Below are 56,723 nucleotides of genomic sequence, written 5' to 3' on the forward strand. Positions count from 1 at the left end.
GCGCGCTACATCGACGGTTTCTACAATCCCTCAAGACGCCACTCGGCGCTTGGATACATCAGCCCCGTCCAGTTCGAAAAAATGGGCGGATAACAAAACCCCTCTCCACTTTTGCGAAGCAAGTCCACATCCAGTATCCGCCGGGGCGTGTGGGTGTGCGAAGGCGGCAGCCTCCGGCCTTGCGGCGGCAGCGCCGAGGCTTCAGTCGCGACCGATCGGGGTTACTGGATCCAGGTCTTCGGCAAGCCGAAACCGGGACGACAGGCTGAGCGTGGGGTTCGCGCGGGCGTGTCCTCGCCGCCGCTCAGGGTGCCAATAGGCCCCGGATCTCGCGATGCGCGTCCGGGGTGACCCCGGGGGACGAGGCGGCCCCTCTCACTCAGGATGTCGTCCCGGGCAAGCGCAGCGCGAGCCGGGAACCAGAGGCACCCTCAGCAGGCATGAGATGGAATGCCTCTCCTTTGCGTCTTCCCGGACGAGGCCGAAGGCCGATGATCCGGGACCGGGGAGGCACGGCGGGTGTGGCGTCGTTCGGAAGTGCCTTCGTGAGGCCCTCGGCTCGCCGGTCCCGGCTCGGCGCTGCGCGCCGTCCGGGAGGACGCGGGGAGAGGATTGCGTCCCGGAGGACGCGGGGTTCGCGCGGGCGTCTCCGCGCCGCCGCTCAGGGTGCCAATAGGCCCCGGATCTCGCGATGCTCGTCCGGGGTGACCCCGGTGGGCGAGGCGGCCCCTCTCACTCAGGACGTCATCCCGGCCGCAGGCGAAGCCGGAGAGCCGGGAGCCATTGGCACCCTCAGCAGGCATGAGGTGGAATGCCGCTCCCCCACTCTCGGCTGTCATGCCTGCGAAGGCAGGCATCCAGTATCCGCCGGGGCGTGTGGGTGTGCGAAGGCGGCAGCCTCCGGCCTTGCGGCGGCAGCGCCGAGGCTTCAGTCGCGACCGATCGGGGTTACTGGATCCCTGTATGTCCGGGCTGTGTCATGATGCTTGCGGGACGGAGGCCGTTGGGCCCCTGGTCGTTGTGAGACCGTAGACCGGCATTTGGCCCCGCCCCGCTTCGCATGATCAACCTGAACAGTTGCACGAGGCTGGTTGCAACAGACCTCGCATCACAGGGACAGGCCTCATGACTATATTCGATCGCTACGTGGGATGCGATGTTTCCAAGGAGTGGCTGGATCTCTTCGACCCGGCCGAGGGCCGTGTGCGGCGGATCGACAACACGGCTGCGGCCGTGCAGAAGTGGGCCGGACATCTGGCGCGGACGAACTGCCTCGTCGTCTTCGAGGCAACCGGGAGTTACGACCGGATCCTGCGCGAGCACCTGCACCGGGCAGGCGTCGCCAGCGCCCGGCTCAACCCCACCCTGGTGCGCCGCTACGCCCAGGCGCGCGGGCGCAAGGCCAAGACCGATGCGCTGGACGCGGTGGTGCTGGCCGATCTCGGCGAACGGCTCAGGCCGGAGCCCGACGCCCCGCCCTGTCCCCACCGTCTTCGCCTGGCGGAGCTGAGTGCGCGCCGCGACCAGATCGTCGCCATGCGCGTCATGGAGAAGAACCGTCTCTCCCAGCCCGAGGACCCGTTCGTGCGCGAGGACCTCGAAGCTGCGGTCACCCGTCTCGGCGAGGCCATCGCCCGCGTGGAGGCGGAGATCCAGCGCCATGTGCAGGCGCAGCGGGAGTTGCGCGATCAGGCCCGCCTCCTGGCCAGCGCGCCGGGCATCGGCCCGGTCTCTGCCCAGGTTCTGCTGGCACTCATGCCCGAGCTCGGCAGGACCGGGCCCAAGCGGCTTGCGGCACTGGCCGGGCTCGCCCCGTTCAATCACGATTCCGGAAAACTCAAAGGACAGCGCTGCATCGCCGGCGGGCGCAGCCGTGTCAGGAAGGCGCTCTACATGGCCGCGCTGATCGCCGCGCGGACCTGTCCCGATCTCAAGGCCTTCGCCGACCGCATCACCCAAACCGCGAAAGCCCGCAAGATCGCCCTCATCGCCACCGCACGAAAACTCCTCATCCGCCTCAATGCCATGCTACGCGACAACGTCCCCTATCGCATCGCATGAACACAGTTGCCGGTCTTCGGCAAGCCGAAACCGGGACGACAGGCTGAGCGTGGGGTTCGCGCGGGCGTGTCCTCGCCGCCGCTCAGGGTGCCAATAGGCCCCGGATCTCGCGATGCTCGTCCGGGGTGACCCCGGTGGGGATGCGAGGTCGTGCCTCCGCCCTTCGGTGATCATCCCACCGCCGTCCCCCCACCCTCGGCCGTCCCCCCGGACGCAGGCGAAGCCGGAGATCCGGGGCCTATTCGTTCCCAGAGCGGTGGCGGGTGGACACGGGGCAAGGGCGGCCGCGAGGACGCGAGGCCCGCGTCACACGTTGGACAGCACCCAGGCGGAGAGTTCGCCGAGGACATTGTCCGCCGCCGCGTTCATCGCCGCGACGGCATCGCGCACGCTGGTGCTCGCCGCCGGAACCTCGGCGCGGAAGATGCGGCTGGCCTTGGTGCGGCCGTTGCGGTCGTTGACCAGCCGCGCCATCACCTCGACCACCGCCCGGGTCTGGCCGTCGATCTGCAACTGGAAGGATCTGAGGTCGGTCTGCAACTGATAGTCGATCAGCAGCCCCTCGCCCGGCAGGCCGACGCCGCGCAGGCCGCGCGTGTTCTCCAGCGTCTGGACGATCTTGGCCTGGACCACCTTGGGCAGGGTGTCGGTCCAGGCGGCCTTCGGGAAATAGGTGTAAACCGGCCCCCGGTCGACGACGGCGATGGACGAGGTGTCGAGCGCCTGCAGGGCGCGCGGCGCCGCGACCAGCACCTGGATGCCGCCGCCGCGCGCCGACGGCGCGCGTTCGGACACCGCCGGCGCCGTCAGCCCGTAATAGGCATCCGGGGTGCTCGCCGTGCCGCAGCCGCCGAGCAGCAGCGCCATGCCGATCGCCCCGGCGGAAAGAAGGCCCTTGAGGCCGGCCCGTTCACCCACACCCACCCCCAATTTCCATGTCATCGCCGCTGCGCCCCCCCGAAGGTGGGCCTGTCCGGCCCGCCGAAGATCACGCGCTGCGGATCCCGGTTGAGATCGGAGACGGTGCGCTGGATCTCCACCAGCGTGCGGCTGAGCTGGGCCATGGCATTGGAGAAATCGCTCGATCCCCGCACGGTGAACCGCTCCAGCCCGCTGGCGATCGGCCCGACCCGCTCGGCGAGCACGTCGGCGACCTTGCGGATCGAGGCCGCCGCCTGCGTCGCCTCGGCGATCAGGCCTTCGCCGTCGCCCTCGACCATCGCATCGACCTTCTCGACGACGCTCTGGATGCGGGTTCCGGTCTCGTTGAGCTTCGACGCAAGCTCCTGCGCATCGCGCAGGATCTGGTCGATCTCCGGCCCGCGTCCCTTCAGGCTCTGGCTGAACTCGTTGACATTGGCGACCGCCTCGCCGGCCCTGTCGATCGCCGCCGTCACGGTCTCGGTCTTCTCCGCCAGCCCGCCGGAGAACCGCTCGACCGAGGCAACGACACTGGCGATCTGCTGCGGATCGACGGCGGCCACCACCTTGTCGAGGCGATCGACGGTCTCGACGAGCTGCGTGCCGAGGACGCGCGTATCGGCGAGGACCTGGCGGATATCGTCCTTGCCCTCGGCGACCACCGTGCTGACCTCCTCGAGGTTCTCCATCGTCCGCGCCGAGGAGAGCACCAGCCGGTCGATGTCCGCCGACCGCTCCTGCAGCATCGTGGCGAAGGAGGACGCCCCCTCGACGATCCGCGACACGGCCTCGGGCCGCACCGTCGCGATCACCGCATCGACCTGAGCCAGGCTGTCGGTGAGGCCGGCGGCGAATTTCTGCAGGTCCTGCGCCGCGGTCTCCGCATTGGCGACGAGCCCGCCGAAGCCGTCCGCTGCCTGCGCCGCCTTTGCCGTGACCTCGGCCGCGTCGGTGACGATCTGGGTCACCCGGTCGGGCGGCACGGCATTGACCACCGCGGTGGCGCTGTCGACCAGCCCTTCAAGACGGCCGGACAGGCTCTGCAGGGCCTCGCCGGTGCTGGCGACGCTGGCCATGAACGTGTCGACGCCGTCGGCATTGTTCGCCAGCGCATCCGTGAAGACCCGCGCGTTGACGATGATCTTGTTCACTTCCTCGCGGTTGTCGTTCACCACCCGCTCGAGCGAGGCCAGCGTCGTCTCGGCGCGGCTGAGAATGTCCCTTGCGCCCTCGACGATATCCTCGAAGGCGGAGCGCTCGGCATAGATCACCGGCGGCTCGTCCGCATCGGGATCGAGCAGCAGCGGCGCGCTGGTCGACCCGCCCGACAGGTCGACATAGGCGATGCCCGACAGGGTCTGGAAACCGAGCGTCGCCTTGACGTCCCGGCGCAGCGGCGTCGACGGGCTGACGCGGATCGTCGCGATCACCACGCGCGGGTCCTTGGCGTCGAAGCCGAGCTCGCCGACATCGCCGACCTTGATGCCGTTGAAATTGACCGATCCGCCGACCGAAAGGCCGGTCACCGCCCCTTGAAAAATCACCTTCACCGGCACCGCGCGCGGGCCTTCCGCCCGGCTGCCGAGCCAGTAGATGAAAACGAATCCGATGATCAGCGTCGCAAAGACGAAGGCGCCGATGGCAATATAATTCGCGCGGGTTTCCATGCTTTCGCTGTTCCTGCCTATACCCGCCGCAACGCCCGCTCGCCGTTGAAATAAGACTGAACCCAAGCGTTGTCGAATGCCATCAGTTCGGCAACCGTTCCCGCCTTGAGCACCCTCTTTTCTCCTAATACCGCGACGCGGTCGCAAATGGAATGCAGGCTGTCGAGATCGTGCGTGACCATATAGACGGTCAGGCCGAGCGTATCACGAAGCGCGCGCACCAGATCGTCGAAAGCGGCGGCACCGATCGGGTCCAGCCCCGACGTCGGCTCGTCGAGAAACACGAGGTCCGGATCGAGCGCCAGCGAGCGGGCAAGGCTCGCCCGCTTGATCATGCCGCCGGAGAGCTCCGAGGGGAACTTGTCCGCCGCGCTGCGCGGCAGGCCGACCATTTCCAGCTTGAGCAGCGCCAGTTCGTCCATCAGCCGCTGCGACATGCGCATGTGCTCGCGCATCGGCACCTGGATGTTCTGGCGCACGGTGAGCGAGGAGAACAGGGCGCCCTGCTGGAACAGCACGCCCCAGCGCCGCTCCACCGCCTGCCGCTCGTCCGGCGAGGCCTTGTCGAGATCGACGCCGAACACCTCGATCGAGCCGGCCCGCTTCGGCGTCAGGCCGAGAATCGCCCGCATCAAGACCGACTTGCCGGTGCCCGATCCGCCGACGAAGCCGAGAATCTCGCGGGTGCGGACATCGAGATCGAGATCCTTCAGCACCACCGTCGAGCCGAAACCGACGGTGACCCCGCGAACCCGCAGGATGATCTCCTGGTCCTGCGGGGACTGATCGTCTGCCTCACGGGGCGAAAGAGCGGTGTCGGAGGACATTCAGATCCCGATCGAGGAAAAGAAGATGGCGAAGAGGCCGTCGACGACGATCACCATGAAGATCGCCTTCACCACGGACATCGTCGTGTGATGGCCGAGCGATTCGGCCGAACCCGAGACCTTCATGCCTTCGACGCAGGCGACGAGGCCGATGATCATGGCCATGAACGGCGCCTTGACGATGCCCACCAGCAGCGTGTCGACGGTCACCGCCTGCTGCATCAGGTTGATGAACACCCGCGGCGCCATGTCGAGATAGAGCCAGGACACCAGCCCGGCGCCGAACAGGGCGGCGAGGTTCGACAGGAAGGTGAGGATCGGCAGGGCCAGGATCAGCGCGAACAGCCGCGGCAGGATCAGCACTTCCGTGACCCGCAGGCCGATGACATGCAGCGCGTCGATTTCCTCGCGCATCTTCATCGAGCCGATCTCGGCGGTGAAGGCCGAGCCGGACCGCCCCGCGACCATGATCGCCGTGAGAATCACGCCGATCTCGCGCAGCACCAGAACGCCGGACAGGTCGACGACATAGACCTCGGCGCCGAACTGGCGCAGATAGAAGCCGCCCTGCTGGGCAATGATCGCCCCGATCAGGAAGCTCATCAGCATGACGATCGGCACCGCGCCGATGCAGGCGCGATCGAACTGGGTGGCAATCGAGACGAGCCGCAGGCAGCGCGGCCGCACCAGCACGCCGGACAGCACGCTGACCAGCGAGCCGACGATGTGCAGAATGGCGAGCGCGTCCCGTCCGATGCCGACGACCTCGCGCCCCGTCGTCTCCAGAACACTGAAGACCGACAATTTGTGCCGCACCGGCGCCCAGGGCGGCGGATGGTGCTGCTCGATCTCGGAGATCAGCGCAGCGAAGGAGGGCCGCACGCCCTGCAGGCTGACGCGCGCGCCGTGGAACTCCAGGTCGCCCCGCAGCCTGTGGATGAGCCAGGCTCCGGCCGTGTCGAGCCGGCGAAGCTGGGCAAGGTCGATATGGATCCGCCCCGCCGCGGACACGCCGACGCCGGCCAGCGCCTGTTCCATGGTCTCGCTGTGATGGATCGTCCACGGCCCGGCGAGCACCAGGAGAAGGACGCCGTCCTTCTCCTCGAGCGAGATGCGCGGTATCTCCTGCGCTGCCTCAAGCGTCATGCCAGCCGTCGTCCCGTTCCGTGTCGCCGCCAGCTTGCGCGCTGCGGCAAAGCTGCGCGGCAAACCGTTGATGCCGGGGGCGCGGCCCCGCGCCACTGCGCCCTCTTGCCGAGCCTCCCGACGTCCACGTATACCTTGGCGCCAACGCAAGCGTCCAGCCAACCGGCCCCGAAAGGCGGGAGGCCCCACCTTACCGGCCGCACTTGACCGGCCGCACCATGTCCGGACATCCGTCTATCAGGAGACCATGATGGAAATTGCCCATCCTTACCTGCTGTTCCTCGGCGACGTTCCCGACGCGCTGGCCGCGAAGACCGGGCTCGGCATCGTCGACTGGCGCCGCGACTGGTGCCTGGGCCAGCATCGGCTGGACGGGTGCAAGGCGGATGCGAAACTGCCGGAGATGTCTCCGCAGGAGGCGGCTGCGGCCGGCGCCCGCACCATGGTGATCGGCGCGGTGAATGCCGGCGGCGTGCTGCCCGCCCATTGGGTGGCCTCGATCGTCGCCGCCCTCGATGCGGGGATGGACGTCGCCAGCGGCCTGCACATGCGCCTGCGCGCCATCCCGGAGATCCGCGAGGCGGCCGAGCGCAACGGCCGCAAGCTGTTCGACGTGCGCCATTCCGACATCCGCTTCGACACCGGCAAGGGCAGCAAGCGCAGCGGCAAGCGGCTGCTGACCGTCGGCACCGACTGCTCCGTCGGCAAGAAATACTGCGCGCTGGCGCTGGAACAGGCGATGCGCGACAAGGGCTTCGATGCCGACTTCCGCGCCACCGGCCAGACCGGCGTGTTCATTTCCGGGCGCGGCGTCTCGCTCGACGCGGTGGTCGCCGACTTCATCTCGGGCGCGGCCGAGTGGATCTCGCCGGCGGCCGACGACAACCACTGGGATCTGGTGGAGGGCCAGGGCTCGCTGTTCCATCCCTCCTTCGCCGGCGTCACCCTCGGCCTGCTGCACGGCTCGCAGCCGGACGCCTTCGTCGTCTGCCACGAGCCGACCCGCACCACCATGCGCGGCGTCAAGACCAAGCTGCCGACGATCCAACAGGTCATCGACATGACCATCGCGCTCGGCAGGCTGACCAATCCGGAGATCCGCTGCGTCGGCATCAGCATCAACACCGCCGCCCTTGCCGAGGACGAGGCCCGCAAGCTGCTCGCCGACACCGAAGCCGAATACGGCCTGCCCGCCACCGATCCGGTGCGCTTCGGCTGCGAGACCATCGTCGCGCGGATCGCCGCCGAGTTCGGCCAGCCATGACGGTCGAACTCGTCGTCGCGACGGATAGCTGGCCGATCGAGGGCGGCTTCACCATTTCACGGGGAAGCCGCACCCATGCGAATGTGGTCGTCGTCACGCTGAGGCAAGGCCCCCATCGCGGGCGCGGCGAATGCGTCCCTTACGCCCGCTACGGCGAGACCGTCGAGGGGGTGATGGCCGAGATCGAGCGGATGGCGCCCGAGATCGCCCGCGGCCTCGACCGCGCCGGCCTGCAGCAGGCGATGCCGGCGGGCGCGGCGCGCAATGCCGTCGACTGCGCCTTCTGGGACCTTGCCGCCAAACAGGCCGGCACCAGCGCGGCAGCGCTTGCCGGGCTCGGCCCGCTCGGCCCGGTAACGACGGCCTTCACCATCAGCCTCGGCACGCCGGAGAAGATGGCCGCCGACACGGCGAAGGCGAAGGACCGCCCCTTGCTGAAGATCAAGCTCGGCGGCGAGGGCGACGACGCGCGCATCGCCGCCGTGCGCGCCGCCGCGCCGAATGCCCGGCTGATCGTCGATGCCAACGAGGCCTGGAGCGAGGCGCTGTTCGCCCGCAACATGGAGGCCTGCCGCGCCGCCGGGGTGGAGCTGATCGAGCAGCCGCTGCCCGCCGACGCCGACGCCGCCCTCGCCCACCTGCCGCGCCCGATCCCGGTCTGCGCCGACGAGAGCCTGCACACCTCCGCCGACCTCGACCGCCTCGCCCCGCTCTATGATGCGGTGAACATCAAGCTCGACAAGACCGGCGGGCTGACCGAGGCGCTGCGCCTTGCCCGCACGGCGCGGGAGATGAAGTTCAAGGTGATGATCGGCTGCATGCTCGGCACCTCGCTGGCGATGGCGCCGGGCGCGCTGATCGCGCAGGAGGCCGACTATGTCGATCTCGACGCGCCGCTGCTGCTGTCGAAGGACCGGGAGCCGGGCCTCGTCTTCACCGGCAGCCTGATGCACCCGCCCCGCCCCGAGCTGTGGGGCTGACCGTCAAAAGGACCTGACGATCAGCGGGAACTGGCGATCAGCGGGACGTGACCGTCAAAAGGACCCGCCGATCAGCGGGTCCGGGCGTCCGCGCGCGCGACCACCAGCCCGGCCAGCAGGAAGACGCCGCCGGCCGCGGCAAGCCCCGCCATGGCGACGAAGGCCGGCATCGGCCCCAGCGCATAGAGATAGCCGGCCCCCGCCGAGGCCAGCGCCGTCACCGCGCCGATCACCATCGAGTTGATGCCCTGCGCCGCCCCCGCCCATTGCGGCGGCGCCATCCGCGCGACGAAGGCGACGGCGCCCAGATGCGTGGCGCCGAAGCTGAGCCCATGCAGCAATTGCAGCAGCAGGATCGACAGCGGCGCCTCCGCCAAGGGGAACAGCAGCCAGCGCAGCACCGCCCCGGCAATGCCGATGGCGAGCAGCCCGTTGATGCCGAGGACCGCGCGAACGCGCGCGGAGGCGGCGAACAGCGCGATCTCGGTGATCACCCCGACGCCCCAGAAGATGCCGACGGCGGTGCCCGACAGCCCGGCCTGCGACCAGTGCAGCGCGCTGAAGGCATAATAGGCGGCGTGGCTTCCCTGGGCGCAGCCGGCGGCGAGGATCACCAGCAGGAAGCCGGGCGTGACGAAGGTCCCTTCCCGCAACAGCTCGCCGAGACCGCGCCGGCGCCGGCCGGCGGCAACGGGCGGCGGCGACGCATCGTCGACCACCTCGGCCAGGGCAAGGTCCGGCGAGGCGATCGACACCGATTCGTTTTCGCTCACCTCGACTCGCGGCAGCGACACGGTGAGCGCAGCAAGGCCTGCGGCGAAGAGGCCGACGACGATGCCGCCGACGACGACGGTCACGGTCCATTCGCCGATCAGCACCCCGCCGATGACATTGGCGACGATGAAGGAGACCGAGCCCCACAGGCGCATGCGGCCGTAATCGCCCTTGCCCTCACGCTCGACGCGGGCCGCCAGCGCATCCCCGAGCGGCATCAGCGGCGACCAGGCGATGGAGATGGCGACCAGCAGCAGGGCGCTGGCGAGGAAGCTCTTGGCGACGAAAAAGCCTGAAAACGCAATGGCAGCAATGATGCTGAGCAGGGCGATGGCGCGGCCCGGCGTGCCGAAGCGATCAACGATGGCGCCGATCAGCGGGTTGGCGGCAAGCCGCACCACCATCGGCACGGCGAGCAGCGTTCCGATCTCGCCGGCGCTCAGGCCCGAGCTGGCAAGCACCAGCGGGAAGAAGGGAAGGAACAGGCCGAGGCCGAAGAAATAGGCTGCGAAAATGGCCGCAACCCTGGCGCTTAAAGGCATGGGAGGATGTCCGAGATCCGGTTGGACCCGCCTTCTATACCGATTTTAAGGATTTGGCGATTAAGCATGAACGTCGGTCCCCGGGCGAGCCGGCGCCGAGGCGGAACAAGAACACGGAACGACAGTCATGGCTGACACGGGCACGCCGAGCGCGATCCGCGAGAGCGATTACGAAACGCTTCTGACCGCCCTGACGGACACCGATCGCGGCCGCTGGTTCCTGGACGAATACATCCGCCGCAACCAGAAGCCGGAAACCCAGATGGTGCTCGACGCCATCGCCCGTCTGGAAAAGGTGATGGTGCGCGAGCGCACGGTGCCCAGCATCGACCGGATTCGCCTCGACATCGCCGACATGCAGGAAGCGATCGAGCGCACCAAGCGCGAGATCTCCAACATCAAGCATGAGCAGGAAGAGGGCAACCGCTTCATCGAGGCCTCCAACGAGCTCGACGCCATCGTCACCAAGACCGAGAGCGCGACCCAGGAAATCCTCGCCGCCGCCGAAGCGATCCAGGAGACCGCCTGGACGCTGCGCGAGAACGGCGCGGACGAAGAAAGCTGCGACGACATCGACGCCCGCGCGACCGAGATCTTCATGGCCTGCTCGTTCCAGGACCTGACCGGCCAGCGGACGCAGAAGATCGTCCAGGTGCTGCAGTATCTGGAGTCCCGCATCAATCTCATGGTCTCGATCTGGGGCATCGAAGGCAGCCAGGCGGAAGATCCGAAGTTCGTCGAGGACAAGCGCCCGGACGCGCATCTGCTGAACGGACCGCAGCTCGAGGGCAAGGGCGTGTCGCAGGACGCCGTCGACGAGATGTTCGGCGGCGAGGCGAACATGGACTTCGACGGTCTCGAGGCCGGCGCCGATGCGTCCGGCGAAGCGGAAGAGGCCGAGGCCTTCTCCGGCGCCATCGCCTCGGCCGACGAGATCGACGCCCTCTTCGCCTCGGACGCGGCGGAGACCGGCGCCGACGTGTTCGATGCCGCCGACGAGGACGCGGACGGGTCCGGCGACGATACGTCCGCGCCTTCGGCGGGGCTCGATTTCGACGACATCGATTTCGCCGATGCAGACGTTTTCGAAAAGCCCGGCCGGCCGCAGCCGGACATCGCCCCGGTGGACGACTTCGACGATGTCGTGATGGTCGACAGCGAGGAGGCCGCCGCCTGGGATGCCGAGTTCGAAACTCCGGACCCGCAGCCGGCCCGGCCGGCGCCGAAACGGGCGATCCTGGACAGCGGCGAAAGCGACGACCCGCTCGACCGCCTGTCCCCCGGCGAGAAGCAGTCGCTGTTCAGCTAACGACAGCCCGCCCTTTGTCCTTTGCCCTTCGCCCTTGGACCTGCGGCCGATTGTCTGTATCTCTTCGATCGGGGGCACATTGTGGCAATGGACGGGGCGCATGATCCGTGACCGGCTGGAGCAACTGGCAAGGACACGCGAGCCTTCGGCGCGCTCCGAACTCGTGCGCCTGCTCAGCGCCCAATATGCCGACAAGCTGGAGCGGGAGCCGACGGAAGCCGAGCGCCAGCTCTTTTCAGGCCTCGTGCTCGACGTCTTCGACCAGCTCGACCATTCGGTGCGCCTCGACATCGTCGTCCGCCTCGCCCGCACGGCCCGCATCACCCAGCCGCTTGCCGACCGCCTGACCGAGGAGCCCTTCGACGTCAGCGAGCCGGTGCTGGAACACTCGCCGGTGGTCAGCGCGGACAAGCTGCTCGAGGTGTCCCGCACGAGGTCGAACCGCCACCGGCTGGCGATCGCCCGCCGCCTCCATGTCCCCAAGGACATCGTCGACACGCTGATCGCCCGCGGCACGTTCCCGGTGATCAACGCCCTGCTGCACAATCGCGGCGCCGAATTCGCCGTAAGAGCATTGCTCGCGATCCTGATTCTCTCGGGCAGCGACCAGCGGCTGCTCTGGGCGCTGGCCCAACGCTGCGCCCTGGACGACGGCTTCCGCGACGACATGCGGATGATCTCGCAGACCGACTGCCCCTTGATGCCGGACGACCTGGAGCGGGCGCTCGATGATCCGCAGCAACTCGGCCGGCTGGCGGAGCGGGCCATTGCCGACGACCGGGATGCCGGCCTGGAGGTCGCGGGCGAGCAATTGTCGCGTCACGAGATCCACATCCAGATCGCCTCGGGCGAGCTGAGCTTCGAGAGCATCTTCCTGACGCTGATCGAACGCAAGGACATGGCGGGGATCATCTGGCTGGTGTCCCGCCACCTGTCCTTGCGCGACTCGACGGTGCGCGACACCTTCGCCTCGCAGGCCGGCGGGGCCGTCGCGCTGCTGATGAAGGAGACCGGCATCGGCCCCAAGGCCTATGGCAGGTTCCTGCGGCTCAGATGCGACTGGCTCGGCATCAACAGCAAGACCGTGGCGCAGGACGTCTACAATTACCGGACGATGCGGCACCCCGGCGGCCGACGCGCCTTCAACTGATCCTCGCCGCTTTCGCGACCTAGCCCGCCAGCGCCTTCGCCATCATGTCGGCGTCGATATTGCCGCCGGACAGGGTGAGCGCGACGACGCGCCCGGCGACCGGCAGCCGCCCCGACAGAACCGCCGCAAGGCACACGGCCCCGCCCGGCTCCACCACCAGCTTCAGCTCGCGGAAGGCGAAGGCGACGGCGGCAAGGGCTTCCGCGTCGCTGACCACCAGGCCGCGCTTTGCCCGCCGCCGGGTGATGGAAAAGCCGATCTCTCCCGGCTGGCGGGCGAGCAGCGCATCGCAGATCGAGCCGGCCTCGCTGGGATTGGCGACCGGCACGCCGGCCGCCAGCGAGCGCCCGTGATCGTCGAAGCCTTCCGGCTCCACCGGCAGCAATTCGCAATCCGGCAGCAGCGTCTCCAGCGCCAGGGCGATTCCCCCGGTCATGCCGCCGCCGCCGGCGCAGGTGAGCATCGCGTCCGGCACCAGCCCCATCGCCGCCGCCTGTTCGGCAACCTCGGCGCCGATGGTGCCCTGGCCGGCGATGACGCCGGCGTCATTGTAGGGATGAACCAGGGTCGCGCCGGTTTCCTCCGCGATTCCCAGGGCAATCGCATCCCGGTCGTCGACGCCGCGGCGATAGGTGACGATGCGGGCGCCCGAACGACGGGTGCGGTCGAGCTTGGCCTGCGGCGCATCCTGCGGCATGACGATGGTCGCCGGCATACCGAGCACGCGAGCGGCCTCGGCGACCCCTTGCGCATGATTGCCGGACGAACAGGCGACCACGCCGCGCGCGCGCCGGTCCTGCGGGATCAGCGAAAGCCGGTTGAAGGCGCCGCGAAACTTGAAGGAGCCGGTACGCTGCAGGGTCTCCGCCTTCAGCAGCACGGTGCCGCCGGTCATCTCGTCGAGAAACGGCGAGCGCAGCAGCGGCGTCACCACCGCTTCGCCGGCGATGCGCGTCCGCGCGTCGACAATGTCCTGAAATACCGGGTGCATGGGAATCGCGTCCATGGGGGGCCTCCTGCGGGAGCAAGATCCCTACACGATCACCGCGCATCCTTGAAGAGCGCGCACCACGCCCGCGCGCGATCCGGCGCAGATCGCCGGCCGGTCACGCCGCGCCGCGAGACTGCGCGATCTCGGCAGCGTGCAGGCAGTTGCCGAGAAACTGGCGGGTGCTGGCCTGCCAACTGTAGGACAGCGCCACCTCGCGGCAGCGCTCGCGCGAGATCGCCAGTGCCGCCACCGCCGCGCGGCCGAGATCCTCGTCCAGCACCCCGGCGCCGGTGCCCTCGAGAATGTCGAGCGGCCCCATCACCGGATAGGCCGCGACGGGAACGCCGGCCGCCAGCGCTTCCAGCAGGACATTGCCGAACGTGTCGGTGCGGCTCGGGAAGACCACCACATCGGCGGAGGAATAGTGCCAGGCGAGATCCTCGCCGGTCTTCGAGCCGGTGAACAGGACCTGCGGATAGCGCGCGCGCAGATCCGCCAGTTGCGGCCCGTCGCCGACCACCACCTTCGTCCCCGGCAGGTCGAGATCGAGAAAGGCGGCGATGTTCTTCTCCACCGCCACGCGGCCGACATACATGAAGATCGGCCCGGCGATCCCCTCGCCCAGGGCGCTGCCCTCGCGCGGGCGGAACAGCTCGTGATCGACGCCGCGCGACCAGCGCATCAGCTTGGTGAAGCCGCGCGCCGTCAGGTCCCGCTCCAGGGTCGGCGTTGCCACCATGCAGCCGTGACCGGCATTGTGGAACCCGCGCAGCCAGGCATAGGACCAGGACACCGGCACCGGCATGCGGGCCGACAGATATTCGGGAAAGCGGGTGTGATAGCTGGTGGTGTAGACGATGCCGAGGCTGCGCGCGACGCGGGCGGCCATCAGCCCGAGCGGGCCTTCGGTGGCGATGTGCAGGTGATCATAGCCGCCGGCCAGCACCCGCCGCCGCAGCGCCGCCGGCGTCGTCAGCGACAGGCGGATCTCGGCATAGGTCGGGCAGGGAACGGTGAAGAAATCCGCCGGCGACAGCACCTCCACCGGCATGCCCATCCGCAGCAGTTCCTCGACGGTCCGCTCGATGGAGCGCACCACGCCGTTGATCTGGGGATGCCAGGCATCGGTGACGATCAGCAGCGACTTCATGCCGCCGCCTGCGCCCGTCCGGTGGCACGGCTCTCGGCAGCCTGCACGTGCCGCGCCGCCTCCGCCCAGCGGATGATCTCGAACGTGCCGTCGTGATGCTCGGCGACGGCGGTGCAGCTTTCCACCCAGTCGCCGGTGTTGATGTAATGGGTGCCGAACTCGTGATGGTCGGCGGCATGGTGGATATGGCCGCAGATCACCCCGTCGACGCCTTGCCGCTCCGCCTCCCCCGCCAGGGTCTCCTCGAACTTGCCGATGAAGTTGACCGCGTTCTTGACCTTGAGCTTGGCCCAGGCGGACAGCGACCAATAGGTCAGCCCCAGCCGCCGGCGCAGCACGTTGAGCCCGGTGTTGAGGTTGAGCGCGCTGACATAGGCCCAGTCGCCGAGGAAGGCGAGCCAGCGGGCATGGCGCACCACCACGTCGAAGCGGTCGCCATGGATGACGAGATAGCGGCGACCGTCGGCCGTCTCGTGCACAGTTTCCTCGATCACCTCGATGCCGCCGAAATGCGTGCCGAGGAAATCGCGCAGGAACTCGTCGTGGTTGCCGGGCGTATAGACGATGCGGGCGCCCTTGCGCCCCTTGCGCATCAGCTTCTGCACCACGTCGTTATGGGCCTGCGGCCAGTACCACATGCGGCGCAACCGCCAGCCGTCGACGATGTCGCCGACCAGATAGATGGTCTCGGCATCGTGATACTTGAGGAAATCGAGAAGCATGTCCGCCTGGCAACCACGCGTCCCCAGATGGATATCGGACAGAAAGATCGCCCGGAAATGTCTCGGGGCCGGCTCGGAGGACATGGCACGCTCCTGACAAGACTTTGAGCGTCTAAATGCGCGATTCCGGTCTCAGAAATATGACAGGCGGCGGAAAACGACTCGAAAGACGGCACCGAAACCTGTCCGCATTGCCGCCGGCGCAGGACAGGACCTGCGGCAGGGCCGCGCAACTGGACGGGACGGGGACGGGTCCGCTATCAATCGGCAACGATGACCGGAGGGCCCCCGCCCCGTCCGGGCGACACTCGGGAGACACGACATGGATCTTGGACTTAGCGGCCGCAAGGCGATCGTCTGCGCCTCCAGCCGGGGCCTGGGGCGCGGCTGCGCCGAGGCGCTGGCGCAAGCCGGCTGCGACCTCGTCATCAACGGGCTCGACCGGCTCCGCCTCGACAAGACCGCCAGCGAGATCCGCTCCCGCTACGGCGTGACCGTGACCCCCATCGTCGCCAATGTCTCGACGCAGGAAGGCCAGGAGGCGCTGCTCGCCGCCTGCCCGCAGCCGGATATCCTCGTCAACAACAATGGCGGCCCGCCGCGCCGCGACTATCGCGAACTCGACCGCGAGGCGATGATCGACGGCGTCATCCAGAACATGGTCTCGCCGATCGAGATGATCCAGCGGGTGGCGGACGGAATGGCCGAGCGCGGCTTCGGCCGCATCGTCAACATCACCTCGATCACCGTCCGCATGCCGCTGGAGGGCCTGGACCTGTCGAGCGGCGCGCGCGCCGGGCTCACCGCCTTTCTCGCCGGCGTGTGCCGGACCTATGCGGGCCGCAACGTCACCATCAACAACCTGCTGCCGGGCAAGATGGACACCGACCGGCTGCGCGGCGGCATCGAACGGGCGGCCGGCCTGAGCGGCCGCAGCGCCGACGACATCGGCCGGGCGCAGCAGGCGGAAATCCCCGCCGGCCGCTTCGGCACCGCCGAGGAATTCGGCCAGATCTGCGCCTTCTATTGTTCGCAGCACGCGGCCTATGTCACCGGGCAGAACATCCTGATCGACGGCGGCCTCTACCCGGCCGCCTTCTGACGCCGCTCAGCCACAAACGCAGGACGCCGGCGGGGGATGCCCGCCGGCGTCCGTCGTCTTTCGGTTCAGGCTGCGGCTCAGTAGCCGCGCGCGCTGTCGTAGTCCGGCCGCGCCGCCGGCCCGCCCCAACGGTAGCGCAGCGACGCCGAGACGATGTTCACATGCGCATTGGCCTTGCCGACATAGCTGCCGACATTCGGGTTGTAGTCCTGATGGCCCGGAGCGATGTTGATGTTGGCCTTGCCCGCGTGGATATAGGTGTAGCCGAGGTCGAGGGACATATCGTCGGTGACCTTGTAGCTGGCGCCGGCCGACAGCCACAGCCGGTCGGTATCCGGCAGGCGGGTCGAGCGGATCTTGTCCGTGATCGGCGAGATCTCGTAGCCGATACCGGCACGCATCGTCAGGGCGTCGGTGACGTCGTACTCGCCGCCGATGGCGAAGAACCAGGCATCGCGATAGTTGAAGTGCAGCGTCTGCACGGTGGCGCCCGTCGCCTGCGAGGTGACGCGCGGCGACTTCAGCCGGCTCCAGTTGGTCCACTCGACCGTGCCGAAGACGCGGAAGGCGTCGGTGACGCGCTGCTTGGCCGAGAAGTTGATCATTTCCGGCGTGACCAGCCCCGCGTCGATCGCCGTCAAGCCGGCGGGCGTCTGGATGTTGCCGTCGAGCGACTGGCTGATCCCCGAGCGGAAGCCGAGGCCGAGCTCGGTTCCCTCGAACGGCTTGAAGGTGACGCCCGCCGTCACGCCGAAGCCGACATCGTCGCCGTCCAGGATCGCCGAGGGGTAGCCCGGAACATTGGGGAGCGCCGACTTCAGGGTGACCTTGAAATACTGGACCTGGACGCCGAAGGCGAAGGACAGCATGTCGTTCAGCTTGTAGCCGATGGTCGGCGTCACGTTGACCGACATCACCTTGGAGGTTCTGGAATAGAACTGCCCCGCCCAGTTCTGGTGCGGCTTGGTGGTCAGGCCGAAGGGCGCGTTGATCGACAGGCCCAGAAAGATCTGGTCGGTGAGCTTGTAGGCCGTGTAGGACGCCGGCACATAGCCCTCGCTGCCGATGTCGCCCGAGGGCGCCGAGCTCGGCGTCAGGCCGAGCACGCCGGCACCGATGGCCGAAGGCGTGAAGTTGCCGGTGATCTCGGCATTGGGAGCAATCAGCGAGTGATGGCTCTCAAAGGTGAACCCCTCCCCGGCCCCGGTGATGGTCGCCGGGTTCCAGAACATCGACGAGATCGACGGTCCGGTGGTGCCGCTGCCGGCGAACGACATACCCTGATAATAGGCGCTCTGCTCGCGCAAAGCGAAACCGCCGGCGAAGGCGGATGTTGAAGCAGACACCACCGCAATGGCAGCGGCGGACAATAGAAGGCTCTTCCTCGTAAGTGCCGTGCTCGTGAGTGCCATGTCTCGACCATTCCTCCCAGAATGTCAGGTACGGACAACCCCTCGCGTTCGTCCTGTTTGAGGAAGGATGAAAAACCCACGACATCTTCGCAATCGTCATGATTGGCGAGGGCTTGACGAGCAAGTTAACGCAAAAAAGCCGGCCCGGAGGTTCCGTAACGAGATATTTACGCAACGGAAGGCGATCGGCCACGCGAAAATCGGAGCACCCGTGACAGTTTCGCGACATCGCCACACACTCGACGCGCAATTGCCTAGATTTTAGGCAAATTCGTAGAGATACTGCCTCTCGTGTCTTTTTTGCTATGTGTTGCTCAATCGCAACAATTCAGGAGCGGCGGAGCAACGGGGGACGTCACTCCGCCGCCTGCGGCAGAGCCGGCGCGGGGTCCGGTGCACGCTCTGCCGTGTCCTGTTTCGCAGGTCCGATATCGGACTTGCGGCCGGTTTCCCCGGCGGGGGTCTTGGGCGCGTTCACCTCCGCTTCCGTCCTGTCCAGCCGGCGGCGGAACCAGAGCGCATAGAGCGCGGGCATGAACACCAGCGTCAGCACCGTCGCCACGGTCAGGCCGCCGATCATCGAGATCGCCATCGGCCCCCAGAAGATGTTCATCGTCAGCGGGATGAAGGCGAGCACGGCCGCCAGCGCGGTCAGGATCACCGGCCTTGCGCGGCGCACGGTGGACTCGATGATCGCCTCGCGCATGGTCGCCCCGGCCTGCAGATCGTGGTCGATCTGGTCCGCCAGGATCAGCGTGTTGCGCATCACCATGCCGCCCAGCGCGATGACGCCGAGAATGGCGACGAAGCCGAAGGCGGCATCGGCGATCAGCAGCGCGGCGACCGCGCCGATCAGGCCGAGCGGGAACGTCATGAACACCAGGATGGTCTTCGAGAAGGACTGCATCTGCAGCATGATCAGGACGGCCATCGCCAGGAACATCAGCGGAAACACCTTGGCGAGCGCCGCATTGGCCTTGGCCGATTCCTCCGCCGCCCCGCCGGTATCGATGCGATAGCCCGGCGCCAGGGTCGCCTCGATCTCGCGCATCGTCGGCAGCAGGGCCGCGGTGACGTCCGGCGCCTGCACGCCGGCCGCCACATCCGCCCGCACCGCCAGCACCGTCTCGCGGTTCCGCCGCCACAGGATCGGATCCTCGGCGGTGTAGTCGATCCGCGCCACCTGGGACACCGGGATCGCCCGCCCGTCGCGCACCTGCAGCACCATGTCGGCGATATCGCCGAGCGCGGCGCGTTCCGCCTCGTCCGCCCGCACGACCACCCCGACAGAATGCCGTCCCTCGCGCAGCGCCGTCACCTCGTATCCGGACAGCAGCGTCTGCAGCGACTGGCCGATCTCCGTCGTCGACAGCCCGAGGGCGCGGGCCCGGTCCTGATCGACCTCCAGCCGCACGCTCTTGACCTTTTCGCCCCATTGCAGCTCGACATTGCGCGTGTCCGGGTGGGCGCGCATCGCATCGCGCACCCGCGCGGCAATGGTCCGCACCTCTTCCAGATCCGGCCCGACAACGCGGAACTGCACCGGATAGCCCACCGGCGGCCCGAGCTCGAGCTTGTTGGCGCGCCCGTTCACCACCCCCTCGGCCTCCGCGAACCGGGCCTGCAACTCCTTGACGAGGGCCGTCGTATGCTCCCCGCCCTTGGTCTGGACCAGGATCAGCGCATAGCTCGGGTTCGGCAAGGCCGGGTTGTAGGCGAGGAAGAAGCGCGGCGCGCCCGCCCCCACATAGGTGGTGAAATAGTCGACATGCTCGCTGGTCGCGAGCCACGCCTCCAAGGCCTTCGCCTCCCGGTCGCTCGCCGCGAAGGAGGCGCCTTCCGGCCCCTTCAGCTCGACCAGCACTTCCGGGCGCGAGGAGCTGGGGAAGAACTGCTGCTTGACGAAGCCCATGCCGTAGCCGGCCGCGACCAGCAGCCCGATGGTGGCCAGCACCACCGGCAGACGGAAGCGCACCGCGCCGGTGACCAGCCGGCGCAGGCGGTTGTAGGCCGGCGTGCGGTAGATCGCGTCCTCGTCCTCGTGCCCGCGCTCGGCCGCGTGGCGCTCCAGCGAGCGCGGCAGCAGCTTCAGCCCGAGATAGGGGGTGAAGACGACGGCGACGATCCAGGAGACCAGCAGCGCGGTCGCGACGACCCAGAAGATGCCGCCGGCATATTCGCCGGCCGCCGACGCGGCGAAGCCGACCGGCAGAAATCCGGCGACGGTGACCAGCGTGCCGGTCAGCATCGGGAAGGCGGTGGATTCCCAGGCGAAGGTCGCCGCGCGGGCCCTGTCCCAGCCCTGCTCGATCTTCACCACCATCATCTCGATGGCGATGATGGCATCGTCGACCAGGAGCCCCAGCGACAGGATCAGCGCGCCCAGCGAGATGCGCTCCAGATCGATGCCCATCTGCATCATCGCCACGAAGGTGGCGGCCAGCGTCAGCGGCACGGAGAGGGCGACGATGATGCCGGTGCGGAAGCCCAGCGACAGGAAGGACACGAGAAGCACGATCGAGATGGCGACCGCGAATTTCAGCAGGAACTCGCCGACGGCCTCTTCCACCACTTCCGGCTGGTTCGAGACCTGGTGCATCTCGGCCCCGAGGGGGAGCCGCGCCTCGATCTCGGCCGCCTTCTCATGCAGGCGCTCGCCGAGCTCCAGCACGTTGCCGCCCGCCGACATGGCGACGCCGATCATGATCGCGTCCTCGCCATTGTAGCGCGACACATAGCTTTGCGGATCGGCGAGGCCGCGGGTCACCGTCGCGATGTCGCCGAGCCGGAACACCCGGCCCTCTGCCTGCACGGGCACGGCCGCCACCGCCTCGATGCCCTGCAGGCTGCCGCTGACGCGCACCTGCACCGTCTCGCTCGGCGTGTCGACGGAGCCGGACGGAACCACGGCGTTCTGCGCCGCCAGCGCATCGAAGATCGCGCTGACGGGAATGCCGAGGGTGGCGAGCTTGGCATAGGAGATATCGACATGGATCTTCTGGTCCTGCTCGCCGAAGAGCTGGACCTTCTCGACGCCCTCGACCGTCAGGAAGGACTGTCGCGCCATTTCCGCAAGATCCGACAGTTCGGTCCAGGTCGCGCCCGGAGCCGTCAGCGCATGCACCTGGACATAGACGTCGGCATATTCGTCGTTGAAGAAGGGGCCAAGCACGCCCTGCGGCAGGTCGCCGGCGATATCGCCCACCTTCTTGCGCACCTGATACCACAGGTCCGCGACCTTCGAGGGGGGCGTCGCGTCGTCGAGGACGATCTGCGTCGCCATGAAGCCCGGCCGGGTATAGGTCTCCAGCCGCGACAGCCAGGGCAGCGTCTGCAGCCGGGTTTCCACCCGGTCCGCCACCTGCTCCTGCATCTCCTCAGCGCTCGCGCCGGGCCAGACCGCCGTCACCACCATCACCTTGACGGTGAAGGACGGGTCTTCGTTGCGGCCGAGATTGCCATAGGCGTAAACGCCGGCGACCGCGGTGACGAGGATGAAGAAGAGAACGAGCGTCTGGTGCCGAATGGCCCAGGCCGACAGGTTGAAGCTGCTCATCGCAGGGCTCCGACCTGAACCGGACCCTGCGCCTGTCGCAGCACCGCGTTGATCTTCAGGCCCGGATCGAGCCGGTGAACGCCGAGACTGACCACATGGTCGCCAGTCGCAAGGCCGGAGAGGATCGCCCGCTCCGCCTCGATCCGGCGGACCACGACAGCGACCGCCTCGACCCGCTCCGCTCCGGGAGCCGCCCGCCAGACATGCGGCGTGGCGCCGGAATACCACACGGCGGTCAGCGGCACCGCGACCTCACCCTGCGGGGCCGCATGCTCGAGATGGACACTCGCGGTCATGCCGAGCCGCGCGTCGGCGCCCGGATCGTCGAGGGCGAAGCGCGCGGTGAAGGTGCGCGCCGCCGTGTCGGCGACCGGCGACAATTCGCGCAGCCGCGCCTGATAGCGACGGTCGGGACTGGCCCAGAGCGTCACGCTGGCGCGCGCGTCGGCGAGCCCCGTCACCTGCGCCTCGGGAATCGCCACCTCGACCTCCCGCTCGGCATCGCCGGCGATGCGCACGATGCCCTGCCCCGCGGCGACAACCTCGCCCGGCTCGGCCATCACCGCCGTCACCACCCCGTCGCGATCCGCCTTCAGGCTCGCGTAATCCAGTTGATTCGCCGCGAGGATGCGCTGCTCGACCGCCGCCTTCAGCGTGGCGGCGGCGGCGTCGTCCGCCGCGACCGCCTGATCGAGCGCCGCCTGCGAGACATGCCCCTTGTCCTTGAGGGCGCCGACGCGGATGCGATCCTCCGCCGTGCGCCGGGCCTGTGCCTCGGCGGCGCGCTCTTCCGCCTGCCGCGCCCGCAGCGCCGCGTTGAGGTCGTTCTCTTCGAGGCTGGCGATCGGCTGGCCCGCCGCGACCCGGTCGCCGACATCGACGAGCCGCGCCGAGATCTTGCCCCCCACCCGGAAGGCGAAAGGCGCATCGCTGCGCGCATGGACGGTTCCGGAGAATGTCACGCTGCGGCCATCCGCCGGGACGGCCGGCTCGACCCAGACCACGCGCGGCGTCGACGCAACGTCCGCCTCCTCCGACGCCTGGGGCTGGCAGCCGGCGATCACCCCCGCCAACACCAGCATGGGCCCGAGCCGCCCGCCGATGCGCCGCAGACGGAAAAGCGCGGCAGTGGGGACAGCAAGCGCGGGAAATGCGGGTAAGCGGCTCATCATACGGGCCTTTCGGAGTGCCGGCCGGCCCGTGGCAAGCCGGCATGGTCGATCGTGACCGGCGAGATATCGCCGTGCAGCCCTAATATGAGTTATCAATGACGATTGTCAATAATCGTCAGAGGACATATATATTCATGGTGTGTGACATACATTCACGCTACGACATGCCCGACCGACCACGCCTGCGGCAGCGGCGCGGCGGCCGACCGGCAAGGCCGGCTGGCACGCCGCCGGCGCCGGTCACGAGTTGACGCCTGCCGCAACGGCTCCCATTGTGGGCAAAAGGTTGCCGCGCAACCGGGCCGCAAGGGCAGCGGCCAGAAAACCGGATCAGTGCATCATGAGTGACTTGCTGGATAGGGAAGAGGCAGCCGCCAGGGACGGGACGAGCAGTCCGGCAACGCGCGAGACGCGGCGACGCATCGTCGAGAAGGCCAGCGAACTGTTCCACCTCTACGGCTATCAGAAGACGACGGTGGCCGACATCGCCCGCGAACTCGGCATGTCGCCGGCCAATGTCTATCGCTTCTTCGCCTCGAAGACGGAACTGACCAAGGCCGTCGCCGTGATGGTCACCAGCAGCATGCGCGCGGCCATGGAAAAGGGCGTCGACACGTCCGGCGGCGCCAGCGCCGACAAGCTGCGCCGGATGGTTCGCCAGCACTTCCACCACGTCCGCGAGCACTACACCGGCCATCGCAAGATCCACGACCTGCTGGAAGCCGCGATGGACGAAGCCTGGGACGAGGTCGAGAATCACAAGGCCGAAATGCGCGCGAGCTTCTCCCGACTGATCCGGGAAGGGATCGCGAGGGGCGAGTTTCCCGAGCAGGATGCCGACACCGCCGCGCTGCTGTTCCAGCACTCGCTGGTGATGTTCTTCCATCCCGCGCTGGTCGCCCAGACCTGCCGCTGCCTGCCGGAAGGCCACCAGGACCTGATGTTCGAGCCGATGGTGGATTTTGCCCTCGCCGCCCTGCGCGACGGCCGCTTCCGCGAACTGCCGCCGGGCCTGATGCAGCCGGCCGCGTGCTGAGTCGCAAGGGTCGGTCCTGTCGCCCGCTCAGGGCGCGCGCCCCTCAAGCACCTGGCGGTCGCTGACCTCGCTCCACGGTGCCAGCCGCTCCAGCGCGCGCGTGTAGCTGAGGTGAATGTCCCGCGCGATGTCGCTCGTGCTGGCGAGCGCCGCGACCACATCCCGCGACGTGTCGCGCAGGGCCAGCATCACGTCGGGCGGGAAGCGCCGCAACTCGACGCCGTCCTCCTGGACCAGGAGGCGCAGCGCCTCCGCATTGCGCCAGGAGCTCTCGGCGATGGAATGCAGCGTCTCGGTGCGGCAGGCGGCGACGATCACCGCCTTGAGATCATCCGGCAGACCCTCATAGGCGACCTGATTGACCAGCGCTTCGCTCGCCCCGTTCGGCTCGTGAAAGCCGGGCGTGTAGCACAGCTTCGCCACCTTCTGCAGGCCGATCGCCCGGTCGCCCTCGGGCCCGAGGAACTCCGCCGCGTCGAGCAGCCCGCTTTGCAGCGCCGCGACGAGTTCTCCCGGCGGCAGGGAGACGGGCGTCGCCCCGAGGCGGCGCATCACCTCGCCGCCAAGGCCCGGCATGCGGATCCGCAAACCGCGAAAGTCGTCGAGCGACAGCACCGGCCGCATGAACCAGCCGCCGAGCTGCGGCCCGCTGTTGCCGCCCATGAACGGCCGGATGCCGAAGGGCGCATAGAGCCTTTCCCACAACCCCATGCCGCCGCCCTGCTCCAGCCAGGAGACATGCTCGGAAGGAAGCAGGCCAAAAGGCACGGCCGAGAAGAAGACGGCGGCAGGCAGCCGGTCCTGCCAGAAGGCGGGCGATGAATGCCCCATCTGCGCCGTGCCGGAGGACACCGCGTCGAAGACCTCGCCGCCGGCAACGAGGCCGCCGGCGGGAAACAGCCGCACCCGCATCCGCCCGCTGCTGAGGCGCGCGATCGCGTCGCAGAGCCGTGCGGCCGACACGCCCGGACCCGGCATGCCGGCGGGCCAGGTCGTCACCATCTTCCACTCGATCGTCGTCTGCGCCAGCGCCGGGGCGGCCAGCCCGCCGACGAGCCCAGTCCCGGCGAGCCCAGTCCCGACGAGACCGGCCCCGGCAAGGCCGAGCGCGCCGCGCCGGGTCACCGAGGCGGCTCCCGAGGAACTGGCGGATGTCTTGCGATGTGTCATTCGACGCCTGGAACCCTCTGTGCCGAGCATGCCGGGCCGCGGATCGCGCCGCTTGCACGCGGACACTGTTCGAACCGGTGTTTCATGGCAGACTCCGACATGGGGGGCAACTGCGCAAGCCTTGCGCGTTCAAAGTTTATCAACCGCGCGCAACATGCCGCGACCGGCCGGGGCACAGCACGGTTGCCCTTGCCCCACCCGGCGGCATCCGCTTCACTGTCGCCATGAGTCGCGGCGCCCGCCGCCCTTGCAGCCGGAGACGTCCATGGTTCCGTTTTTCGTGATGATCAAATGCCATCTCGGCAAGGCCTACCAGGTCGCCAACGCCATCGCCGATGCGGAAATCGCGTCCGAGATCTACTCGACGGCCGGCGACTACGACCTGCTGGTCAAGTTCTACATCGACGACGACGCGGATATCGGCCACTTCGTCAACGAGAAGGTCCACCCCTTCGACGGCATCCTCGACACCAAGACGATCATCACGTTCAAGGCGTTCTGACGCGCCTTGAACGAGCCGTGCCGGCTCAGACCTTGGACGGGGGGACCGTGCTGCGCTCCCGCGACCGGTCGAGGCCGAGCTGGCGCTCGCGGAAGATGACGAAGACGCCGGCGCCGATGACGATGGCCGCGCCGCCGATGACCTCGAGCGTCGGAACTTCCGCGAAGACGATCCAGCCGACCAGCACGGTCCACAGCATCGTCGTGTATTCGAACGGCGCGATGGTCGAGGCGTCGGCATAGCGGTAGCTCTGGGTCAGCAGGATCTGCCCGACGCCTCCCGAAAGCCCGATCGCCACCAGCATCACCGCGTCGGTGGCATCCGGCATCACCCAGCCGAACGGCGCCGACATCAGCGCGAAGACCGAGGTCACGCCGGCGAACCAGACGACGATGGTCGAGGTGCGCTCGGTGCTGGTCAGCCGGCGCACGGTGATCATCGCCAGCGCCATGAAGATCGCGCTGGCAAAAGCCAGCATCGCCCCGAGCGAGGCTTCTTCCGTCGGCGCGGCGCCGGACAGATGCGGCGACAGGATGATGAGGATGCCGAGGAAGCCGACGGCGACGGCGCTCCAGCGATAGGCCCGGACCTTCTCCCGCAGGATCACGGCGGCCAGCGCCACCGTCATCAGCGGCGCCGAGAAGCCGATCGCCGTCGCATCGGGCAGCGGCAGCAGCGCCAGAGCCGCGAACCACAGCGACATGGCGGTTCCCCCCACCAGCGCGCGGCTGATATGGCCCCAGGGCCGCCGCGTCACGAAGGCGTCGCTCACCCTGCCCTGCCAGGCGATCACCAGCAGCACCGGCAACATGCCGAAGAAGGAGCGGGCGAAGATCACCTCGCCGACCGGATAGACGCCGTCGAGCAGCTTCACCATGGCGACCATGCCGGTGAAGACGAGCGCGGACGCCACCTTCAGCGCGATGCCGAGCCGGGGATTGTAGGCGTTGAGTTCGGCCGTTCCCGGCGACTGGCTGGCTGCGGGGGCAGCGCGCTCAAGGGACATTGCGGGTCAGGGTCCGCCCGTGAGACCGGCGGTGCGGACAGCCGGCAGGATGAAACATCCTCTATTTATAGGATGAATCGCGCAAGGCCGCCTGCGGGAAATGCAAGGCACCCTTGCGCGATACACATGACTTAGCTCAGCTATTCGCCGCCCGGAACGCCTCCCACACCCGCTGCGGCGTCGCCGGCATGTCGATATGGGCAAGGACGCCGCCGCGCCGCAGGGCATCGACGACCGCGTTCATCACCGCCGGGCCCGCGCCGATCGTGCCGGCCTCGCCCGCTCCCTTGATCCCCAGCGCATTGGTGGTGGAGGGAATGTTGTGGGTCTGGAAGCTGATGTCGGGAATGTCGGCCGCCCTCGGCATCTGGTAGTCGAGGAAGGAGGCCGTCAGCAACTGCCCGTCCTCGTCATAGACGGTGCTCTCCATCAGGGCCTGGCCGATGGCCTGGACGACACCGCCATGCACCTGGCCGGCCAGCAGCAGCGGGTTCACTGTGACGCCGAAGTCGTCGACGATCACATAGTTCAGCAAGGTGATGTCGCCGGTCTCCGGATCGACCTCCAGCTCGCAGACATGGGTGCCGTTGGGATAGGTCGCCTCCGCCTGCTTGACCTCCTCGCGCGCCCAAAGCTGCTCGGGCGCGGACGCGGCGATCTCGGCCAGCGTCACCGACCGGTCGGTGCCGACGACGCGGACCTCGCCGCCGACCAGTTCCAGGTCCGCCGCGCCGGCCTCCAGCCTGTCGGCGGCAAGATCCTTGATCTTCCTGACGAGGCTGCGCGAGGCCTCCAGCACGGACGGAAGGCCGATCGGGATCGAGCGCGAGCCGCCCGTGCCGCCGCCCTTGCGCACCCGGTCGGTATCGCCCTGGATCATGGTGATGCGGTCGAGATCGACGCCGAACTGCTCGGCGATGATCTGGCCATAGGCGGTGGCGTGCCCCTGGCCGTTGGTCTGGGTGCCGATCAGCAGCGTCAGCGAGCCGTCGCGGCCAAGCTCCACCGTCGCCTCCTCGGAGCCGGCGAAGGCGCAGGCCTCGATATAGGTCGCCATGCCGATGCCTCGATAGCGGCCGCGTGCGGCGGATTCCTCCGCCCGCGCCGCAAATCCCTGCCAGTCGGCCGCCGCCAGCGCCTGGTCCATGTGGACAGCGAAGTCGCCGGTGTCGTACATGCGCCCGGTCAGGGTCGTGTAGGGCATCTGCTCGGGGCGGATGAAGTTGCGCCGGCGCAGCTCCGCCGGCGACATGTCCATCTCCGCCGCCGCCTTGTCGACCAGCCGCTCCAGCAGATAGGCCGCCTCGGGACGCCCGGCGCCGCGATAGGCATCGGTCGGCGTGGTGTTGGTGAAGACGCCCTTGACCACGCCATACATCACCGGCACGTGGTAGAGGCCGGTCGCCATCGACAGGCCGAAGCTCGGGATCATCGGGCCGTACTGGTGCAGATAGGCGCCCATCGCCGCGACGATCTCCACCCTGAGCGCCAGGATGCGCCCGTCGGCGTCAAGCGCCACTTCCGCCGTGGAGAGATTGTCGCGCCCATGCGCGTCGGCGAGGAAGTGCTCGCTGCGCTCGCAGATCCACTTGACCGGCCGCCCCAGACGCTCCGCCGCGACGAGGCAGGCCGGATATTCCGGATAGACGAAGTTCTTGGTGCCGAAGCCGCCGCCGACATCCGGCGTGATGACGCGCAACCGCTCCCTCGGGATGCCGAGGATGTCGCCGGCGATGATCGCCTGCATGCTGTGGCCGCCCTGGGTCCCGGCGGTCAGCGTGTAGCGGCCGCTCGCCGCGTCGTATTCGCCGATGCAGCCGCGCGGCTCCATGTAGTTGCACACCAGTCGGTTGTTGACGATGTCGATCCGGGCCACATGATGCGCGGCCTCGAACGCCCGGTCGGTGGCCGCCGCATCGCCGGCGTCGTAGACGAACGCGAGATTGCTGCCGCTCTGCGGCCAGACCAGCGGCGCGCCGGGCGTCAAGGCGTCGCCCGTCTCGATCACCGCATCGAGCGGCTCATAGTCGACATCGATCAGTTCGGCCGCCGACTTGGCGTTGGCGAGCGTGTCGGCGACGACCAGCGCGATCGGCTCGCCGACATGGCGCACCGTGTCGGTGGCCAGAACCGGGCGCGGCGGCACCGCATGGCGGGTGCCGTCCGACTGGGTCATCACCGTCTTGGTCGGCATCGGGCCGAGATCGGGAATGTCGGCCGCCGTCATCACCATGGCAACGCCGGGGGCGGTCCGTGCCGGCTCCAGATCGCCGAGGGCGATGCGGGCATGGGCGACGGACGAGCGCAGCACATAGGCCCGCAAGGCCCCCTCCGGCTGCACATCGTCGGTGTAGCGCCCCCGGCCCGTGACCAGCGCGTCGTCTTCCTTGCGGCGCACCGGTGCGCCGATGCCGAACTTGCCGTGCACCAATTCGTTCATTCGAGTGCCTCGTTGCTGACAGCGGGACAGGGTCCCGAGATCGCTGCGATGATTGCGGAAACTGTTGCATGCGACATGTCGCATGCTGCGGAAGGGTCAAGGCCGATCATGGCGGATACCGCGTCCCGGCGGGAGCGCCAGTGTGTGCAGGCGCGAAGCTTAGCGGCAAAACCGCGTTCCCGCCAAGGGGGAGCGGAACACCGGCCGGGCCCTTTCGCGAATGCGGACAATGGGACTATGCTCAACCTCTCACCTTCTTGCGGCGGCGCTCGTCGCCTGCCCGCCCACGGATAGCCCGATGCCCCAACCTTCCGAGCACACGCCCCCGGACCCTCCCGATTCCGCGGACAGGCGCAGCCTCGCCCAGCGCTACCGCGACACCGGCGACAGGCTGTCCCTGTTGCCCGCCAACATCCGCGGCATCCTGTGGATGCTGCTGGCCGGCATCTTCTTCACCGCCATGGTGACGCTGATCAAGCTGCTGGGCGCGCGGCTGCATGTCGCCGAGATCATCCTGATCCGCCAGATCATCATGACGCTCATCGTCGCCCCGGTGATCCTTTCCGGCCTGCCCGGATCGCTGAAGACGCAGCGCCCCGGCCTGCATGTGATCCGCGTCGGCTGCGCCTCGGTGGCGATGCTGGCCGGCTTCACCGCGATCATTCACCTGCCGCTCGCCGACGCCACCGCCATCGCCTTTTCCAAGACCTTCTTCCTGACGATCTTCGCCATCCTGTTCCTCGGCGAGACGGTCGGGCGGCACCGCTGGGCGGCCACCATCATCGGCTTTGTCGGGGTGGTGGTGATTCTGCAGCCGGGCGGCGACACCGGCTTCAGCATCTATGCGGCGATGGCGGTGCTGGGCGCGGCCTCGGCCGCCGTCGTGATGATCATCATCCGCAAGCTGTCGCAGGTCGAGCGACCGGTGACCATCCTCACCTATCAGGCCTTCTTCGTCGGCCTGATCATGCTGCCGATCGCCCTCTACAACTGGCGCACGCCGACGCTGGAGGAATGGGGGTTGCTGCTGCTGGTGGGCATCGCCTCCTGGGCCGGGCAGATGTGCAACATCCGCGCCTTCCGCGCCGGCGAAGCCTCGGCGCTTGCCGCGCTCGACTATGCCCGCCTGATCTATGCGACGATCATCGGCTTCCTGGTCTTCGGCGACCTGCCGGCGCCGGTCACCTATGCCGGTGCGTCGCTGATCGTCGCCGGTGCGCTCTATACGGTCTGGCGGGAAAACCGGCTCGGCCGCCAGGTCACCGCGCGTGTCGGCGTGCGGGCCGATCCGCCCTGACCTTGCAGCAAGGGCTCACGCGCCACGAGTTCAGGTACCACGAGTTCAGGCACCGTTGAAATGCGGCGTCCAGATCCCGTCGATCCGGTAGCCGCCGAGCGTTTCGGCCATCTGCGCGAAGGCCGGCGTCCTGCTGAAGGCAATCAGCGCCTGGAACGGCGGCTCGAACCAGTCCCGCCGCGACACCAGCACGTCGAACCGCTCCTCGCAGACGGGCACGAAATCGAGCCGGAACTGCCGGGCAGAAGCGGCAAGGCCGAAGGCCGCATCCGCCCGCCCGTCGAGCACGGCAAGCGCCGCCTCGCGCTCGTCGCGGGCCATCGGCCCGCCCTCGGGCAGCGCGATGCCGGCTTGCGAAAGCAGCCGCTCCATCAGGTGCTGGCTGCCCGCCTGCGGCTGGCGCCGCACCACGCGCCTGCCGGCAAGATCGGCAATGGCGGCGATGCCGAGCGGATTGCCCGGCGCGACGATGATGCCGCGGTTCCGCCAGGCCCATTCGGCAAGGACCACCGGGCGGAAGCGGAAGCGCCGCGCGACAAGGTCGGTGTTCCAGCCCTCGTCCTGGACCATATGAAGGCCGGCCGCGATCCCCTCCAGATGGTCGAACCGGTCGAGCCCGTCGAGGCTGCCGTCGAAAAAGGCGGCGAGCCCCGAGCCCGATTCGCGCAGCGCCCATTCCAGCAGGGGATCATGGCTGCCCAGCAGCACGGCCGGCCGGACGCCGTCGCCCGCCGGCGCCTCGCTGGCATTCTCGATCCAGGCAAGCACCACTTCGCGCGGGAACAGCAGCTTGCCGGTGGCGCGGCTGTGCGGAATTTCCCCCGCCGCCGCCAGATCGTAGATCTTGCGCTCCTTCACCCGGAGCAGGTCGGCCATTTCCCGTGTGGTCAGGTAGGTCGGCAGGTCGGCCGTCATTGTGCCAGGGCCCCGTAGCGATTGGCGGAAAGGATCGCGGCCGACAATGCCAACTCGGCCGGCGCGCATCAAGCGCCGGCCGTCACCGTCGCCATCTCCGGGCCGGGGCCGGGGCCGCGCCTCAGCCGCCCTCCGCCTTGGCGCGCTTGGCCGCTTCCTCTTCCACCAGTTCCTTCTTGGACAGCTTGCCGACCATCGTCTTGGGCAGGGCGTCGCGGAATTCGATCTCATGCGGCAATTCGATGGGCGACAGATGCTCCTTCAGGAAGCTGCGCAGATCCACCGCCGACAGCTCCTCGCCGGAGCGGAGCTTGACGAAGGCCTTCGGCGCCTGGCCGCGATAGGGGTCAGGAATCGCGATGACGATCGTCTCCTCCACGGCGGGATGCTGGTAGATCGCCTCCTCGATCATCCGCGGATAGACGTTGTAGCCCGAGCACAGGATGAGGTCCTTGATGCGGTCGACCAGATAGACGAAACCGTCCGGGTCGCGATAGCCGACATCGCCCGTATGCAGGGCGCCGTTCTCGATCGTGCGCGCCGTCTCCTCCGGCCGGTTGTAATAGCCGGCCATCACCTGCGGCCCGCGCACCACTAACTCGCCCTTCTCGCCTTCGGCAACGCGTTCCGACGGATTTTCCAGGCTGCGGAACTCCAGCACCGTGCCCGGAATCGCCACCCCGATCGAGCCGGCGCGCCGGTTCTCGTTGAGCGGGTTGGCCGCAACCACGGGCGAGGCCTCGGTCAGACCGTAGCCTTCGACCAGGATGCAGCCGGTCAGTCCCTCGAACTGGGTCTTCACCTCCACCGGCAGCGGCGCACCGCCCGAGATGCACAGGCGGATCGAGGTCAGGTCGTAGTTCGGCGTCATCTGCGAATTGTTGATCGCGGTGTAGATCGTCGGAACGCCCGGAAACAGCGTGATCTTCTTCCGCCGGACGGTTTCGAGCAGCATCTTCAGCTCGAAGCGCGGCATCAGAACCATCTCGGCCGCCAGCACCACGGACAGGTTCTGCGCCACCGTCATCGCGAAGACATGGAAGAACGGCAGGACGCAGAGCATCCTCTCCTCGCCGACCTTTGCGTTGCAGAAGAGCGACCGCATCTGCTCGATATTGGCGGCAAGGTTGGTATGCGTCAGCATCGCGCCCTTGGGAACGCCGGTGGTGCCGCCGGTATATTGCAGGACGGCGATGTCGGTGTCGGGCTTGATGTCGGCAACGCGCGGGCTGGCCCCGTGACCGATCACCTCCGCGAACCGGGGATGCGCGGCGTCCTGCGGAATGCGGGCGCGGTCCCGGCCCTTGAACAGCGTGAACAGCAGCTTCTTGGGCTGCGGCAGGATATCGGCCATCGGGCAGACGATGATGCGGTCGAGCGAGCCCTCGCGCCGCACCGCCTCGACCTTGTCATAGATGACCTTGAGGTCCATCGTCACCATGATGCGCGTGCCGCTGTCCCGCGCCTGGAAGGACAGTTCGCGCTCCACATAGAGCGGATTGAAGTTGACGACGATGCCGCCGATCTTGAGCACGGCGAAATAGAAGATCGTGTAATAGGGCGTGTTGGGCAGGCACAGGCCCACCTTGTCGCCCTTGACGATGCCCATCGCCTGCAGCCCCGTCGCCGCCCGGTCGGACAGCGCGGAAATCTCGCCATAGGTCCAGCCCTTGCCGAGGAAATCCATGGCGGGCTTGCGGCCATGTTCCCTGGCGGCCGTATCGAGATAGGTGTGGATCGGCTGCGGACGAAAAGCGGCAAGCCAAACCTGCGGTTCGCTCACGATGGTTCCTCCCGGACCCGGCACGTTGTCCCGTGCCCCTGTTGTGTCATGGCCCTTTGTCTCAAGGCGCCGATGTGTGACGGCCCTTGGTGCCATGGCCGTGTCCTCTCGCGGCTCCGCCTCCCGCACGGATCCGCGGCCGGCTCACCCGGCTAGCTCAACATGGCCAAAGCTTCCCTTTACGTCAACGTTAAATGTGCCCGCCGAGCGAGTGGGCAGTCTATCATGCCGCCGCTGCTCTCGATATGGCGGGCATGGCGCCCCGCTCACGCCAGCAGCGCGAACCGGTCCACGTCGAACATCCCCCGGTCGGTGATCTTCAGGTGCGGAATGACCGGCAGCGGCAGGAAGGCCACCTGCAGGAACGGCTCCGGCAGGGTGCAGCCCAGCGCCCGGGCGGCGATCCGCAGCGAGCCCAGCGCGTGACGCACCTCCTCGAAGGCGGCAAGGCTCATCAAGCCGGCGACCGGCAGGGCCAGTTCCGCCATCACCGTCTCGCCCTTCGCCACCACGAAACCGCCCTGCAGCTCGGCGATCCGGTTGACCGCCGTTGCAATCGACAGATCGTCGCAGCCGACGACGCAGATGTTGTGGCTGTCATGGCCGACGGAGGAGGCGATCGCCCCGCCCTGGAGGCCGAAGCCGGAGACGAAGCCCCGGCCGATATTGCCGTTCCTGCCGTGCCGCTCCACCACCGCGACCTTGGCGACATCGGACACCGGATCGGCCTCTAACCCGCCCTCGCCCGCCGGCAGGCTGCGCGACAGATGCTCGGTGATGATCCGGCCCGGCACCACGCCGATGACGGCGGTCTCGTTCTCGCCGGAGGCGGCGATCCTGAAATCCGCCGCTGTTACCGGCCGCTGCAGGCGGACGCTGTCGAGCCCGACCGGCTGCAGCGACGCGCGCGCGGCGAAGGCTACCTCGTCGACCGGCCGCCCGCCGGCGATCACCGAATGAACCCGGCAGTCTTCCAGATCGTCGAGCAGCACGAGATCGGCGCGCCAGCCCGGCGCCACCTGGCCCCGGTCGCGCAAGCCGAAGGCCACCGCCGCCGACCAGCTCGCCGCCCGATAGGCATCGCAGGGCCGGGCGCCGCGGGCGATCAGCCGCCGGATCATGCTGTCGAGATGACCTTCCTCGGCGATATCGAGCGGGTTGCGGTCGTCGGTGCACAGGCAGACGAAGGAGGAGGTGTCCGGCGTCAGGATCTCGGCCAGCGCCTCCAGATCCTTCGACACCGAGCCTTCCCGGATCAGGATGGTCATGCCCTTGGCGAGCTTCTCGCGTGCTTCGGCCGCCGTGGTTGCCTCGTGGTCGGTGCGGATGCGCGCGGCGAGATAGCCGTTGAGATCGAGGCCCGACAGCAGCGGCGCGTGCCCGTCGATATGGCCGTCCTGGAACGCCGCCAGCTTGGCGATCGCGCCGGGATCGCCGGCGACCACGCCGGGAAAATTCATGAATTCGGCAAGGCCGATGACCTTGGGATGGGCGCGGAACGGCTCGAGATCCTCGATCTCCAGCCGCGCGCCGGCGGTCTCGAAGGCGGTCGCCGGCACGCAGGACGAGAGGTTGACCCTGAGGTCCATCAGCGTGCGCTCGGACGCATCGAGGAAATAGCGAAGGCCGGCAGCGCCGAGCACATTGGCGATCTCGTGCGGGTCGCAGATCGCCGTCGTCACCCCGTGCGGCAGCACGCAGCGGTCGAATTCCAGCGGCGTCACCAGCGACGATTCGACATGCAGATGGGTGTCGATGAAGCCCGGCACGACGATGCGGCCGGCCCCGTCGATTTCGCGTTTCCCGCGATAACGTCCATGCGTTCCGACGATCCGCTCGCCGACAATCGCCACATCCGTGTCCGTCAGCGATCCGTCGAGGATGGAGAACAGCCGAACGTTGCGCACGACCAGATCGGCCGGGATCTCCCCCCGCCCGGCGGCGATCGCCCGCTCCAGAAAGCTGCGTGTTTCCATCGTGTTCGGCATGTTCTGCTCCCTGGCGTGCGATCCCTGCACCCTGCCTCGCATTCAAGCATGGCACAAGCGCGGCAGGGCGCGCCAGCACCACCCGACGTTGCGGATTCCGCGATGCAGCACGGAAAGCGGATTGACAAGGTCCCCGTTCCGATAATTAATAAATCAACTGAAAGAAATAAAACCGCATGACGATCCGCCCGGCAGAGGCGGAGGCGGATCAGGGGAGGACAGTCGAGGTGGCCAGGCGCCCGCTTGTCGGACAGGGATCGAATTCCGTTCAGTTGCGCCGCTACAACGAGCGCATCGTGCTGCAGGTGCTGCGCCGGGTCGGCGAGGCGTCCAAGGCCGATCTCGCGCGCCTTGCCCAGCTCACCAACGCCGCCATCGGCGGCATCATCCAGGACCTGACGACCAGCGGGCTGATCGAGACCCTGGGCAAGCGGCACGACGGCGGCCGCGGCCAGCCGGCGACGATGCTGCGCCTGGCGGCGACGGGGGCCTATGGCTTCGGCGTGCGCATCGACCGGACCTCGATCGAGACGGTGCTGGCGGACTTTTCCGGCCGCATCATCGGCCGCCAGTCGCATGACCGCTTCCTGCCCGAACCCGAGCGGGTGGTCGACATCGTCGCCCGCGACATCGCCAGCCTGCTGCGTCTCGTCTCGCCGGAAGAGCATGCGCGCATCGCCGGGGTCGGCGTCGCCATGCCGTTCAACCTCGGCTCCTGGCTGCATGAACTCGGCCTGCCGAGGGCGAACTTCCATCTGTGGGACGACATCGACTTCAAGCAACTCCTGCAGGACGCCATCGACTTCCCGGTCTTCTCCGAAAACGACGGCACCGCCGCCGCCATCGCCGAGCTGTTTTCCGGGGCCGGCCGACACGCCGACGATTTCCTCTACCTCTTCCTCGGCCCCGCCATCGGCGGCGGCGTCGTCTATGGCGGCGACTGCGTCAAGGGCGTGCGGGGCAATGCCGGCGACGTCGCGATGATCCCGGTGCCGCGCAGCCGCCTCGCCTCCGCCCCGGCGCCGCGCGGCGAGATGGACATCCTGCTGACCCGCGCCTCGCTCTCGGCGCTGAAGCGCCACCTTGCCCATCACGGCATCCTCGCCGAAACGCGGGACGATCTCGAGCGGGCCGTGGAAAGCAACCACCCGGCGGTCGAGGAATGGCTTGCCGACTGTGTCGCCGCGCTGACGCCGGCGATCTGGTCGGCGATCTCGCTGATCGACGTGCCGCTCGTCGTCATCGACTTCGACATCGACGGCGGCCTGCCGCAGCGGCTGATCGACGAGTTGACCCGCGCGCTGGCGCTGGCCGCGCCGCAGTCGCGCGTGCCGCCGCGCCTGCAGCGCGGCTCCTTCGGCCAGGACGCGGGCGCCGCCGGCGCCGCCAACCTGCCGATCTTCTTCAACTATTCGCCCCGCACCGCGATCCTGACCGCGAACGAGGGCAAACAGGGTGCCGCCGATGCCGCCGCGCGCAAGGCGCGAAAGGACATCGAGCCCGCACAGGATGGCCGTCCGGCATGAGGAGCCGGGCGGTCCGCGACGCGATCGCAAAACCAACTGGGAGGAACTGACCATGCTTAGGAAACTGATGCTCGCCGGCACCGTGCTCGGCATCGCCGCCGCCACTCCGGCGCTCGGCGCCGACATCACGGCCTGCCTCGTCACCAAGACGGACACCAATCCGTTCTTCGTCAAGATGAAGGAAGGCGCCACCGCCAAGGCGGCCGAACTCGGCATCCAGCTCAAGTCCTATGCCGGCAAGATCGACGGCGACCACGAGAGCCAGGTCGCCGCCATCGAGACCTGCATCGCCGACGGCGCCAAGGGCATCCTGATCACCGCCTCCGACACCAAGGCCATCGTCGACAGCGTCAGGCAGGCGCGCGATGCCGGCATTCTCGTCATCGCCCTCGACACGCCGCTGGAGCCCACCGACGCGGCCGATGCGACCTTCGCCACCGACAATTTCAAGGCCGGCGAACTGATCGGCCAGTGGGCCCTCGCCACCCTCGGCGATGCGGCGGCGGATGCCAAGATCGCCATGCTCGACCTCGCCGTCAGCCAGCCCTCCGTCGACGTGCTGCGCAACCAGGGCTTCCTGACCGGCTTCGGCATCGACGTAAAGGACCCGAACCGCTGGGGCGACGAGGACGATCCGCGTATCGTCGGCAACGACGTGACCGCCGGCAACGAGGAAGGCGGCCGCCGCGCCATGGAGAACCTTCTGACCAAGGATCCGATGATCAACGTCGTCTACACGATCAACGAACCGGCCGCCGCCGGTGCCTATGAGGCGCTGAAGGCGATGGGCCGCGAGAAGGACGTGCTGATCGTCTCCGTCGACGGCGGCTGCCCGGGCGTCAAGAATGTCGTCGACGGGGTCATCGGCGCCACCTCGCAGCAATATCCGCTGCTGATGGCCTCGCTCGGCATCGAGGCGATCAAGACCTTCGCCGACACCGGCGCCAAGCCGGAGCCGACGCCGGGCAAGACCTTCTTCGACACGGGCGTGGCACTCGTCACCGACCGGCCGGCGGAGGGCGTACCCTCCATCGACACCAAGGAAGGTCTGGACAAGTGCTGGGGCTGATGCCCGGCACCAGATACTGAGGAAAGCTCCGCGCGGGACGGCACCCGCCCCGCGCGGACGATCCGCCGGCACCCCTCGCCGGCACGGCCGTCCAGGCAAGGTTGCGGGGCCGGGCAAGGTTGCGGGGCCGGGTAAGGTTGCGGGGGAGGAGACCCAATGAGCGACGCACAGACATCCGCGAAAGACGACTTCGAGAAAGGCCTTGCCGGGAGTTCGACGCAGGTCGCCGCCTTCGCGCGCGCCGACCGGCCGCTGATCGACCGCATCCAGCACCGCCTGCACGCCCGGCCGGAATTCGTGCCGCTGATCGTGCTGCTGCTGTCGCTGGTGGTCTTCGGCATCCTGCTCGGCTCGAAATTCTTCTCGCCCTTCACCCTGACCCTGATCCTGCAGCAGGTCGCCATTGTCGGCATCGTCGGCTGCGCCCAGTCGCTGGTGATCCTCACCGCCGGCATCGATCTTTCGGTCGGCGCGATCATGGTCCTGTCGTCGGTGGTGATGGGCCAGTTCACCTTCCGCTACGGGCTTCCGGCCGAGATCGCGGTGCTGTGCGGCCTCGCCTGCGGCGCCTTGTGCGGCTTCATCAACGGCGCCCTTGTCGCCTGGATGCGCCTGCCGCCCTTCATCGTCACGCTCGGCATGTGGCAGATCGTGCTGGCAACCAACTTCCTGTATTCGGCCAACGAGACGATCCGCAGCCAGGACATCGAGGCAAATGCGCCGATCCTCCAGTTCTTCGGCGAGAAGTTCACCATCGGCGGCGCCGTCTTCACCTATGGCGTGATCGCCATGCTGGTGCTGGTTCTGGTGCTGAACTACGTGCTCAACCACACCGCCTGGGGACGGCATGTCTATGCGATAGGCGATGACCCGGACGCCGCCGAACTCGCCGGCGTGCGCGTCTCCCGCATCCGCATCTCGGTCTATACGCTCGCCGGTCTGATCTGCGCGATTGCCGGCTGGGCGATGATCGGCCGGCTCGGCTCGGTCTCGCCGACCAGCGGCCAGTTCACCAACATCGAATCCATCACCGCCGTGGTGATCGGCGGCATCTCGCTGTTCGGCGGACGCGGCTCGATCCTCGGCATGCTGTTCGGCGCGCTCATCGTCGGCGTTTTCTCGCTCGGCCTGCGCCTGATCGGCACCGACCCGCAATGGACCTATCTGCTGATCGGCGTGCTGATCATCGCCGCCGTTGCCATCGACCAGTGGATCAGAAAGGTTGCAGCATGACCCGCGAACCGATCCTCACCGCCCGCGGCCTCGTCAAGCGCTATGGCCGCGTCGTCGCCCTCGACCGGGCGGACTTCGACCTCTATCCCGGCGAGATCCTCGCCGTGATCGGCGACAACGGCGCCGGCAAGTCGACCCTGATCAAGGCGATCTCGGGCGCGGTCGTGCCGGACGAGGGCGAGATCCGGCTCGACGGACGGCCGGTCCAGTTCACCTCGCCGATGCAGGCGCGCGAGGCCGGCATCGAGACCGTCTACCAGAACCTCGCCCTGTCGCCGGCCCTGTCGATTGCCGACAATCTGTTCATGGGCCGCGAGCTGCGCCACCCCGGCTGGATGGGCAAATACCTGCGCAAGCTCGACCGCAAGGCGATGGAGAAGATCGCCCGCGAGAAGCTGTCCGAGCTCGGGCTGATGACCATCCAGAACATCAACCAGGCGGTGGAGACCCTGTCCGGCGGCCAGCGCCAGGGCGTCGCCGTGGCCCGCGCCGCCGCCTTCGGCTCCAAGGTGGTGATCATGGACGAGCCGACCGCCGCCCTCGGTGTCAAGGAAAGCCGCAAGGTCCTCGACCTGATCCGCGACGTGAAGGCGCGCGGCCTGCCTATCGTGCTGATTTCCCACAACATGCCGCATGTCTTCGAGGTCGCCGATCGCATCCATATCCATCGCCTCGGGCGTCGTGCCTGTGTCATAAGACCGAACGACTTCTCCATGTCGGACGCCGTCGCAATCATGACCGGCGCGATGGAACCGCCGCAGGCCGTGGCGGCCTGAGACCCCGGAGGCCCACCTGGATGCACCTGTTGCTGACCGCCGCCGTGCTGGCCGCCTCGCTCGCAGCGGCCTCGGCCGCCGAGATCGAGGCGCCCGGCCCGCAGGGACCGCTGCGCGGCCTCCTCGCGGGCCCGGCCGGGGCTGACGCTCCGGTGGTGCTGATGATCCCCGGCTCGGGCACCAGCGACCGCGACGGCAACCAGTTCCCCGGCATCCGCGCCGCGACGCTGCGGCTGCTGGCGGAGGGCCTTGCCGGCCGCGGCATCGCCTCCGCCCGCGTCGACAAGCGCGGGCTCAACCGCAGCAGCGAGGCCGTGAGCGACCCTGAAGACGTGACGCTAGCCGCCTATGCAGACGACGCCCATGCCTGGATCAAGGTCCTGCGCGCGAGAACCGGCGCGCCCTGCGTCTGGATCCTCGGCCATAGCGAGGGCGGCCTCGTGGCGCTGAAGGCGGCGAGCACCCGCCCCGAAGGCCTCTGCGGCCTGGTGCTGGCCGCGACCCCGGGCCGTCCGCTGGGCGCCCTGCTGCGCGAACAGTTCCGCGCGAACCTGCCCGAAAGCCCGCTGCGCCAGCCGACGCTGGACGCGCTCGAAGCCATCCTGTCAAAGCTGGAGGCCGGCCAACCGGCCGATCTTTCCAACGTCAACCCGCAGCTTGCCGGGATCTTTCGCCCCTCGGTGCAGCCCTATGTGATCGACCTGCTCGCCCACGATCCGGCGAAGATGATCGCCGCGACGGACCTGCCCGTCCTGATCCTGCAGGGCACGACCGACCTGCAGGTGACGATGGCGGACGCCGAGGCGCTCGCCGCCGCCCGCCCCGATGCGCGCCTCGTGCGCCTTAACGGCGTCAACCACATGTTCAAGTCGGCACCGGCCGAGCGGACAGCCAATCTCGAGGCTTACGCGAACCCCGACCTCCCCCTCGCCGACGGCGTCCTTGAGGCCATCGCCGGGATGGTTCTCGACGACCCCGGCACGACATCCCGAAGGAGCCCCGTTCAATGATCCTCGTCTGCGGCGAAGCGCTGTTCGACCTGTTCGCCGAGGACGGCGACGGCGGGACGCTGACCCTCGATGCCCGCATCGGCGGCTCGCCCTTCAACGTCGCCATCGGCCTTGCGCGGCTCGAAGTGCCGGTCGCCTATTTCGGCGGCCTGTCGCGCGACTTCTTCGGCCGCCGTCTCAAGGCGGCGCTGGAGCGGGAGGGCGTCGATACCTCCCTCGTCATCGACAGCGACGCGCTGACCACCCTCAGCGTCGTCGGTCTCGATGCCTCGGGCAGCCCGGCCTATTCCTTCTATGGCGAGGGCGCCGCCGACCGTCTCGTCACGCCGGGTGACCTGCCGGCGCTTGCGGAGGGCATCGACACGATCCATCTCGGCTCGTTCTCGGCGCTCGTGCCGCCGGTCGGCGACGCCCTGCTGCACCTGGTGCGGCGCGAACATGGCCGGCGCCTCGTCGCCTATGATCCGAACATCCGGCCCACGGTCGTTGCCGACCTTGCCGCCTGGCGCGGCCGGCTCGACGCGCTCTTGCCGAATGTCGACCTGTTGAAGATCAGCGCCGAGGACGCGCAGACGCTCTATCCGGGCACCGACCCGGCCGAGCTGGCGCGCGACTGGCTCGCCAGAGGCCCCGCCCTGGTCGTGGTGACGCGGGGACGCGAGGGCGCGAGCGCCTTCACCGCGACATCGACGGCAAGCGTGCCCGGCCGTCCCGTCACGGTCGCCGACACGGTCGGAGCCGGCGACACGTTCCAGGCGGCGCTGCTCGCGCGCCTTGGAGACACCGCCGCGCGCAGCCGCGCCGGGCTTTCGGGCCTTGGGGAAGACGCGCTCGCCGATCTTCTGGAGTATGCAGGCAGAGCCTCTGCCATTACCTGTACCCGGCGCGGAGCGGACCTCCCCCGCCGTGCCGAACTCGCCGCCTGAGGGCGAAACCGCACAAGTGAAAGGACCGCCATGGCCGCGCGCGTCATCGAAGTCGCCCCGTTTGACCTGATCGTTTTCGGAGCCACCGGCGATCTGGCCCACCGGAAACTGCTGCCCGCCCTCTATCACCGCGATCTCGACGGCCAGCTCCCGGACGACGCCCGCATCCTCGCCTGTTCGCGGCGCGAGATGTCGATCAGCGACTACCGCGAGTTCGCGCGGCAGGCGATCGACGAGCACGTTTCCGACGTCGAGCCCCACTCGCTGGCCCGCTTTCTCGACCGCCTGTTCTATATCGCGGCGGACGCCGCCGGGGACCGCGGCTGGCCGGACCTCGCCGCCGCCCTGTCCGGCCGCGAGGAGGTGGTGCGGGCCTTCTACCTCGCCGTCTCGCCGGACTTCTTCGAGCCGATCTGCGAGCGCATCGGCACCCACGGCCTTGCCACGGAACTTGCCCGCGTCGTCATCGAAAAGCCGATCGGCAAGGACGGCGCCTCCGCCCGCGAGGTCAATGCCTCCATCGGCGCGGTGTTCCGCGAGGACCAGATCTTCCGCATCGACCACTATCTCGGCAAGGAGACGGTGCAGAACCTGATGGCCCTGCGCTTCGCCAATGCGCTGTTCGAGCCGCTGTGGAACGCGGCGCATATCGACCATGTGCAGATCACCGTCGCCGAGGCGCTCGGCGTCGAGGGCCGCGCCGGCTATTACGACACCGCCGGCGCCATGCGCGACATGGTGCAGAACCACATTCTCCAGCTCCTCTGCCTCGTCGCCATGGAGCCGCCCGAGTCGATGGACGCGGATTCGGTGCGCGACGAGAAGCTGAAGGTGCTCAAGGCGCTGAAGCCGATGGATGCCGATCTCGCCGCCCGCGCCACGGTGCGCGGCCAATACCGCGCCGGCGCCTCGTCCGGCGGCGCCGTGCCCGGCTATCTGGAGGAGTTGAACGACCCGGCCTCGCAGACCGAGACCTTCGTCGCGGTGAAGGCGGAGATCGCCAACTGGCGCTGGGCCAACGTTCCCTTCTACCTGCGCACCGGCAAGCGCCTCGCCGCCCGCGTCTCGGAAATCGTCGTGCAGTTTCACCCGATCCCGCATTCGATCTTCGGCGAGGAGGCCGGCGCGATCTCTCCGAACCGGCTGGTCATCCGCCTGCAGCCGGACGAGGGCGTGCGCATGCAGGTGATGATCAAGGACCCCGGCCCCGGCGGCATGCGCCTGCGCCAGGTGCCGCTCGACATGTCCTTCGCCAAGGCCTTCGCCGTGCGCAATCCGGATGCCTATGAGCGGCTGATCATGGACGTCATCCGCGGCAACCAGACCCTGTTCATGCGCCGCGACGAGGTCGAGGCGGCCTGGGCCTGGGTCGATCCGATCCTGCAGGCCTGGTCGACCTTGAAGGAACCGCCGAAGGGCTACACGTCAGGGACATGGGGACCATCGGCCGCCATCGCCCTGATCGAGCGCGACGGCCGCACCTGGTTCGAGGACCTGATCTGAACGAACGACTTGCCGGGATGCGGTGAACGCATCCCGGTTGAACGGGAAATTAAATCGATTTAAACGTCGTGCCGGAACAGGCATCGCCTGCCGGTCCACAGGATCGCCGGTCATCCGAAGTGAGCCATCCGGCCCACTCCCGCCGGACAGACCGCAACCGAAAGGACGGAAACCGCCATGAGCCTTCATTCCACGATCGCCGCCGTCACCGAGCGCATCATTGAGCGCAGCCGCGACAGCCGCGGCCAGTATTTGGGCCGCATCCGTGCGGCCGCCGAAAACGCCCCGCGCCGCTCGACGCTGTCCTGCGGCAACCTTGCCCACGGCTTTGCCGCCTGCGGGGTCACCGACAAGGCGCGGCTGGCCGGCGACGTGGTGCCGAACCTCGGCATCATCACCGCCTACAATGACATGCTGTCGGCGCATCAGCCCTATGAGCGCTTCCCCGAGCTGATCCGCGAGGCGGCCCGCGAGGTCGGCGCCGTCGCCCAGGTCGCCGCCGGCGTTCCGGCGATGTGCGACGGCGTCACCCAGGGCCAGGCCGGCATGGAACTGTCGCTGTTCTCCCGCGACGTGATCGCCATGTCGACGGCCATCGGCCTGTCGCACCAGATGTTCGACGCCGCCGTCTTCCTCGGCATCTGCGACAAGATCGTTCCCGGCCTGATGATCGGGGCGCTGTCCTTCGGCCATCTGCCGGCGGTCTTCGTGCCGGCCGGTCCGATGCCCACCGGCATGTCCAACGACGAGAAGGCCAAGACCCGCCAGCTCTATGCGGAAGGCAAGATCGGCCGCGCCGAACTGCTGGAGGCGGAGAGCCAGTCCTACCATTCGCCGGGCACCTGTACCTTCTACGGCACCGCCAATTCCAACCAGATGCTGATGGAGATCATGGGCCTACACCTGCCGGGCGCCAGCTTCGTGCATCCAAACACGCCGCTGCGCGATGCGCTGACCCGCGAGGCGGCAAAGCGCGCACTGGCGCTGACCGCGCTCGGCAATGCCTATACGCCGGTCGGCGAGATGATCGACGAGCGCGCCATCGTCAACGGCGTCGTCGGCCTGCATGCCACCGGCGGCTCCACCAACCACACCCTGCATCTGGTCGCCATCGCCGCCACCGCCGGCATCCGCCTGACCTGGGACGATATTTCCGACCTCTCCGACGCGGTGCCGCTGATCGCCCGCATCTATCCGAACGGGATGGCGGACGTGAACCACTTCCAGGCGGCCGGCGGCATGGGCTACCTGATCGGCGAATTGCTGGAGGCCGGCCTGCTGCACCGCGACGTGCGCACGGTCAACGGCACCGGCCTCGACGCCTATACGGTCGAGGCGCGGCTGACTGACGAGGGCGGGGTTGCCTGGGTGCCGGCGACCCGCGACAGCGGCGATCCCAAGGTCCTGTCGACGGCGAACGAGCCGTTCCAGAAGAACGGCGGGGTGACGGTGCTTGAGGGCAATCTCGGCCGCGCGGTGATCAAGGTCTCCGCCGTCGCCCCCGAGCGCCGGGTGGTCGAGGCCCCCGCCCGCGTCTTCGCCTCGCAGGAGGCCCTGCAGGCCGCCTTCAAGGCAGGAGAGCTGACCTCCGACTTCATCGCCGTGCTGCCCTTCCAGGGCCCGCGCGCCTGCGGCATGCCGGAACTGCACAAGCTGACGCCGGCGCTCGGCGTGTTGCAGGACCGCGGCATCAAGGTCGCGCTGGTCACCGACGGGCGCATGTCGGGCGCCTCCGGCAAGGTGCCGGCGGCGATCCATGTCACGCCGGAGGCCGTCGACGGCGGGCCCATCGCCCGCATCCGCGACGGCGACCTCCTGCGCGTCGATGCGCCCGCCGGGCGGCTCGAAGTACTGGTCGATGCGGCGGAGTTCGCCGCCCGCACGCCGGCGACCGCCGATCTTTCGGTCCATCAGCACGGCGTCGGCCGCGACCTCTTCGCCGCCTTCCGCGCCTTCGCCGGCCCCGCCGACCAGGGCGCCCATGTCTTCGGCACTCACGGCTTCGCCGCCTGACGCCGACCCTTCACGGAGACTGACCTTATGGCCACCAGCCAGAACACCGAACGCCTCGACAAGATCATGCAGGCCGCGCCGGTCATCCCGGTGCTGATCGTCGACGACCCCGCAAAGGCCGTGCCGATGGCCCGCGCGCTGGTGCGCGGCGGCCTGCCGGCCATCGAGATCACCCTGCGCACGCCGAAGGCGCTGGAGGCGATCCGGGCTGTCGCGAGCGAAGTGGAAGGCGCCTTCGTCGGCGCCGGCACCGTGCTCGATGCCGCGCAGTACCAGGCCGCCGTCGCGGCGGGGGCCACCTTCGTCGTCTCGCCCGGCGCAACCGACAAGCTGCTGGCGGCCGCGTCCGACCACGACGTGCCGCTGCTGCCGGGCAGTGCCACCGCCTCGGAAGTGATGAAGCTGCTGGAGGCCGGCTATTCCCGCCTGAAGCTGTTCCCGGCCGAGGCGGTCGGCGGCGCGGCGCTGCTGAAGTCGCTTGCCTCGCCGCTGCCGGCCGCGCGCTTCTGCCCGACCGGCGGCATCACCGAGAAGACCGCCCCGACCTATCTCGCCCTGCCCAACGTCGTGTGCGTCGGCGGCTCGTGGATCGCCGGGCCCGACGCCATCGCCGCCGAGGACTGGGACGGCATCGAGGCCCGTGCCCGCCAGGCGTCGAAGCTTCCGGCCTGAGACGGCGCCCGACCGGGGGAGGGAGCGGACCGTGGCAGAAAATATTCCCGCCTCCGGTTTCCCGGCGATCTTGCGGGACCCTGTGCCCGCTCCCATCTGCTTCGGGTCGCGGATCGCCAGATCCGCATTTCGCGAGGCTGTCTCCCATGTCGAGCTCATCGAACACCACCGCTCCGGCGGTGGCCACCCGTCGGACCGGCGTCCGACCGGGGTTTACCTTCTATGTCGTCGTGATTTCCGCCGTGCTGCTGTTTTCCGCCGAGATCTGGACGCTGACCCTCGGCACCCTCTGGGCCTTCATCGGCATCCTGTCGCTCGGCTCGGCAGGCACCATCGCCCTTGCCGTTCTGCTTGTCCCCGGTGCCGCCTGGGCCACCTGGCGCCTGGCCACCCTCGCGATCCGCGGCGAACTCGCCCTCGCCGCCAGCGAGCGCGAGAGGCTTGCCGAGGACACGGCACAGCCTGCGGGCTGATCGCAGTCCCCATCGATGCGCCTGCCGGTCCGGCCTGTCCGGCGGCGCACTCCTGCGGATATGGGTCGCCGGTCGCGGCAGCCGGATCGCCTCTTTGGGTTCCTCGCGCAGCCTGCCGCCGCGGCGCCCCGGATCGGCTCCCCCATGCTCATCGATATGGCTCTCGTCGGCCTCGGTCTCGCCCTGCTGTTCCTCGGCGGCGACTTTCTGGTGCGGGGCGCGGTGGTGCTCGCCGCACGCCTGCGCATCTCCCCGCTGCTCATCGGCCTGACCGTCGTCGGCTTCGGCACCTCCATGCCGGAACTGCTGGTCTCGCTCAATGCTGCCCTGGCGGGCCTGCCCGATATCGCCATCGGCAATGTCGTCGGCTCCAACACCGCCAACATCCTGCTGATCCTCGGCCTCGCCCTCGTCGTCGCGCCGCTGTCCTCGCGCCTGCCCGGCCTTCGGCGCGACCTTCTCGCCATGCTGGCGAGCGCCGCGCTGCTCGCGCTCATCGCTCCCGGCGGGGTCCTTCGCCCCTGGCACGGCCTGCTCTTCCTGGCCCTGCTGGCGGCCTATCTCACCTACAGCGCGATCCGCGGCCGCTCGCAAGGGGCGACGCTTCCCGACACCGGAACCGCCCTGACGCTCTGGCAGATGCTCGGCTTCATCGCCGCGGGCCTTGCGGCGCTGGTCTTCGGGGCGGACTTCCTCGTCCAGGGTGCGACGAGCCTCGCCGCCAGGATCGGCGTCCCCGATGCGGTCATCGGCCTCACCATCGTCGCCGTCGGCACCAGCCTGCCGGAGCTTGCGACCTCCGTCGTCGCGGCGATGAAGCGTCAGCCGGAAATCGCCATCGGCAACGTGGTCGGCTCGAACATTTTCAACATTCTCGGCATTCTGGGCGTGACCGCCGTCCTCGCGCCGATCCCCGTCGCGCCGCAGATGGCGCGCTTCGACATCCCGGTGATGCTCGCGGTCACCCTTGTCATCGCCGCACTGCTGGCGGTCGCGCCGCGCGTGCCGAGGCTGGTGGGGCTGGCCCTGCTTGCCGCCTATGGCTGGTATTGTACGGTGCTGTTCGTCTGACGCGCGAACCGGCCCGACCGACACCCCCGACGACACACCGGACGACATACCGGACCCAACAAGGAGGAGGATGATCATGACCGGGCCCGCACTCCCGCAAGACCTGAAGCAGCGGGCGGAGAGCTTCCGCGCCACCGGCCTGCGCCGTCTCTTCGCCGAAGACCCCGGCCGGTTCGATGCCCTCTCCTTCGGCTTCGAGGACATGCTGCTCGACCTGTCGAAACTGCACTGGGACCGCGACACGATCGCAGGCCTCGCCGCCTTCGCCCGTGCGCGCGGCATGGAAGACCGCCGCGCGGCGATGTTCGCCGGCGAGCCGATCAACGCGACCGAGGCGCGCGCGGTGCTGCATGTCGCCCTGCGCAACCGGGGCGAGGCGCCCGTTCTCGTCGACGGCCGCGACGTGATGCCGAGCGTCCGCACGACGCTGGCGCAGATGGAGGCCTTCGCCCGCGGCATCCGCGACGGCTCGATTCTCTCCGCCGCCGGCCGACCCTTCACCGACGTCGTCAACATCGGCATCGGCGGGTCCGATCTCGGCCCGGCGATGGTGACGGCAGCGCTCGCCCCCTTCGCCGACGGTCCGCGCCTGCACTACGTCTCGAATGTCGACGGCGCCCATATCGCCGACACGCTGAAGGGGCTCGATCCCCGCACCACCCTGATCATCGTCGCTTCCAAGACCTTCACCACCATCGAGACCATGACCAATGCCCGCACCGCGCGGCAGTGGATCGTCAAGGCGCTGGGGGAAGACGCCGTCGGCGCGCATTTCGCGGCCGTCTCGACGGCTCTCGACAAGGTCGGCGCCTTCGGCATCGACGCGGCGCGGGTCTTCGGCTTCTGGGACTGGGTCGGCGGGCGCTATTCCGTGTGGTCGGCCATCGGCCTGCCGGTGATGATCGCCATCGGCGCGGAGAATTTCGCGAGCTTCCTGGAGGGCGCGCATGCGCTCGACCGCCATTTCCGCGAGGCGGAGGCGATGGAAAACCTGCCGGTGCTGCTCGGACTTGCCGGCATCTGGCACCGCAATGTCTGCGGCTTTCCCGCCCGCGCCATCCTTCCCTACGACCAGCGCCTCGCCCGCCTGCCCGCCTATCTGCAGCAGCTCGACATGGAGTCCAACGGCAAGCGCGTGACGCTGGCCGGCGAGCCGGTCGACTGCGCCACCGGGCCGCTGGTCTGGGGCGAGCCGGGCACCAACGGTCAGCACGCCTTCTACCAGCTCCTGCATCAGGGCACGGATGTGATTCCCTGCGAGTTCATCGTCGCCGCGAACGGGCACGAACCGGACCTTGCCCATCACCACGCCCTGCTGGTGGCAAACTGCCTCGCCCAGTCGGAAGCATTGATGAACGGGCGCACGCGCGCGGAAGCCGAGGCGCTGCTGGTCGCCGAGGGCAAGTCGGTGGCGGAAGTCGCCCGCCTTGCCCCGCACAAGGAGTTTCCCGGCAACCGGCCGTCGCTGACCATCGTCCACGACCGGCTGACGCCGCGCGCCCTCGGCCGGCTCATTGCCCTTTACGAGCACCGGGTCTTCGTCGAAGGCGCCGTCTGGAACATCAACTCCTTCGACCAGTGGGGCGTCGAACTCGGCAAGGTGCTGGCCAACGAGTTGCTGCCGATGCTGGACGGACGGGAGCCGGCGACGGGGCGCGACAGCTCGACCCTCGGCCTCCTCGCCCGGCTGCGAAGGCAATGATGCCGCTCCGTTAACCGCAGGTGGAAAAGAACCGCCGTCCAATGATCTACGTCACAGCTTCGCCTCAGCCTGGCGCTAGACTGATCCCGGTTTTGATGCTCAGATAGGCAGCAACGCAAGGGAGACTCCGACCCTCCCTGCTGAAGGGCCTGTCGGGAGGCGACAGTCGCCGGAACCTTTGGACATGTGAGGAGTTGGAAAATGGTCAGGATTGTTCTCGTGGGTGCAACGGCCCTTCTGCTGGCGGCGTGCCAGTCCGACAGCCAGCGTGACCGCGCGCTGGTCGGTGGCGGCCTCGGTGCCGCGACCGGCGCGGTGATCGGCGCGGCGGCGACCGGCGATGTCGGCGGCGCACTGGTCGGCGGTGTCATCGGCGGTGTCGGCGGTGCCATGGTCGGCTCGGCCACCACGCCGAAGAACTGCATCGCGACCGACCGCTACGGCCGTCGCTACCGGGTTGCCTGCCCGTAAGAGGCGACCTCGCCCGCCCGAGAGGGACATGCCTGACCGCCGCAACGCAAGCTTCGGCCGACCGTTGCGGTGGTGCATGCGTTTCTCGCGAAACGCAGTCCGGCCAACCAATCGGAGGCGAATTTGATGAAGAAGATCGTGATCGTTACGGCGGCGACCCTGCTGATTGCCGCCTGTCAGGCCGACAGCCAGCGTGACCGCGCGCTGGTCGGCGGTGGCCTCGGCGCCGCCACCGGCGCTGCCATCGGAGCCGCCGCAACGGGCGATGTCGGCGGTGCACTCGTGGGCGGTGCCATTGGCGGCGCCAGCGGCGCGGTGATCGGCTCGGCCACCACACCCCGCAACTGCGTCACCACCGACCGCTACGGCCGTCGCCACTATGTGGCCTGCCCCTAGTCACCCGAATCTGAAGTTCGTCACATGTCTCGGCATGCTCTGAACGAACTTCAGATTCAAAAGGGTGACTAGCAAGTCTATGTTTCTAGTGTGGTTTTCGAATTTGAAATACGCTCACCAGCACGCTGCAAAAATGAGGCGTATTTCAAATTCACCACACTAGATCGCGGTTTCAGGCGTTCGCACACCAAACAAGGTTCGCACACAAGCAAGGCCGGCCAAGGGTCCTGGCCGGCCTCGCTGCGTTCAGCCCTGCGGCCGCGATCAGGCGGCGGCGGAGATGCCGCTGGCCAGCGCCTTGGCCGGCGCGACATAGTCGTAGCCAAGCGCCGTCGCCACCGCCTCGCAGGTCACATGACCGGCATGGACGTTCAGCCCGTTCATCAGATGCGGGTTGTCCGCCAGCGCCTTGGCGTAGCCGTTGTTGGCCAGCGCCAGGGTGAAGGGCAGCGTCGCGTTGTTGAGCGCGTAGGTCGAGGTGCGCGGCACCGCGCCCGGCATGTTGGCGACGCAATAATGCACCACCCCGTCGACCACATAGGTCGGCTCGGCATGGGTGGTGGCATGCGAGGTCTCGAAGCAGCCGCCCTGGTCGATGGCGACATCCACCAGCACCGAACCGGCCTTCATCCGCCGCACATGGTCGGCGGTGACGAGCTTCGGCGCCGCCGCTCCCGGCACCAGCACCGCGCCGATCACCAGATCCGCCTCCAGCACATATTGCTCGACGGCCGAACGGGTCGAATAGACCGTGCGCAGCGCCGCGCCGAAGCGCGCCGAGAGGCTGCCCAGCACGTCGATGGACCGGTCGAGGACGGTCACGTCGGCGCCAAGGCCGAGCGCCATGGTGATCGCATGGGCGCCGACGACGCCGCCGCCGATCACCACCACCTTGGCCGGCGCCACGCCCGGCACGCCGCCGAGCAGCACGCCGGCGCCGCCATGGGCCCGCTCCAGCGCCGTCGCGCCCGCCTGCACCGACAGCCGGCCGGCGACCTGCGACATCGGCGCCAGCAGCGGCAGCCCGCCGCGCCCGTCGGTCACCGTCTCATAAGCGATGCAGGTGGCCCCCGACTTGACGAGATCGGCGGTCTGCGGCGCATCCGGCGCCAGATGCAGATAGGTGAAGAGCAGGTGGTCCGGCCGCAGCATCGCCCGCTCCGACGCCTGCGGCTCTTTCACCTTGACGATCATCGTCGAGGCGTCGAAGACCTCGGCCGCAGTCGCGGCGATCGACGCGCCGGCGGACTGATAGTCGGCGTCATCCGCGCCGATGCCCTGCCCCGCCCCGGTCTCCACCAGCACCTCATGGCCATTGGCCACCAGTTCGCGGACGCTGTCGGGGGTCAGGCCGACGCGATATTCGTGGTTCTTGATTTCCTTCGGCACACCGACGCGCATTCTTGTACCTCCTCCGTGCTCGACCGCCCGGCGGTCGGGATAATCGGGAATGTTACGCGAAAACGCCTCGAATTTGCTTGCGTTGTCGGCCTCGTCCTCGCAATCTGCGCAAGATTGAAGCGCAGAATGGCTGATTGATGAAACATTCTTCGAAGGAAGTCGCAAAGCTGGATCGGATCGACCGGCATATCCTTGCCCTGCTGCAGGTCGACGGGCGCATCGCCAATGCCGATCTTGCGGACGCCGTCGGCCTGTCCGCCTCCGCCTGCCTGCGCCGGGTGCGGATGCTGGAGGACAGCGGCGTCATCGACCGCTACGTCGCCCTGCTCGACCAGACCCGCATCGGCCGGCGGATGAACATTTTCGTGGAGATCTCGCTCACCTCCCAGTCGAACGACGTGCTGACCCGCTTCGAGCAGGCCGTCGCCCGCTCGCCGGAGATCATGGAATGCCATCTGATGGCGGGCGACGCCGACTATCTGCTGCGCATCACCGCCGCCGATCCGATCGACTTCGAGCGCATCCACCGCGACCATCTCGCCCGCCTGCCGGGCGTCTCGCGCATGCGCTCCTCCTTCGCGATCCGCACCATTTCCCGCAGCACCGCCTATCCGCTGCCGGAAGACGACGACAGATAGCGCCGCCGCCCCGACCGCCGACCCGGCCAGAAGGTCGCAGGCCGACCTTCTGGTACCCTGTCTAATTTACTGATAGTCTGTCTTGGCACTCGGGATCTTTCGCGAGGCCCAGCCTTGGCGGTCCAGGTATGAAGACAGCAGGTATATCCAGGGGCCTATCCGGCTTGACGCTCCTGATCGTCGACGACGATCCGGACGACCTGTGGATGTTCGGCCATCTGCTGCAGCGCGCCTGTCCCGAACCCGAAACGCTCTCGCTCGTCACCGCCGCCGACGGCGCTACCGCCCTTGCCGAGATCGACCGGACGATCTCGGCCGGCCTTCCCCTGCCCGACGCCATCCTGCTCGACATGAACATGCCGGGCCTGACCGGGCTCGACGTGCTCGCCGCCCTGCGCGCCCGGCGCTGCCTCGATGCCACCCCGATCATCATCCTGTCGACGACCGAAAGTGCCCGCACCGCCGAACTGGCCCTGCGCGCCGGTGCCGACGCGGTCGTCACCAAGCCCGACAGCATGGCCAGCATCCAGCGGCTTGCGGCCGATCTTCTCCGCGACACCCTGGCCGCCCGCCATCCGCCGCGCGCCTGCGCCAGGGCGCGCGCCTGAGGCCGCGCTTTTCCACGGCCCCAATCCTTTTGCCGCAAGACGCTTGATCGCACGCCCGCCTCGTCCGACAACGGGGGACCGTTTTCAGGACGATCCCCGAGGAGGACCGATGGCCCACGCGATTTCCCGTCTCAGCGACACCTGCTGCGAGCTTGCCGAAGGCCCGACCTGGGACGAGCGCACCGGGCGCCTCTACTGGTGCGACATCCTCGGCAAGCGCATCCACGCGCGCGACTGGCAGAGCCGAACCGAGCGCCACTGGGACCTGCCGGATGTGGTCGGTTCGCTCGGCCTGACTGAGGACGACGACCGCCTCATTGTCGCCCTGCGCGACCGGGTCGTCCTGTTCACCCTGTCGACCGGCGCCATCGAGACCCTGGCGGAGATCGAGGCCGGCGATCCGCGCACCCGCCTCAACGACGGCAAGGTCGGCCCGGACGGCGCCTTCTATGCCGGCACCATGGACGACCGGCCGGACCGCCAGCCGATCGGCGCGCTCTACCGGGTCACCCGCGACGGCACCACCACGCGGCTCGTCGAGGGCGTGACCGTCTCCAACGGTCTTGCCTGGTCGCCCGACGGGACAGTGCTCTATCATGCCGACAGCCGGCCGGGGCATATCGAGGCCTGGGATTTCGACGCGGCGCGTGGCGCTATCTCCGGGCGGCGCCTCTTCGCCCAGCTCACCAACGAGACCGGGCGCCCGGACGGCGGCACGGTGGACGCCAAGGGGCGCTACTGGTCGGCGGGCGTCTCCGCCGGCCTGCTCAACTGCTTCGCCCCCGACGGCACACTCCTCGAGGCGATCCCGATGCCGGTGCCGCGCCCGACCATGCCCTGCTTCTGCGGCCCGTCGCTGGAGGAGATGGTGGTGACCAGCCTGCGCCCGCCCAACGCCCCGGACCTCTTGGCGCAATATCCGGACTCCGGCTGCCTGTTCCTGCTGAAGCCCGGCGCGACCGGCTTGCCGGCCTGCCGCTTCAGCCTTTAGCCGCCTCCGCGATGTCGCGCGGCAGCACGGGCAGCGCCTCGTCAGGGGCGTTGCGGCCCCAGGTCGGGCGCAGATCGTGGTCGACGGCGATCCGCTCGTCGAAGACGAAACAGTCGCCGCGCCACAGGCTCTCCGCCTGCGGCACCTTTTCCAGGTAGTTCAGGATGCCGCCTTCGAGGTGATAGACCTCCTCGAAACCTTCCGAGAGCAGCAGCGCGCTCGCCTTCTCGCAGCGGATGCCGCCGGTGCAGAACATCGCCACCTTGCGCGGGGCGGAAGTCCCCCCTGCCTGCCGCAGCCATTCGGGGAAGGCGCGAAACGAGCGGGTGTCCGGCGAACAGGCGCCCTCGAACGTGCCGAAGGCCACCTCGTAGTCGTTGCGCGTGTCGATGACCAGCACGTCCGGATCGCTGATGAGAGCGTTCCAGTCCTGCGGCGCCACATAGGTACCGACCTCGCGGGTCGGGTCGATGCCGGCAACGCCGAGGCTGACGATCTCCCGCTTCAGCCGCACCTTCAGCCGGGCGAAAGGAAGGCGCTCGGCCCAGGAGGCTTTTTCCTGAAGGCCGGAGAGACGGCAATCGCTTCGCAGCCAGGCCAGCACCTGCGCAACGCCCTCCTCGCTTCCGGCGATCGTGCCGTTGACGCCCTCACTCGCCAGCAGGATCGACCCGCGTATGCCGGCCGCCTCGGCTGTCTCCAGCAGCGGCTGGCGCAGGGCCTCGAAGTCCGGCAGGGACGCGAAGTGATAGAAGGCGGAAATCCGGATGTCGGTCATGTCTGCGTTGGGGCTCGTCGGCTAAGGTGTCGGCCTGCCGAGCCTTCTACACGTCCCCCTTCCCCGCTGGCAACAGGTGGCCCGACGGCCCTACCAGGGCAGCCTTTCGCCGTCATAGGAGAGAAACGCGCCGCTGTCCTCGCGCCCCGCACCGTCGATCACCGACAGCAGCCGGCGTGCCGCCTCGTCCGGCGTGCGCACCGTGAGTCCCGTGCGGGCGAAGGGCCGCGACAGTCCGGTCTCCACCGTGCCCGGATGCAGCGCCAGCAGCACCAGCTCCGGCTGGCGCCGGGCAAGCTCGATCGACGCGGTGCGCAGGATCTGGTTCAGCGCCGCCTTGGAGGCCCGGTAGCTGATCCAGCCGCCGAGGCGGTTGTCGCCGATGCTGCCGACCTTGGCCGACAGGGTCGTCAGCACGCCCCTGCCCTCTCGCGGAAACAGCGGCGCGAAATGCTTGATGAGCAGTGCCGGCCCGATGGCGTTGATGCGGAACGAGCGCTCCATGACCGCCGGGTCGATCTGGCGCAGCGCCTTTTCCGGCTGCATCTGCGCATCGCTCAAGAGGCCGGTCGCATCGACGAACAAGCGCAGCGGCCCCATCGCGCCGATCCGCCGGGCCGCAGCGGCGATGCTGTCCTCGTCCTCCAGGTCGAAGCCCGGCGCAAGGCTGCGCGCGAGCCGCTCCACGGCATCGAAGCGCCCGCTTGCCTCGATCCGGCGGGCCAAGGCGGAGCCGATGCCGCCTGTTGCGCCGGCAACCACGGCAATGCCGCCCCGGGTGAAACTGGTGAGATCCTCGGTCATGGGAGAGCATACGCTGCGGCAGGGTCGGCGGTTTTGTCGAAACCCGAGCAGTTAACGAAGCGTTAGCCTGGCAACGAGCCCCGCCCCACTGGCCGGTTGGCAAGCGGCGCCCGACCATGCCACAGTCTCGCCCGTCGTCGGCTCCGTCGGCGCAACCCGAAGTCCGGCAAGGCGAAACGCCGCCGCCGCCCAGCAGGGAACCTCACGATGCCCCGACGCTTCTTTGTCCTCGACGTGTTCACCAATCAGGCGCTTGCGGGCAATCCCCTGGCTGTCGTGCTGGACGCGGAAGGGCTGTCGGATGCCCGCATGCAGGCCATCGCCCGCGAATTCAACCTCTCGGAAACGGTCTTCGTGCTGCCGCCCGACAATCCGGCCCATTCGGCCAGGCTACGCATCTTCACCCCGGCGCGCGAACTGCCCTTTGCCGGCCACCCGACCGTCGGCACCGCGATCCTGCTTGCCAAGGAGCGCTTCGGCGACATCGAGTCCGATGCCGATCACAATGCCATGGTGGTGCTGGAGGAAGGCGTCGGCAACGTGCGCTGTGGCGTCGTGCTGAAGAACGGGGCGGCGGGCTTTGCGGAATTCGATGTGCCGCGCCTGTCCCGGCCCTGCGATCCCCTGGGCGACCGGGAGATCATTGCCGCCGCCGTCGGCCTGGAGCCGAGCGAGATCGGCTTCGAGAACCATCGTCCCTGCGCCTTCGAGGCGGGCGTCCCCTTCGCTTTCGTTCCGGTGGCGAACCTTGCCGCCCTGTCGCGGGTCACCCCGGTGCATCGCTATTGGGTGGACGCCTTCGGCCATGGCGGCGAGATCGGCGCCTATCTCTATTGCCGCCAGACCAATTCCCAGGACAGCACCTTCTCCGCCCGCATGTTCGCCCCCCATATGGGCATCGGCGAGGATCCGGCGACCGGCGCCGCCGCGGCCGCCTTCGCCGGGGTCGTGCGCCATTTCGACCGGTTGACGGACGGAACCCATTACCTGCGCATCGAGCAGGGCTGCGACATGGGCCGCCCCTCCCTGATCGATCTGGAAGTGGACATATCGGCCGGGGCGCTCAACGCCGTGCGCATCGGCGGCCAGGCCGTCATCGTCTCGAGCGGCGAACTCTTCCTCTGACGCCAGGCCGGGAAGGCCCGCAAGGCGCGGCTGCGGTCAGTGCAGCCGTTCCCGCTCCCGCTCGCGGTCGAGAATGCGCGGACTGTCGAGCGAGGAGATCGGTGTCGAAAGGTCGCGCGGAATGTCGCCGCTCAGTTGCAGCGCCAGATAGCGCCCGCAGCAGACCCGCAGGAACGAGGCGAAATTGCCGAGATCATGGCCCGCCTCGATGGATTCGTGATGGAGCCTTGTGATCAGTTGCACCAGGGTCATGCCGTCGCGGGTGGCGATCTCCTCCAGCACCGTCCAGAAGAAGGCTTCCAGCCGCACGCTGGTCGCCATCCTGTCGATCCTCAGCGACTTCGTGGCGCTTTCCCACAAGGCCGGATCGGCCTCGATGAACAGTTTGCACATGCGCATCCTCCCTGCGGCAGTCGTTCGAGAGCTTGCGGCCGTCCGTCGGCGGCCGCAAGCCTTGTCCGAGCAAGCGAGGGAGCGGCTCAGGCCGCGAGCACGGTCATGAACTGCGACAGCCAGGCCGGATGCGCCGGCCAGGCGGGTGCGGTGACCAGATTGCCGTCGGTGACGGCGCCGTCGATGGCGATCTCCGCATAGGTGCCGCCGGCCAGTTCCACCTCCGGGCGGCAGGCCGGATAGGCCGAGACGGTGCGCCCC

50 protein-coding genes (1 of these 50 running past the window's edge) are annotated in these 56,723 nt (G+C 68.4%); 28 read left to right on the forward strand and 22 right to left on the reverse strand.

Features of this window, described 5'->3' with window-relative positions; all coding sequences use genetic code 11:
- Positions 1-93, forward strand: a 93-nt coding sequence (locus P2PM1_RS25760; RefSeq protein ID WP_371636230.1) for an IS3 family transposase, incomplete at its 5' end; no start/stop codon positions are given.
- A gap of 1,032 nt (positions 94-1,125) precedes the next feature.
- Positions 1,126-2,061: an IS110 family transposase gene (locus P2PM1_RS00005; RefSeq protein ID WP_186397745.1), complete on the forward strand. Its 936-nt coding sequence runs from the start codon at positions 1,126-1,128 to the stop codon at positions 2,059-2,061.
- A 306-nt stretch (positions 2,062-2,367) separates the two neighbouring features.
- Here P2PM1_RS00005 and P2PM1_RS00010 read toward each other — a convergent pair whose 3' ends face one another.
- From P2PM1_RS00010 to P2PM1_RS00025, 4 genes are read right to left on the reverse strand one after another with little or no spacing between them, the layout of a single operon-like run.
- Positions 2,368-2,985 (reverse strand): ABC-type transport auxiliary lipoprotein family protein, encoded by a 618-nt coding sequence (locus P2PM1_RS00010; protein ID WP_208985146.1) that lies wholly within the window; start codon positions 2,983-2,985, stop codon positions 2,368-2,370.
- A 14-nt stretch (positions 2,986-2,999) separates the two neighbouring features.
- Complete coding sequence (locus tag P2PM1_RS00015; RefSeq protein ID WP_186386158.1) at positions 3,000-4,649, reverse strand: MlaD family protein; 1,650 nt, start codon at positions 4,647-4,649, stop codon at positions 3,000-3,002.
- A gap of 17 nt (positions 4,650-4,666) precedes the next feature.
- Positions 4,667-5,476: an ABC transporter ATP-binding protein gene (locus P2PM1_RS00020; RefSeq protein ID WP_186386159.1), complete on the reverse strand. Its 810-nt coding sequence runs from the start codon at positions 5,474-5,476 to the stop codon at positions 4,667-4,669.
- Complete coding sequence (locus P2PM1_RS00025) at positions 5,477-6,622, reverse strand: ABC transporter permease (RefSeq protein ID WP_186386160.1); 1,146 nt, start codon at positions 6,620-6,622, stop codon at positions 5,477-5,479. It abuts the gene before it with no gap.
- A 250-nt stretch (positions 6,623-6,872) separates the two neighbouring features.
- Between P2PM1_RS00025 and dgcN the strand changes: the two genes are divergently transcribed.
- A complete protein-coding gene (gene dgcN / locus P2PM1_RS00030) occupies positions 6,873-7,886 on the forward strand; it encodes an N-acetyltransferase DgcN (protein WP_186397746.1) in 1,014 nt (337 codons plus the stop codon).
- Positions 7,883-8,866, forward strand: coding sequence for an N-acetyl-D-Glu racemase DgcA (dgcA, locus tag P2PM1_RS00035; protein ID WP_186397747.1), 984 nt, complete (start codon positions 7,883-7,885; stop codon positions 8,864-8,866). Before dgcN ends, dgcA begins: the two co-directional genes overlap by 4 nt.
- A 71-nt stretch (positions 8,867-8,937) precedes the next feature.
- On the opposite strand, the gene P2PM1_RS00040 is transcribed toward dgcA, so the two are convergent.
- Positions 8,938-10,182, reverse strand: a complete 1,245-nt coding sequence (locus P2PM1_RS00040) for an MFS transporter (RefSeq protein ID WP_186397748.1) — start codon at positions 10,180-10,182, stop codon at positions 8,938-8,940.
- A 127-nt stretch (positions 10,183-10,309) separates the two neighbouring features.
- Here P2PM1_RS00040 and P2PM1_RS00045 point away from each other — a divergent pair, with 127 nt between their 5' ends.
- Complete coding sequence (locus P2PM1_RS00045; protein ID WP_186397749.1) at positions 10,310-11,491, forward strand: protein phosphatase CheZ; 1,182 nt, start codon at positions 10,310-10,312, stop codon at positions 11,489-11,491.
- Between the two features lie 100 nt (positions 11,492-11,591).
- A complete protein-coding gene (locus tag P2PM1_RS00050; RefSeq protein WP_186386165.1) occupies positions 11,592-12,641 on the forward strand; it encodes a DUF2336 domain-containing protein in 1,050 nt (349 codons plus the stop codon).
- A 19-nt stretch (positions 12,642-12,660) separates the two neighbouring features.
- On the opposite strand, the gene P2PM1_RS00055 is transcribed toward P2PM1_RS00050, so the two are convergent.
- From P2PM1_RS00055 to P2PM1_RS00065, 3 genes are all read right to left on the reverse strand, one after another.
- On the reverse strand, positions 12,661-13,647 hold the full coding sequence (locus P2PM1_RS00055) for a threonine/serine dehydratase (RefSeq protein ID WP_244301352.1): 987 nt from the start codon (positions 13,645-13,647) through the stop codon (positions 12,661-12,663).
- A gap of 100 nt (positions 13,648-13,747) precedes the next feature.
- Positions 13,748-14,782 carry a glycosyltransferase family 1 protein gene (locus P2PM1_RS00060; protein ID WP_186397750.1) on the reverse strand — a complete coding sequence of 345 codons (1,035 nt, stop codon included), beginning with the start codon at positions 14,780-14,782 and terminating at the stop codon, positions 13,748-13,750.
- Positions 14,779-15,588, reverse strand: a complete 810-nt coding sequence (locus P2PM1_RS00065) for a UDP-2,3-diacylglucosamine diphosphatase (RefSeq protein ID WP_186386167.1) — start codon at positions 15,586-15,588, stop codon at positions 14,779-14,781. The genes P2PM1_RS00060 and P2PM1_RS00065 overlap by 4 nt, the downstream gene beginning before the upstream one ends.
- 238 nt (positions 15,589-15,826) lie before the next feature.
- Here P2PM1_RS00065 and P2PM1_RS00070 point away from each other — a divergent pair, with 238 nt between their 5' ends.
- A complete protein-coding gene (locus tag P2PM1_RS00070) occupies positions 15,827-16,606 on the forward strand; it encodes an SDR family oxidoreductase (RefSeq protein ID WP_186397751.1) in 780 nt (259 codons plus the stop codon).
- A gap of 77 nt (positions 16,607-16,683) precedes the next feature.
- On the opposite strand, the gene P2PM1_RS00075 is transcribed toward P2PM1_RS00070, so the two are convergent.
- The 3 genes from P2PM1_RS00075 to P2PM1_RS00085 all read right to left on the reverse strand — a co-directional run bounded on the left by P2PM1_RS00075 (position 16,684) and on the right by P2PM1_RS00085 (position 22,656).
- The gene (locus P2PM1_RS00075; RefSeq protein WP_244301354.1) at positions 16,684-17,976 is read right to left on the reverse strand and encodes an OmpP1/FadL family transporter; all 1,293 of its coding nucleotides are present in this window, start codon (positions 17,974-17,976) and stop codon (positions 16,684-16,686) included.
- A gap of 397 nt (positions 17,977-18,373) precedes the next feature.
- Positions 18,374-21,574 (reverse strand): efflux RND transporter permease subunit, encoded by a 3,201-nt coding sequence (locus tag P2PM1_RS00080; RefSeq protein ID WP_186397752.1) that lies wholly within the window; start codon positions 21,572-21,574, stop codon positions 18,374-18,376.
- Positions 21,571-22,656, reverse strand: coding sequence for an efflux RND transporter periplasmic adaptor subunit (locus P2PM1_RS00085; RefSeq protein WP_186397753.1), 1,086 nt, complete (start codon positions 22,654-22,656; stop codon positions 21,571-21,573). Before P2PM1_RS00085 ends, P2PM1_RS00080 begins: the two co-directional genes overlap by 4 nt.
- A 430-nt stretch (positions 22,657-23,086) precedes the next feature.
- Here P2PM1_RS00085 and P2PM1_RS00090 point away from each other — a divergent pair, with 430 nt between their 5' ends.
- The gene (locus tag P2PM1_RS00090) at positions 23,087-23,782 is read left to right on the forward strand and encodes a TetR/AcrR family transcriptional regulator (RefSeq protein ID WP_186396941.1); all 696 of its coding nucleotides are present in this window, start codon (positions 23,087-23,089) and stop codon (positions 23,780-23,782) included.
- 27 nt (positions 23,783-23,809) lie between these two features.
- Here P2PM1_RS00090 and P2PM1_RS00095 read toward each other — a convergent pair whose 3' ends face one another.
- Positions 23,810-24,952, reverse strand: coding sequence for a TRAP transporter substrate-binding protein (locus tag P2PM1_RS00095; RefSeq protein WP_186386173.1), 1,143 nt, complete (start codon positions 24,950-24,952; stop codon positions 23,810-23,812).
- Positions 24,953-25,217: 265 nt separating this feature from the next.
- Here P2PM1_RS00095 and P2PM1_RS00100 point away from each other — a divergent pair, with 265 nt between their 5' ends.
- Positions 25,218-25,454 (forward strand): Lrp/AsnC ligand binding domain-containing protein, encoded by a 237-nt coding sequence (locus tag P2PM1_RS00100; protein WP_186386174.1) that lies wholly within the window; start codon positions 25,218-25,220, stop codon positions 25,452-25,454.
- Between the two features lie 25 nt (positions 25,455-25,479).
- Here P2PM1_RS00100 and P2PM1_RS00105 read toward each other — a convergent pair whose 3' ends face one another.
- Positions 25,480-26,460, reverse strand: a complete 981-nt coding sequence (locus tag P2PM1_RS00105; RefSeq protein WP_186397754.1) for a DMT family transporter — start codon at positions 26,458-26,460, stop codon at positions 25,480-25,482.
- A gap of 136 nt (positions 26,461-26,596) precedes the next feature.
- Complete coding sequence (locus P2PM1_RS00110) at positions 26,597-28,900, reverse strand: xanthine dehydrogenase family protein molybdopterin-binding subunit (protein ID WP_186397755.1); 2,304 nt, start codon at positions 28,898-28,900, stop codon at positions 26,597-26,599.
- Positions 28,901-29,198: 298 nt separating this feature from the next.
- On the opposite strand from P2PM1_RS00110, the gene P2PM1_RS00115 reads away from it, so the two are divergent.
- Entirely contained in the window at positions 29,199-30,197 is a 999-nt protein-coding gene (locus P2PM1_RS00115) for a DMT family transporter (protein WP_186397756.1), read from the forward strand.
- A 45-nt stretch (positions 30,198-30,242) separates the two neighbouring features.
- Here the strand turns inward: P2PM1_RS00115 and P2PM1_RS00120 are convergent, their stop codons facing one another.
- The 3 genes from P2PM1_RS00120 to ade all read right to left on the reverse strand — a co-directional run bounded on the left by P2PM1_RS00120 (position 30,243) and on the right by ade (position 34,883).
- Complete coding sequence (locus P2PM1_RS00120) at positions 30,243-31,112, reverse strand: helix-turn-helix transcriptional regulator (RefSeq protein WP_186397757.1); 870 nt, start codon at positions 31,110-31,112, stop codon at positions 30,243-30,245.
- Positions 31,113-31,233: 121 nt separating this feature from the next.
- Positions 31,234-32,799, reverse strand: coding sequence for a long-chain fatty acid--CoA ligase (locus tag P2PM1_RS00125; protein WP_244301361.1), 1,566 nt, complete (start codon positions 32,797-32,799; stop codon positions 31,234-31,236).
- Positions 32,800-33,161: 362 nt separating this feature from the next.
- Positions 33,162-34,883: an adenine deaminase gene (gene ade / locus P2PM1_RS00130; RefSeq protein WP_186397759.1), complete on the reverse strand. Its 1,722-nt coding sequence runs from the start codon at positions 34,881-34,883 to the stop codon at positions 33,162-33,164.
- A gap of 227 nt (positions 34,884-35,110) precedes the next feature.
- Between ade and P2PM1_RS00135 the strand changes: the two genes are divergently transcribed.
- The 14 genes from P2PM1_RS00135 (at position 35,111) to P2PM1_RS00200 (ending at position 49,724) form a co-directional block, all read left to right on the forward strand.
- Positions 35,111-36,409, forward strand: a complete 1,299-nt coding sequence (locus tag P2PM1_RS00135) for an ROK family transcriptional regulator (RefSeq protein ID WP_244301356.1) — start codon at positions 35,111-35,113, stop codon at positions 36,407-36,409.
- A 67-nt stretch (positions 36,410-36,476) separates the two neighbouring features.
- Positions 36,477-37,478 (forward strand): sugar ABC transporter substrate-binding protein, encoded by a 1,002-nt coding sequence (locus tag P2PM1_RS00140; protein ID WP_371636232.1) that lies wholly within the window; start codon positions 36,477-36,479, stop codon positions 37,476-37,478.
- A gap of 156 nt (positions 37,479-37,634) precedes the next feature.
- Complete coding sequence (locus P2PM1_RS00145) at positions 37,635-38,711, forward strand: ABC transporter permease (protein WP_186386183.1); 1,077 nt, start codon at positions 37,635-37,637, stop codon at positions 38,709-38,711.
- A complete protein-coding gene (locus P2PM1_RS00150; protein WP_186386184.1) occupies positions 38,708-39,487 on the forward strand; it encodes an ATP-binding cassette domain-containing protein in 780 nt (259 codons plus the stop codon). Before P2PM1_RS00145 ends, P2PM1_RS00150 begins: the two co-directional genes overlap by 4 nt.
- A gap of 20 nt (positions 39,488-39,507) precedes the next feature.
- Positions 39,508-40,497 (forward strand): alpha/beta hydrolase, encoded by a 990-nt coding sequence (locus P2PM1_RS00155; protein WP_186397762.1) that lies wholly within the window; start codon positions 39,508-39,510, stop codon positions 40,495-40,497.
- On the forward strand, positions 40,494-41,423 hold the full coding sequence (locus tag P2PM1_RS00160) for a carbohydrate kinase (protein WP_186397763.1): 930 nt from the start codon (positions 40,494-40,496) through the stop codon (positions 41,421-41,423). The genes P2PM1_RS00155 and P2PM1_RS00160 overlap by 4 nt, the downstream gene beginning before the upstream one ends.
- Positions 41,424-41,453: 30 nt before the next feature.
- Positions 41,454-42,926, forward strand: coding sequence for a glucose-6-phosphate dehydrogenase (zwf, locus tag P2PM1_RS00165; RefSeq protein WP_186386187.1), 1,473 nt, complete (start codon positions 41,454-41,456; stop codon positions 42,924-42,926).
- 177 nt (positions 42,927-43,103) lie between these two features.
- Entirely contained in the window at positions 43,104-44,939 is a 1,836-nt protein-coding gene (gene edd, locus P2PM1_RS00170) for a phosphogluconate dehydratase (RefSeq protein WP_186397764.1), read from the forward strand.
- A gap of 27 nt (positions 44,940-44,966) precedes the next feature.
- The gene (eda, locus tag P2PM1_RS00175; RefSeq protein WP_186397765.1) at positions 44,967-45,611 is read left to right on the forward strand and encodes a bifunctional 4-hydroxy-2-oxoglutarate aldolase/2-dehydro-3-deoxy-phosphogluconate aldolase; all 645 of its coding nucleotides are present in this window, start codon (positions 44,967-44,969) and stop codon (positions 45,609-45,611) included.
- Between the two features lie 146 nt (positions 45,612-45,757).
- Positions 45,758-46,084, forward strand: coding sequence for a hypothetical protein (locus P2PM1_RS00180; protein ID WP_186397766.1), 327 nt, complete (start codon positions 45,758-45,760; stop codon positions 46,082-46,084).
- Between the two features lie 144 nt (positions 46,085-46,228).
- Positions 46,229-47,155, forward strand: a complete 927-nt coding sequence (locus P2PM1_RS00185; protein WP_186397767.1) for a calcium/sodium antiporter — start codon at positions 46,229-46,231, stop codon at positions 47,153-47,155.
- A 76-nt stretch (positions 47,156-47,231) separates the two neighbouring features.
- Positions 47,232-48,857, forward strand: a complete 1,626-nt coding sequence (pgi, locus tag P2PM1_RS00190) for a glucose-6-phosphate isomerase (RefSeq protein WP_186397768.1) — start codon at positions 47,232-47,234, stop codon at positions 48,855-48,857.
- A 201-nt stretch (positions 48,858-49,058) separates the two neighbouring features.
- Positions 49,059-49,328 carry a glycine zipper domain-containing protein gene (locus P2PM1_RS00195; protein WP_186386193.1) on the forward strand — a complete coding sequence of 90 codons (270 nt, stop codon included), beginning with the start codon at positions 49,059-49,061 and terminating at the stop codon, positions 49,326-49,328.
- A 126-nt stretch (positions 49,329-49,454) separates the two neighbouring features.
- Complete coding sequence (locus P2PM1_RS00200; RefSeq protein WP_186397769.1) at positions 49,455-49,724, forward strand: glycine zipper domain-containing protein; 270 nt, start codon at positions 49,455-49,457, stop codon at positions 49,722-49,724.
- A 264-nt stretch (positions 49,725-49,988) separates the two neighbouring features.
- On the opposite strand, the gene ald is transcribed toward P2PM1_RS00200, so the two are convergent.
- Positions 49,989-51,125: an alanine dehydrogenase gene (gene ald / locus P2PM1_RS00205; protein ID WP_186397770.1), complete on the reverse strand. Its 1,137-nt coding sequence runs from the start codon at positions 51,123-51,125 to the stop codon at positions 49,989-49,991.
- Between the two features lie 137 nt (positions 51,126-51,262).
- Here ald and P2PM1_RS00210 point away from each other — a divergent pair, with 137 nt between their 5' ends.
- The 3 genes from P2PM1_RS00210 to P2PM1_RS00220 all read left to right on the forward strand — a co-directional run bounded on the left by P2PM1_RS00210 (position 51,263) and on the right by P2PM1_RS00220 (position 53,362).
- Positions 51,263-51,763, forward strand: a complete 501-nt coding sequence (locus P2PM1_RS00210) for an Lrp/AsnC family transcriptional regulator (protein WP_186397771.1) — start codon at positions 51,263-51,265, stop codon at positions 51,761-51,763.
- Positions 51,764-51,927: 164 nt separating this feature from the next.
- Positions 51,928-52,371, forward strand: coding sequence for a response regulator (locus tag P2PM1_RS00215; protein ID WP_186386197.1), 444 nt, complete (start codon positions 51,928-51,930; stop codon positions 52,369-52,371).
- 109 nt (positions 52,372-52,480) lie between these two features.
- Positions 52,481-53,362, forward strand: a complete 882-nt coding sequence (locus P2PM1_RS00220) for an SMP-30/gluconolactonase/LRE family protein (RefSeq protein ID WP_186397772.1) — start codon at positions 52,481-52,483, stop codon at positions 53,360-53,362.
- Here P2PM1_RS00220 and P2PM1_RS00225 read toward each other — a convergent pair.
- Both P2PM1_RS00225 and P2PM1_RS00230 read right to left on the reverse strand, forming a co-directional pair.
- Positions 53,352-54,140 carry a rhodanese-related sulfurtransferase gene (locus tag P2PM1_RS00225; RefSeq protein ID WP_186397773.1) on the reverse strand — a complete coding sequence of 263 codons (789 nt, stop codon included), beginning with the start codon at positions 54,138-54,140 and terminating at the stop codon, positions 53,352-53,354. The two genes, P2PM1_RS00220 and P2PM1_RS00225, sit on opposite strands and share 11 nt — an antisense overlap.
- Before the next feature lie 90 nt (positions 54,141-54,230).
- Entirely contained in the window at positions 54,231-54,944 is a 714-nt protein-coding gene (locus P2PM1_RS00230) for an SDR family NAD(P)-dependent oxidoreductase (protein ID WP_186397774.1), read from the reverse strand.
- 207 nt (positions 54,945-55,151) lie between these two features.
- Between P2PM1_RS00230 and P2PM1_RS00235 the strand changes: the two genes are divergently transcribed.
- Positions 55,152-56,069: a PhzF family phenazine biosynthesis protein gene (locus tag P2PM1_RS00235; protein WP_186386201.1), complete on the forward strand. Its 918-nt coding sequence runs from the start codon at positions 55,152-55,154 to the stop codon at positions 56,067-56,069.
- 36 nt (positions 56,070-56,105) lie between these two features.
- Here the strand turns inward: P2PM1_RS00235 and P2PM1_RS00240 are convergent, their stop codons facing one another.
- Together P2PM1_RS00240 and P2PM1_RS00245 are read right to left on the reverse strand one after the other, a co-directional pair.
- Entirely contained in the window at positions 56,106-56,462 is a 357-nt protein-coding gene (locus P2PM1_RS00240; RefSeq protein ID WP_186386202.1) for a ribbon-helix-helix domain-containing protein, read from the reverse strand.
- Between the two features lie 86 nt (positions 56,463-56,548).
- Positions 56,549-56,723, reverse strand: the end of a protein-coding gene (locus P2PM1_RS00245) for a DJ-1/PfpI family protein (RefSeq protein WP_186386203.1). The gene runs 395 nt beyond the window's last position; the window shows 175 of its 570 coding nt (coding positions 396-570); its start codon lies beyond the right edge, outside the window; the stop codon is at positions 56,549-56,551.

The sequence above is a fragment of the Stappia sp. P2PMeth1 genome, from assembly GCF_900185735.1.
Lineage (GTDB): Bacteria > Pseudomonadota > Alphaproteobacteria > Rhizobiales > Stappiaceae > Stappia.

What these genes read in the sequence shown, in the direction of transcription:
- P2PM1_RS00120 (WP_186397757.1), bottom strand. Translation starts at nt 31,112, where the DNA reads ATGACGGCCGACCTGCCGACCTACCTGACCACACGGGAAATGGCCGAC.
- P2PM1_RS00055 (WP_244301352.1), bottom strand. Translation starts at nt 13,647, where the DNA reads ATGGACGCGATTCCCATGCACCCGGTATTTCAGGACATTGTCGACGCG.
- ald (WP_186397770.1), bottom strand. Translation starts at nt 51,125, where the DNA reads ATGCGCGTCGGTGTGCCGAAGGAAATCAAGAACCACGAATATCGCGTC.
- P2PM1_RS00125 (WP_244301361.1), bottom strand. Translation starts at nt 32,799, where the DNA reads ATGGATTTCCTCGGCAAGGGCTGGACCTATGGCGAGATTTCCGCGCTG.
- P2PM1_RS00005 (WP_186397745.1), top strand. Translation starts at nt 1,126, where the DNA reads ATGACTATATTCGATCGCTACGTGGGATGCGATGTTTCCAAGGAGTGG.
- P2PM1_RS00155 (WP_186397762.1), top strand. Translation starts at nt 39,508, where the DNA reads ATGCACCTGTTGCTGACCGCCGCCGTGCTGGCCGCCTCGCTCGCAGCG.
- P2PM1_RS00020 (WP_186386159.1), bottom strand. Translation starts at nt 5,476, where the DNA reads ATGTCCTCCGACACCGCTCTTTCGCCCCGTGAGGCAGACGATCAGTCC.
- P2PM1_RS00100 (WP_186386174.1), top strand. Translation starts at nt 25,218, where the DNA reads ATGGTTCCGTTTTTCGTGATGATCAAATGCCATCTCGGCAAGGCCTAC.
- edd (WP_186397764.1), top strand. Translation starts at nt 43,104, where the DNA reads ATGAGCCTTCATTCCACGATCGCCGCCGTCACCGAGCGCATCATTGAG.
- dgcN (WP_186397746.1), top strand. Translation starts at nt 6,873, where the DNA reads ATGGAAATTGCCCATCCTTACCTGCTGTTCCTCGGCGACGTTCCCGAC.
- P2PM1_RS00195 (WP_186386193.1), top strand. Translation starts at nt 49,059, where the DNA reads ATGGTCAGGATTGTTCTCGTGGGTGCAACGGCCCTTCTGCTGGCGGCG.
- dgcA (WP_186397747.1), top strand. Translation starts at nt 7,883, where the DNA reads ATGACGGTCGAACTCGTCGTCGCGACGGATAGCTGGCCGATCGAGGGC.
- P2PM1_RS00115 (WP_186397756.1), top strand. Translation starts at nt 29,199, where the DNA reads ATGCCCCAACCTTCCGAGCACACGCCCCCGGACCCTCCCGATTCCGCG.
- P2PM1_RS00045 (WP_186397749.1), top strand. Translation starts at nt 10,310, where the DNA reads ATGGCTGACACGGGCACGCCGAGCGCGATCCGCGAGAGCGATTACGAA.
- P2PM1_RS00210 (WP_186397771.1), top strand. Translation starts at nt 51,263, where the DNA reads ATGAAACATTCTTCGAAGGAAGTCGCAAAGCTGGATCGGATCGACCGG.
- P2PM1_RS00200 (WP_186397769.1), top strand. Translation starts at nt 49,455, where the DNA reads ATGAAGAAGATCGTGATCGTTACGGCGGCGACCCTGCTGATTGCCGCC.
- P2PM1_RS00220 (WP_186397772.1), top strand. Translation starts at nt 52,481, where the DNA reads ATGGCCCACGCGATTTCCCGTCTCAGCGACACCTGCTGCGAGCTTGCC.
- P2PM1_RS00185 (WP_186397767.1), top strand. Translation starts at nt 46,229, where the DNA reads ATGCTCATCGATATGGCTCTCGTCGGCCTCGGTCTCGCCCTGCTGTTC.
- P2PM1_RS00110 (WP_186397755.1), bottom strand. Translation starts at nt 28,900, where the DNA reads ATGAACGAATTGGTGCACGGCAAGTTCGGCATCGGCGCACCGGTGCGC.
- eda (WP_186397765.1), top strand. Translation starts at nt 44,967, where the DNA reads ATGGCCACCAGCCAGAACACCGAACGCCTCGACAAGATCATGCAGGCC.
- pgi (WP_186397768.1), top strand. Translation starts at nt 47,232, where the DNA reads ATGACCGGGCCCGCACTCCCGCAAGACCTGAAGCAGCGGGCGGAGAGC.
- P2PM1_RS00160 (WP_186397763.1), top strand. Translation starts at nt 40,494, where the DNA reads ATGATCCTCGTCTGCGGCGAAGCGCTGTTCGACCTGTTCGCCGAGGAC.
- P2PM1_RS00140 (WP_371636232.1), top strand. Translation starts at nt 36,477, where the DNA reads ATGCTCGCCGGCACCGTGCTCGGCATCGCCGCCGCCACTCCGGCGCTC.
- ade (WP_186397759.1), bottom strand. Translation starts at nt 34,883, where the DNA reads ATGCCGAACACGATGGAAACACGCAGCTTTCTGGAGCGGGCGATCGCC.
- P2PM1_RS00050 (WP_186386165.1), top strand. Translation starts at nt 11,592, where the DNA reads ATGATCCGTGACCGGCTGGAGCAACTGGCAAGGACACGCGAGCCTTCG.
- P2PM1_RS00015 (WP_186386158.1), bottom strand. Translation starts at nt 4,649, where the DNA reads ATGGAAACCCGCGCGAATTATATTGCCATCGGCGCCTTCGTCTTTGCG.
- P2PM1_RS00150 (WP_186386184.1), top strand. Translation starts at nt 38,708, where the DNA reads ATGACCCGCGAACCGATCCTCACCGCCCGCGGCCTCGTCAAGCGCTAT.
- P2PM1_RS00060 (WP_186397750.1), bottom strand. Translation starts at nt 14,782, where the DNA reads ATGAAGTCGCTGCTGATCGTCACCGATGCCTGGCATCCCCAGATCAAC.
- P2PM1_RS00065 (WP_186386167.1), bottom strand. Translation starts at nt 15,588, where the DNA reads ATGTCCTCCGAGCCGGCCCCGAGACATTTCCGGGCGATCTTTCTGTCC.
- P2PM1_RS00230 (WP_186397774.1), bottom strand. Translation starts at nt 54,944, where the DNA reads ATGACCGAGGATCTCACCAGTTTCACCCGGGGCGGCATTGCCGTGGTT.
- zwf (WP_186386187.1), top strand. Translation starts at nt 41,454, where the DNA reads ATGGCCGCGCGCGTCATCGAAGTCGCCCCGTTTGACCTGATCGTTTTC.
- P2PM1_RS00225 (WP_186397773.1), bottom strand. Translation starts at nt 54,140, where the DNA reads ATGACCGACATCCGGATTTCCGCCTTCTATCACTTCGCGTCCCTGCCG.
- P2PM1_RS00180 (WP_186397766.1), top strand. Translation starts at nt 45,758, where the DNA reads ATGTCGAGCTCATCGAACACCACCGCTCCGGCGGTGGCCACCCGTCGG.
- P2PM1_RS00235 (WP_186386201.1), top strand. Translation starts at nt 55,152, where the DNA reads ATGCCCCGACGCTTCTTTGTCCTCGACGTGTTCACCAATCAGGCGCTT.
- P2PM1_RS00080 (WP_186397752.1), bottom strand. Translation starts at nt 21,574, where the DNA reads ATGAGCAGCTTCAACCTGTCGGCCTGGGCCATTCGGCACCAGACGCTC.
- P2PM1_RS00040 (WP_186397748.1), bottom strand. Translation starts at nt 10,182, where the DNA reads ATGCCTTTAAGCGCCAGGGTTGCGGCCATTTTCGCAGCCTATTTCTTC.
- P2PM1_RS00090 (WP_186396941.1), top strand. Translation starts at nt 23,087, where the DNA reads ATGAGTGACTTGCTGGATAGGGAAGAGGCAGCCGCCAGGGACGGGACG.
- P2PM1_RS00085 (WP_186397753.1), bottom strand. Translation starts at nt 22,656, where the DNA reads ATGCTGGTGTTGGCGGGGGTGATCGCCGGCTGCCAGCCCCAGGCGTCG.
- P2PM1_RS00105 (WP_186397754.1), bottom strand. Translation starts at nt 26,460, where the DNA reads ATGTCCCTTGAGCGCGCTGCCCCCGCAGCCAGCCAGTCGCCGGGAACG.
- P2PM1_RS00145 (WP_186386183.1), top strand. Translation starts at nt 37,635, where the DNA reads ATGAGCGACGCACAGACATCCGCGAAAGACGACTTCGAGAAAGGCCTT.
- P2PM1_RS00070 (WP_186397751.1), top strand. Translation starts at nt 15,827, where the DNA reads ATGGATCTTGGACTTAGCGGCCGCAAGGCGATCGTCTGCGCCTCCAGC.
- P2PM1_RS00240 (WP_186386202.1), bottom strand. Translation starts at nt 56,462, where the DNA reads ATGTGCAAACTGTTCATCGAGGCCGATCCGGCCTTGTGGGAAAGCGCC.
- P2PM1_RS00025 (WP_186386160.1), bottom strand. Translation starts at nt 6,622, where the DNA reads ATGACGCTTGAGGCAGCGCAGGAGATACCGCGCATCTCGCTCGAGGAG.
- P2PM1_RS00095 (WP_186386173.1), bottom strand. Translation starts at nt 24,952, where the DNA reads ATGACACATCGCAAGACATCCGCCAGTTCCTCGGGAGCCGCCTCGGTG.